This is a genomic window from Aquimarina sp. Aq107, from assembly GCF_943733665.1.
Taxonomy (GTDB): Bacteria; Bacteroidota; Bacteroidia; order Flavobacteriales; family Flavobacteriaceae; genus Aquimarina.
Window position 1 is genome coordinate 3,229,214 of record NZ_OX030782.1, and the last position, 57,671, is coordinate 3,286,884.

Consider the following 57,671-nt stretch of genomic DNA (forward strand, 5'->3'; position numbering starts at 1 on the left):
AGAAATGCATCTTTCTGACAAACAAACTTACCGCCATATTCTGTAAGGTCTATAGGAATAATTTTTCCTGGGTATGGCGAAGCAAAACTCACTTTCTTCTTTCCAACAACTTCATTATAAAAAGCAGTCATAAAAAGACTTTCTCCAGTAAGCAACCGTTTTCCTGCTCCAAAAATCTTTCCCATAAACCCTTCATCTTTTTGGGAACCATCTCCAAAAATAGTATCCATTTTGATACCATCTTCCATCATCATAAAACTACCTGCCTCTGCAATCACTCCTTCTTGAGGATCTAATTCTATTTCCACATATTGCATTTCTTCTCCATAGATAGCGTAGTCAATTTCGTGTGCTGTCATATTTAATTATTTATTTTATTGATTAATGAATAGTCTCAATATATAAGTTATAGATTAACGTAAAGTGTTACAGAATTTAGTATCCAATAAATAAAATTAATAGTCTTTTACACTTAAACCTACTTGGTTTTTAATCTAATTGTCCATTCAAAATTAAATGTAGAAACTTCAACACCTTGTTTATTTGTTCCTATAGATTTCATCCATACAGTTTGCCCCTCCCCAGTTTTAATAGTTTTTTGAATAGCTTCTTTAATCAAACGACCGTCATTACAAATAAATGTGATCCTACCTGTGGCTTTTTTTGTAAAAGTTGCATTATTATTTGCTACCAACATGGATATTTTTTTGCCACTTTCCCTAATTTGACCAGAAACCATGGCACCTGTACTCATCTCTGCAGCCATACCTTGTACTGCCCAAAACATAGAATTAAAAGGATTTTGATTCATCCATCTATGCTTAACGCTTACAGTGCAACTAGATTCACTAATTTGTTTTACACGAACACCACAGAGCCAAGCAGAGGGTAACTTGAACATTGTGAAGGTGTTAATTTTTCCTGGTGTAATCTTCATAATTATGATATTTAATTGTCCTAAAATATTGAAAAAGAATGGACATACAAAATCACGTCAAATCATAAAATTATGTTAAAATATGGTACTATGTTTTGCATAATACCTTCTTTTAACCATATATTTGTATAAGAAACTATTATATACTTTAAAAAAATGTCAACTAACAACCATAATAACATAGCAACATTTATGCACTTAGGGGTGTTCACTAAGTACTTTATTCCATTCGGAAATTTTATTGTTCCCATACTTCTATGGACTACTAATAAAGAAAAATCCGATTTTATAGATGAACACGGAAAAGAAGCAATCAATTTTCAGTTGAGTATTTTGTTATACACTGTTATTTTAGGAATGATATCCTTTCCATTTTTTATGTTCAATATACTTGGAGACGCTTCTTTGTTCGATATTTTTAATCATAATGGATTAGATCTTCACTTTTCTAGTGATGGTGGATTTAGAACATTGATAGGTGCTTCTTTTGTAGGAGTTATTGCTTTAATTGGTTTCTTTTTAGAAATCACTTTTATCATCTCCGCTGCGATTAAAGGAAATAAAGGTGAGCGATATAAATACCCATTAACAATACGCTTTATAAAGTAATTTTAACATGAACTCATCAATCAATATAAAATATGTTTTAATTACAGCTATAGCTGTGGTATCCTCCTTCTTTTTTCATGAGTTGGCCCACTTCATCACTGGGAAGCTTTTAGGATATGAAATGGGAATGACACTTAACTCTGCATTCCTGAAAGAAGGAGAATATCAATATAGTTGGCATCAACAATTAGTAAGTGCTGCAGGTCCATTATTTACAATAATTCAGGCTTTTGTCATTTTCTATTTTATAAAAAAAACAAATAATGAGTATTGGTATCCATTTTTATTCTTTGCTTTTTACTCTAGAGTATTAGCTATGATAATATCAATTTTTAATCCTAATGATGAAGCTAGAATTAGTGCTTGGTTAGGTCTAGGATATTGGATTTTACCATTATTAGTAAGTTTTACATTACTCATATTAGTAATAAAAACATCAAAAGAGCAGAGATACAATTTAAAATTTAACTTAATCAATTATCTTTTATCAACTGTATTTATTGCAGGAGTTGTATTCTCTGATCAATATTTATTAAAATAATCATCAATCAATCATTAATCAAAAAATGAACAGTTTAACTTTTTAAAAATCAGTTTTATGAAGATCGAAAACACAAAAGCGCAAATGCGCAAAGGTGTTCTGGAATATTGCATACTTTCAATTCTTAAGGACGATGATGCTTATGTAGCAGAGATTTTAGAGACCCTTAAAGATGCAAAGATGTTAGTTGTAGAAGGCACAATATATCCCCTACTAACCAGACTTAAAAATGCAGGCTTACTAAGCTATCGCTGGGAAGAGTCAACATCAGGACCACCACGTAAATATTATGGACTTACAGAAACAGGAAAACTTTTTCTTAAAGAATTAAACACTACTTGGGACGAATTACAAAATGCAGTAACCATAGTTACTAAACAAAAAAAGAAACAAAAATGAACAAGACAGTCAATATAAATTTAGCAGGCATATTTTTTCATATCGATGAAGACGCTTACTTAAAGCTGCAGCGCTATATTCAGGCGATAAAACGTTCGTTTACCGACTCTCAAGGTAGAGATGAAATTATCGCTGATATCGAAGCTAGAATAGCAGAACTTTTCAGTGAAAAAATAAAAGATGAAAGACAAGTAATAGGCATCAAAGAAGTTGATGAAGTAATCGAAGTAATGGGGCAACCCGAAGATTATAGATTGGATGAAGAAATTTTTGAAGATGAGCCAAAATCATCATATCAAAGAACTACTAAGTCTAAACAATTATTCAGAGATACTTCTAACTCATATGTAGGAGGTGTAAGTTCCGGATTAAGTCATTACTTAGGTATAGATCCTATTTGGTTAAGAATCGCTTGGATACTATTTACTGTATTCTCTAGTGGTGCATTTATTCTTATATATATAGCATTTTGGATTTTTGTGCCAGAAGCAAAAAGTACTGCAGATTACTTAGCTATGAAGGGTGAGGCAGTAAATATCAGTAACATTGAAAAAAAAATCAAGGAAGGATTTAATGATGTTGCAGATAAAGTTAAAGACGTAGATTATCAAAAATATAGTGATAAAGTAAAAAGTGGATCTACTAGTTTCTTTGACGCCCTTGGAGATGTACTATTAGTAGTATTAAAAATATTCGTAAAATTTATAGGTGTATTACTTATAATAGTTGCAGGTATTACTTTAATAAGTCTTTTTATTAGCTTATTTACTGTTGGTACTTTTGGATTTATAGAAACCCCTTTTACTGAATATATTGATGTAGTTAATCATCCTAACATCCCATTATGGCTAGTATCATTACTTACATTATTTGCTGTTGGTATTCCATTCTTCTTTTTATTCATTCTAGGATTAAAGATTGTTATCAATAATCTAAAATCAATAGGTACACCAGCCAAGTTAGCACTGTTAGCTGTTTGGATTCTATCCGTAATAGGACTAACCGTAGTAGGGATTCGTCAAGCTACTCAAGAAGCTTATGATGCCGAAGTAATCGAAGATTCGAGAAACTTAAACATACAATCAAGCGATACTTTAACTATAAAAATGGTTGGAAACAATAGATATGTAAGAGGATTATATCACCGAAATGATTTTAAAATAAAAAGAGATGAAAATGATAATAAGGTGATCGTAATTCAGGATGTAGAAGTTTTGATTAAAGAAAATAGAGAGGATTCAACACCAAAATTAACTATTAGAAAAAATGCAGAAGGAAGTAGTTATGATGGAGCAAAAGAAAGAGCCGCTGCAATCAAGTATAATTATGACATAAAAGGAAACACCTTATTATTAGATGGATATGCTATCACTGATTACACAAATAAGTACAATGATCAAGAAGTCGAAATCATAATTTCTATACCCGAAGGGATGACTATATATGCAGATGATAACACCTCTGGTTTTAATAACTCTTGGAAATACAATGATTATCTAACTATCGATGGTAAAGAAGGAAAATATCTAAAATTAATAGATGGAAAACTTACTTGCCAGGATTGTCCGAAAGATGAATGGCAATATAATGAATGGGAAGATGATGATGATAGAGATTCTAATGACGGGGTAAAAATTAATATCAATTCAGATGATGACAATGCCAATCTTAAAATTGACGAAGATGGAGTACAAATCAAAAGCGAAGAAGTAGACATAAAAATTGACGAGAACGGAATAAAAATCAAAACCGATAATTAATAACAATCAAAAAACGAACAGTTTAATAAATTAAATCACTTAGATTATGACAACACTAACTAAAATAATTGTAACCTTATGTTTATCAGCATTATGTTGTTCTTGCAACATAGCCTTCAATGGAATTAGAGGTCAAGGAGATGTAATCAAAAAAGAAAAGACTATTAACGAAGACTTTAATACTATTAAATCAAGTCGAGGTTTAGATGTAGTCTTAACCAATAAAAAAGATAGAAAAGTAATTATTGAAGCCAACGAAAATTTACATCAACATATAGAAGTATATGTAGAAGGAGATATTTTATACATAACCTCTGATAAAAACATTTATCAAGCAGATGAAAAAACAGTATATGTATCATACGATAAATTAGGAAAAATATCCGCTACGAGTGGTGCTAGAGTAACTGCGCAAGGTGCAGTTGTACAAAAAGATCTTGCCATTAGCGCAACCAGTGGTGCGGATATTGAACTAAAAGTAAAAGCCGAAACACTTACTACATCAGTAACTAGCGGAGCAATGATGGATCTATCTGGCAAAGTAAATAATCATAATGCAAGCGCAACAAGTGGTGCAGATATTAGAGCTAGTGAATTATTGAGCTTAGTATCAGAAGCAAAAGCAACTAGTGGTGCGATGATTAGAATACATGCCAAAGATCAATTTACAGGAAAAGCAACTAGTGGTGCTAATATTAACTACTATGGAGAACCTGGAAAAGTTGACGAAGTAGAAAATTCTGGAGGAAATGTAAAAAGAAATTAAACCAATAAAAACAAATTCCTAACCAATAAATTTAACCACAGACCAACCACCAACCAACCAAAATTCGAACCACCTGAAAAGCTTCCATTGTTGACAGACAAGTTATTTAGATATTTATGCTTTTTGGGTGGTTTTTTCTTTTCATCATTTTAAAAATCAAAAAATGATCACACAAAAAATAATTCAGAACAAACTACCATTCATTATTATTGTTACATTACTAGTTGGGCTTCATATCTTTTGGGAATATCATTATAATAATGGGGTGACGACACATCATCTATTAGCCCGAGAAGATTTACCTGGAATATCCAATTGGTGGGGATTATTATCAATCCCTTTAATCAGTTGGATTTTGATTTCTTTAAGTAAATGGTTACATAATAAAGACTCAATTACCTACAGCCTATCAAAAATCACAAAGGGTTTTATTGGAGGGTTAGTTTTCGGAATACTAATAGCTTTATTATGGGAATTAAGGTTAGAAAACATTTTACAATATGCTATTTGGACGCCAATTATTCTAGCTTTTTTCATTCCAATATATCTTCCAGGAAATTTACTTGGTTTTATACTGGGTCTTACCTTTACTTTTGGAGGGATCTTACCAATAGGCATCGGTTTAGTTCTCATAATAATATCATTTGTGATATGGACCATTTTTAGAAAATGGATCCCATTTATATTCCAAAAAATCAATCAAAGAAATTAATCAAAGAAATCAATCAAAAACGAACTATCATGTTAAAAACAATTTTAAGTAAAACTCATAAACTTTTACTTATAGCATTAATTCCTTCACTTCTGACAGCACAAAATAATTCTTCATTAGAAGAAACAATTCTAGAACTCGATAAAAATTTCTGGAAATCCTACAACACCTGTAATATATCTACATTTAAAACTTTTTTTGTAGAAGATTTTGAGTTTTATCACGATAAAGGAGGGCTTACTTCTGGACTTACTAAAATGATGTCCAGTGTAGAAAATGGATTATGTAATCCAGAAAACCCAAGAGTTCGCAGAGAAGTTGTAGAAGGTAGTGTACAGGTATATCCTCTAAATAATTATGGTGCAATTATTACTGGAGAACATGTTTTTTATGTTTCAGAAAAAGGTAAAAAAGAAAAACTTGCTGAAATAGCTAAATTTACTCACGTTTGGCAACATAAAGATGAACAATGGAAAATGACCAGAGTTCTTAGTTACGATCACCAACCAGCGCAACAAAATACAGACAAAAAAGAAATTTCCTTATCGGATAATATCTTAAATAAATATATAGGAACCTACCAAGGGCCACAAACAGGAACTGTAATTATTACCAAAAAAGAGCAACATTTAGAAATAAATGCTGGCAAAATGAACGCAATAGTATACCCACAAACAGAAAATTTATTTTTTCATAAACAAAGCCCTCTCACCTTTGAGTTTATACAAGACAAGAACAGTGTAGTCTCAAAAATGATTGTACGCGAAAATGGACAGATTGTAGAAGAAGCGAAAAAAGTAAAATAATACCTTAAATAACATTCCCTTGTTAAACGTTTTTTGCATTTGGTAGAAAAAAAAAGCCTCTAATCTAAAAGAGGCTTTTTTTTGGTACGTCTTTTGAAATATCGCTTAAAACAACATTATATTTAATAAGTAATATTGAATTGAAGATGATATTTTTTTGACTCGTATTATACTGAAATAAAAAAAACACAGTTTAAAATAAAAACTTTCATACTATGAGAACATGGGCACTTTCTTTATTATGCCTAATCGGTTTAGGAAACCTACACGCGCAAAAAGAGAAAATAAAAGGAAATAAAATTGTAGTTACTGAACAAAAATCAGTAGATGCTTTTCATACAATACAACTCAATGATAATTTTGAAGTAACATTACAAGAAGACAGTGATAATATAATATCTATTGAAGCAGATAGTAATTTACAGGAAGTAATTAATATAACTGTACAAGATAGCATCTTAAATATTAAGTCTGATAAAAGAATCAAACGCTCAAAAGCACTTAATATTAAAATCAGTTATGCTCAAGATTTAAAGAAGATAGTATCTTTTAATAAAGTACAACTTAAATCTACTTCTTTAATAAAAGCTTCTAACATAAGAATCGAAAGTAATGATGATTCTGAGATGTTTCTAAGTATTGAAGCTGACAAAACAAGTAGTATTACAAATGGCAAATCTAATGTTGATTTACATATAAATGCAAATGAAGCTTTTTATCAAGTAAATGATGACTCCGAACTTAAAGGTATCGTAGAAGCAGATAGCCTAAAAATAGATTTATATCAAAAAGGATATGCAAAATTAGAAGGAAAAGTAACTTCGATGCTATTAAGAGCAGATGGAAATACTGATTTCTATGGTGAAAAATTAATCACAGAAAAAACCTCAATAATTGCTGAAGGCTCTAGTGATTGTTATTTAGTTGCCAATGAAGAAATTACCATTGAAGCTAAGGATGATTCAGAAATCTATCTTCTGGGAGAACCAAAAATCAATATCCCTGTATTTACCAATGAAGCTATATTGTACAAGAAAAAAATAGATTATAGTCCTGGTTTACTCAAATTATAATAAAAAAAAGACCTGATACATCTCAGGTCTTTTTTTTATTACATATACTATTTTTTACGCAGAAACTTCTTCACTAGTTTCTATCGTAGCAAGATATCTTTCTGCATCCAATGCCGCCATACAACCAGTACCTGCAGCAGTAACTGCTTGTCTATATTCTTTATCCTGAACATCTCCAGAAGCAAATACTCCAGGAATATTCGTTTTTGTAGACTTACCTTCGGTAATAATATATCCAGTATCATCCATATCAATCTGATCCTTAAAAATATCAGTATTCGGTTTATGACCAATAGCTATAAACAATCCTGTTATTGAAATTTCAGATTTATCTCCAGTTTGATTGTTTATCATACGCAAACCATCTACTACCTGATCACCTAGAACCTCATCAACTTCTGTATTATAAAGCACTTTAAGATTTGGTGTATTATTTACACGATGTTGCATAGCTTTCGAAGCTCTCATAAAATCTTTACGCACAAGCATAGTAACACTAGAACAAATATTAGCCAAATAAGTAGCCTCTTCTGCTGCAGTATCACCAGCTCCTACAATAGCAACATCTTGTCCTTTATAAAAGAATCCATCACAAACTGCACAGGCAGAAACTCCACCTCCTCGTAATTTCTGTTCGCTAGGTAAACCTAAATATTTAGCAGTGGCACCAGTAGATATTATTACAGCTTCTGCTTCGATCTCTTTCGTATTATCAACAGTAACTTTATGAATACCTCCTACTTCTTTACTAAATTCGACAGAAGTAACCATCCCTATTCGGACTTCAGTTCCAAAACGCTCAGCTTGTTGCTGTAATTGCACCATCATTGTAGGTCCATCGATTCCCTCCGGATATCCCGGAAAATTATCTACTTCAGTTGTAGTAGTTAACTGACCTCCAGGCTCCATACCGGTGTACATAATTGGTTTTAGATCTGCTCTGGCTGCATATATTGCTGCAGTATAACCTGCAGGTCCTGAACCTATAATAAGGCATTTTATTCTTTCTATAGTATCTGACATAATCTTTTCTATTTAACTGATGTAAAAGTAGCAATTTGATGATAAACCTTACACTAAAGTTATTAAGAATTGTTATTCATATATAGATATCCTAGATAATCATAAGAAAGATGAATCTGAAAAATCATAATTTCAATTAGATACCCTACTTTTATTCCAAAATAAAAGAAAATGACACTTTTCGATACTTTGGATATTTTAGGAACTATTGCTTTTGCTATTTCTGGAGCTTTAAGTGCGATGAATAGAAGATTCGATCTGTTTGGAATCTTTATTATTGCATTTGTCACAGCTATTGGTGGCGGAACTCTAAGAGATGTATTAATTGGTGCAACACCTGTATCCTGGATGCAAAACACTGTAAACATGTACTTGATCGGTGGAGTAACTATACTAGCTATATTGTTCCGAAATAAAATAGATTACCTAAAAAAGTCTCTTTTCTTATTTGATACTATAGGATTGGGTATTTTTACTATTATAGGAGTAGAAACAGGCATACAGACCAACCTAGCCCCTATTGTATCTATTGCATTAGGAACCATGACGGGATGTTTTGGAGGTGTTATTAGAGATATCCTATGTAATGAAGTTCCTGTAATTTTCAGGAAAGAAATTTATGCAACGGCATCTATTGCTGGAGGAATATGTTTTATGATTTTATATACTTTCAATACTCCCACTAATCTTGTGTATATAACTACTACCCTATTGATTATTATTATTCGTTTAATTGTTGTAAAATATCAAATAACACTGCCAATGTTTACTGTGATAAATCAAAAAAAGTAATATCGTTAAAAATAAAAACTCGCTTTTTATATTGATATTTCATAATTAAAAAGTCATTTTCAAACGAAATTTTACAAGGTAAGTTATCTTATATTATGGCTTTGACGTTTTTTGAATATAAAGAGGTTAAAAATAAATTATTCAACCTTTAAATTATTGCATTTTTCTTAAATGATTGATGCGCTTTAATAAACCGTATATCCACATATGTTTTTAAAAACATTACTCTAGATTTTACTAGATATATATTGAATATCAAAAATTATTCAATCTCCTCTTCTTTTACTTGGAAATCGACTCTTTTTGGGCTATGTTCGTACATTCAGAAAAGAAGTTACACAATGATTATCGAACCAAGAACTCGCGGTTTTATCTGCTTGACAGCACACCCTAAAGGATGTGAACAAAATGTACTAAATCAAATCAATTATATTAAATCTAAAGGAGCCATTGAAGGTCCAAAAAATGTACTAGTTATAGGAGCATCTACAGGATTTGGTCTTGCCTCCAGAATTACTAGTGCATTTGGTTCTAATGCTGCTACAATTGGAGTCTTTTTAGAAAAACCACCTAAAACTAATAGACCAGCCTCTCCAGGATGGTATAATACTGCTGCATTTGAGACACAAGCACATGAAGCCGGATTGTATGCTAAAAGTATTAATGGAGATGCATTTTCTAATGAGATAAAAGAGCAAACCATCGCTCTTATAAAGAAAGATCTAGGTCAAATCGATTTAGTTATTTATAGTTTAGCTTCCCCTGTTCGAGTACATCCAGAAACTGGAGTAAAACATAAATCCTCTTTAAAACCTATTGGAGATTCTTACACAAATAAAACTGTAGATTTCCATACCGGAAATATATCTCAAGTATCCATTGAACCTGCTACTGAAGAAGACATAGAAAATACAGTTACGGTTATGGGTGGAGAAGATTGGAAGTTCTGGATTGATGCTTTACAAAAAGAAAATTTATTAGCTCCAGAAGCTAAAACAATTGCCTATTCTTATATTGGTCCTAAGTTAACTGAACCTGTATATAGAAAAGGAACTATTGGTCGCGCCAAAGATCATTTAGAAGCAACAGCATTTGATATTACTGATTCTCTTGCTGATATAAACGGAAAAGCATATGTTTCTGTAAATAAAGCGCTAGTAACACAAGCTAGTTCAGCTATTCCTGTTATTCCTCTATACATTTCTTTATTATACAAAATAATGAAAGAAAATAATGTTCATGAAGGATGTATAGAGCAAATGCAACGTTTGTTTGCAGATCGATTATATAACAACAATGAAATCGCTACCGATGACAAAGGCAGAATACGAGTCGATGATTGGGAAATGCGTGAAGATATTCAAGCAAAGATAAAAGAACTTTGGGATAATGCCACAACAGAAACGTTGTCAACTATTGGAGATTTAGAAGGGTACAGTAATGATTTCTTCAACTTATTTGGGTTTAAAGTAGCTGGAATCGATTATACCCAAGATGTAAATGAAGTTGTTGAAATCCCAGGATTACAATCTTAATTCAACTTTATTTTTAGTAATATATTAAATCCCTTGTTACATCTATGTAATAAGGGATTTTTCGTTTATGATATTTGACAATAAATATTTCTTTTCATAAAAAATAAATTTTGGGGTAACATTTAGTATCAATCTGACACTTACCTAAGAATATAAAACTTTGCCAAAACATAAAAACATTTTAAGAAATTGTCATTTTACAATTAATAAATGTTACAATGTTGAAGTTTTTAATTAGCTAACTAATAACATTTTTTTTATGAAAAACCTATACTCAAAAAGTTCTCATAGCATACCCGATGGACTAACGAAGCCTTCTGCTTCATTTAAAAAATTTGTATGGCTTTCAGTTTTAGGACTCTTATTCTTTATTGTTATTTATATATCATTAATAATCTGGTTTGGTCGACTAGCATATTATTCATTTTTAGATGAAGGTTCTTTTTGGAACTATGTATTGGCAGGTGGATACGCTTTTCTTTGTTTATTTATGATTAAGTCTCTTTTTATTTTCAATAAAAAAGAGAAAAATCCATTAGATAAATATATTACAGAAAAAGAAGAACCAACGCTCTTTGATTATCTCTATAAATTAGCTGATGAAGCTGGCGCTCCTAGACCTTCAAAAGTTTTTCTTTCACCTAGAGTAAATGCAAGTGTATCATATGATCTTTCTATTATAAATTTAATTTTTCCATCAAAGAAAAATTTAGAAATAGGATTAGGCTTAATGAATGTATTGAGCCTTGGAGAATTTAAAGCTGTACTAGCACATGAATTTGGTCATTTTGCACAGCGTTCTATGTTATTGGGTAGGTATGTATATGTCGCGCAGCAAATTGCTGTTCAAATTATCAATAAACGAGATATTTTTGACAATTTTTTAGCTGGAATATCCAGTATTGACATCCGTATTTCCTGGATAGGTTGGATATTATCAATACTTGTATGGGCAGTTAGGTCATTAATAGAAACTTGTTTTAGTATTGTTATAATAGCACAACGTGCATTATCCAGAGAAATGGAATTTCAGGCAGATTTAGTCGCTGTTTCATTAACTGGTAGTGATGCCCTTATACACGCTCTATATAAATTACAAATCGCTGATGAAGCATATGATCATGCCTTAAATGCTGTTAATTCTAAACTAGAAGATAAAAAAGCGATACATAATTTATTTAAACTACAAAGCAATTACATCAAGAAAATGTCATGGGTATTGAATGATCATTCTTATGGCAAATCTCCTCAAATAGTTGATACGAATCCTGAATCAAATAGAATTTTTGAAGACAGAATATTTAATCCACCAAAAATGTGGTCTACACATCCTGCAGATCAAGATCGAGAAGAAAACGCTAAAAAAATATACATCGCAGCCGAAATAGATGAAAGACCAGCAGAAATTTTGCTATCCGACGCTACTAAATATGAAGTCGAAATAACAGCAAAACTAATAGCAACAAGTAAAATTGAAACAGAAATTATATCTGATCAAGAGTCTTTAGAATTTCAGAATAAAAAATATTTTAATTGGACTTTCTTGGACCCAAAATACCAGTCGAATTTTTTAAACAGATTTTTTACACTAAATTTTGAAAGTGTTGATCAAATGTATTCATTAGATATATCTAATAGCGAAATAACATCTAATTTTGAATCATTATACCAAACAACACTTTCTAAAACATTAGATAATTTAAAGGAAGTAAAAGAAGAAATAGTTGCTATTAACCTTATTGTAAACGGTCCAATTACTATAGAAAAAAGAGAAATTTGGCATCGAGGAGAAAGAATTAAAAGAAAGGATGTAAAAGCGGTACTAAACAAACTAGCTCTAGAAGAATCTTCTTTATTGGATGAATTAAAAACTCAAGATACATTATGTAGATCTACATATTATAAAGCAGCTTCAATTATAGATAATAATTGGTCCAATTATTTAAAATCAATCAGTAGTTTAGTACACTATTCAGAACACGCAATAGCAGATATTGAAGACGCAGCTAGAAAATATCACAACGTAGTTTCAATTGCTCTTGCTGATGGAAATGTAAGTTCTGATGAACTAACTGCTATATTAAATTCCGGGAACGATTATTACAAATCCATTCGTTCTTCTTTTCTTAAAAGTAAAAAAATACAATTAAATAAAGAACTATTAGAAAATTCTAATAAAGAAAGTTATGCCGATTTTTTTGAAGAATTTAAACTATCATCTCCCACGGGAGAAAACATAAACAAATGGTCCCAAGTAATTGATGGCTGGGCTAATCAAGCTCTAAATGGGTTAAATTTCTTAAGAAATTCATCCCTTGAACATCTGTTGGATATTGAAGAAGATATAAAGAATGCTTATCTTACTAATAATCAAATTGCAAAAAGAATTCCTAATCCTATTACTATAGCAGATTCTTATAAATTACTAGTTCCCGGAACAGAAAGGCCTATCCAAAGAAAGCTAAAATTATGGGATCGCTTTATGATGGGAGAAGGTTTTTTTGGAGCAACTGCGAAATTTGCTATATCCTCGGTACTAATTGGAGGTGCTCTTTTTTTAGGAAGCTTTTCTCAATCAACTAGCTTGACTATTTATAATGGATTAGAAATAGATGTAACTGTAGTTATCAATGAACAAGAACAAATACAAATCCCTGCAAAAAATAACAAATCTATCTCAATAGACTATAATACCGATTACAACATAGTAACAAATAGATTTGATGGATCAAACATAGAAAACTTCAATGAAACTAGTGGGTCACCTGGTCAAGAACATGTTTACAATATAGCAAATGCTGGTGTTTTCTTTGAATATACTGCTTACTACGGATCAGGAAATGGTTATATTCCAAAACAAAGAAATATTGGTGCAAAAAGATGGTTTGCAAGTGAAGCAGATTATATTTTAAAAACACCTCCTGAAAGAGATGAAATAGGAACTAAAAAAGATGTCCTAGTAGCATACAGTGATATTAACCCATATGATATGATTTCAGTTGTTAGTGATTCTTCTGAACTGAAAAAATTAATATATGCTCACGTAAAATGGGATACAGAAGAAAGTACCAATATCCTGAACTGGCTAAGTCTATTACAATTTTCTGATAATCCTCAAGAGGTAATTGATCAAAGAATACAAAATTTAGGAAATGATATGGTTTCCAAAAGAGCAAGAATGGATCTAGCCAATATCGAAGAAAAAAATAAAATATGTAATGAGATTAAAGAATCATTTATAAAAAATAAAAATAGTCCTGATTTATATTATCTAAATACTAGGTGCCTAGAAGATTCTGATTACCAAGATAATAAATTCCTAAAAGGATATGAGCAATGGAACAATCATCCTTGGTTAGCATATGCTGCAGCTCATATTTATGCAAAAAATGAAAATTGGGAAAAAAGTTTGTTAGCCTTTAATTCAGCCAGTAAAGTAAATAGTTTAAAAGAGATTATAGCCATTAATGCTGAGAAAGTACGAAGGAAAATTAATCGTTATGGTGAAAAAGGAAAATTAAACTTTACTACGAACGATCTAGAATATTACTTAGGTATAGATAATCGAAAATTGACCAAATTTAATGATGATCCTAACTACGCATTCGTATTAATGCTACAAGGTAAATTAAACGAAGCATATGATTTTATAAAATCATATGAAGAAAACAAACCATATATATTACGTTTTCTAGCAGTATCAGATGGCGCATCTAATAAAATCAAAAATGATGTAAAACTGTTAAATGATCAAGAAGGAATTAACAACTCCACAATTTGGTACTCATTAGCATTTAATCTATTAGAAAAGAAAGACTATACAAAAAACGTAAAGAACATTGAAAATCTAGGAGTTACAAAAACAGATCTAGATCAGTATATTCAATTAATCAAAGCTGGAAATTATCAGAAAGCCGAAAATGTAATAAAAAAACAACAATTATATTTTAAAGGATATATGTATGCAGTAGGTTATATTATCAATAAATCGGATGCTCCAACTACATGGAAAAACAATGCAAATGACCTATTACTTGCCCATGAAAAACCTTTCTTAGGGAAGTAATAAATTATTTAACTAAAGAATAACTTAAAAACAATTAATTAGCACTGTTAAACTTAATACCTATTAGCAGAAAATTATAATGATTCATTGATTTTAGATCAAAAATGCAACAAAACTTCATTGCTTAAGTATTTATGCATGAACCGATACAATCATTACATACAATTTTCGTTATTTTGCAGACAAATTACAGATACTTGAAAAACACATTTTTCTATATAGCTTTTATATTGCTTTTTTGCACTATCTCGTTTGCTCAAGAAGGTAAAAAAATCAAGGTTCAATCAGATCGTACCATTAAAAACGAAGAACGTTTTCCTGGTGCAACAATTCTTGCCAAAGTAAAGAAACAAGTTTATATCGAACACGATGGTATTGAGATCTGGTGTGATCGAGCTGTGCATTATGGTAAGGATAAATTCGTTAGAGCACTTGGTAATGTAAAAATGAAACAAGGAGATACACTTACTATGACCAGTGCCTATGCTGAATATAATGGTAATAGTAAATTTGCATATGCGAGAGAAAATGTTTTTTTAGAAACTCCATCGAATACATTAACAACGGATACATTATTTTTTGATCGTTTACGTCAGCAAGCTTATTACAGAAGTGGTGGAACAGTAAAAGATTCTTCTAATACACTTACTAGTAAAATAGGAAGGTATTTTATGGACAGAAAACAATACTCATTTAATACAAAAGTAAAAATCGTTAATCCAGAAAACACAGTTGATTCCGATCGTTTGGATTATTATACTGATAACGGCCATGCATATTTATACGGACCATCAACTGTAAAAGGAGAAGAAAGCACACTCTATTGCGAGCGTGGTTTTTATGATACTAAAGTAAAGACTGGATATGCTATAAAAAATGCTCGTATCGATTATGATAATCGAACTGTTTTTGGTGATAGTATATTTTATAATAGTGCCATACAATTTGCATCAGCCACGAATAACATTAAAGTATTAGATACCGCCAATAATTCGATTATTACGGGTCATTATGCAGAAGTTTTTAAGGACAAAGATTCTGTATTTATCACAAAAAGAGCATTAGCATCCACTTTACAGGAAAAAGACTCTATTTATATTCACAGTGACACTTTAATGGTTACAGGAAAACCAGAACGTAGAATTATGAATGGTTTTTATGATGTTCGAATTTTTAAAAGTAATATGAGTGGTAAGAGTGATTCTATTAATGTTGATCAAACCACTGGATATACTAAAATGATAGGCAAACCTATTATTTGGTCTCAGCGAAATCAAATGACCGGTGATACTATAAAGATTATATCAAATACTGAAACTGAAAAGCTTGATTCACTGGTAGTGTATCAAAATGCATTTTTAGTCCAAGAAGACACACTAAAAGCTGGATATAATCAGGTGAAAGGTCAAACGCTGTATGGATTATTTAAAGACAATGAAATTTATCAAGTAGATATCGATAAGAATACAGAAACTATATTTTATCAAAGAGAAAGTGAAGGAGAACTTAAATTGATTGGTATTAATAAAGTATTGTCGAGCTCTATAAAATTACTACTAGAACAACGAGAAATTGTAGATGTCTACTATTATCAAAATGTAGACGGAACATTGTATAGAGAAATTGATTTGCCTGAAAATGCCAGAGAATTATCTGGTTTTAAATGGAGAGGAGAAGAACAAATACTTAGTAAAAAGGATCTTTTCAGAGGAGAAACACCTCCTAAGCTAACAAAAATAACAGGAATACCGCTTCCTGTAGAAGATGATGACTTCTTTGATGAAGAAACTATAAAACGTCTAGAAGAAAACAAATCCGAAGGTTCTCGATTATTAGAGCAAAAACTTGAGGACGCGGAATTAAAGGAAACTAATGAAGAGCTAGATGAAATTCTAAAACCAAAGAAAAAGACTAAGGAAAACACAAAAGCTGAAAAGAAAAAAGATACAACTTCTAAAAAAGAATTGCCCAAAAAAGTAGCCTTTGTAGACCATGATCTTAATCGTTCGGCAAGACAACGAGATAGCATTACGGTAACGACCTTAAAAAATAAAAAGACTTTAGATAGTATTCAAGAAAAGAAATAAGTAAGATTCTTTTTAAATCTTTTCTTTTTTTGAAACATTAAAATAAGCTATCGAGAACTTCATATTGACTTAACTTTACGAATGTGAAAAAAGATTTCTTTACTTATCAAGCGCAAACTACTCCGCATCCTTTGGCAATGGAAATTTCGCATGCAGAAGGAAGTTATATTTTTTCAACTGAAAACAAAAAGTATTTAGATTTTGTAGCTGGTGTATCTGCCTGTAGTCTTGGTCACAAACATCCTAGAGTTGTGAACGCTATAAAAGAACAACTTGACAAGTATTTACACGTAATGGTTTATGGAGAATATATTCAAAAACCTGCAGTGAAACTTACCAAATTATTGGCTTCTCTTCTCCCCGATCCTTTAGAAAAAACATATTTAACGAACTCAGGAACAGAAGCAATAGAAGGATCCTTAAAATTAGCACGAAGAGTAACTGGAAGAAGTGAAATCATAGCTGCTAAATTAGCGTATCATGGTAACACTATGGGATCAATGAGTGTTATGGGTTTTGAAGAACGAAAACAAGCTTTTAGACCTCTTATTCCAGATATTTCGTTTATTAATTTCAACAAGGAAGCTGATATACAGAATATTACAAAAAAAACTGCTTGTGTCATTCTAGAAACCATACAAGGAGGAGCCGGATTCATTGAGCCTATTAATGATTATCTTAAAAAAGTTAAGGAACGTTGTAATGAAGTTGGTGCTTTACTAATTCTAGATGAAATCCAACCTGGATTTGGTCGTACCGGAAAACTGTTTGGATTTCAAAATTATGATATCATTCCGGATATAGTTGTTATGGGAAAAGGAATGGGTGGTGGATTACCAATAGGAGCTTTCACGGCTTCTTCAACAATGATGGATCAACTACAAGACAATCCAAAACTTGGTCATATTACTACATTTGGAGGGAATCCTGTCATCGCGGCTGCCGCTTTGGCAACTTTGCAGGAAATTACAGAAAGTGACTTAATGGCAGCAACATTAAAAAAAGAAAAATTATTTAGATCGCTCTTAGTACACCCTTTGATAAAAGAAATAAGAGGTATCGGGTTAATGTTAGCTTTAATAACACCTTCTGCTGAAATAACAAATGAAATTGTTTTAAGATGTCAAGATAAAGGATTAATACTTTTTTGGCTTCTTTTTGAACCAAAAGCAGTACGTATTACACCTCCTTTAACGATCTCGGAAGAAGAAATTAGTATCGGTTGTCAAATAATCATCGATATATTGGATGAACTTGTAAATCATAAAAATTCAAACATCGATATTGATTAATTCATATAAATTCCTTATATTTAGTAAGCTATCTTACCATATCGCACATCCAATAGCATCCAAAGGCTTTTATTTTTTAAAACTGTAATCCATTCATTTATAAATGGTACGCATTTTGTTAATTAGTTTGTTAACAAACAAATGATTTCCGAAGTAGTATTATACCAATTCATTTGTAATTTTAATACAGAGGAAATCAATAATGCCAAAATAAATTAAGTAAGGTGTTTTGTATTACTCTTAATTGTTGGGGAAAACAAAAAAGATTTACAACGCATTTATGATTTATTCGGCATCTTTAATCAACGTGTATGAAATTTAACCACGAAGAATTCGAAGAAAATAATTTCTCAATTACTCGATATGAGTCTATGCTGAGATCTAATGATGTTAAATTTTTTGATTCTGATGAATTCGAATCAATAATTCATCATTATCTAGAGAATGGAAAAATTGCTAAAGCCAAAAAAGCAATTTCTCTAGGACTTTCTCAACATCCTTCTTCTGTTAATCTAAAACTATTACAAGTTGAAATTCTTGTTTTTGAAGATCGTTTAGATAAAGCTGATAATCTTCTGGCACAGCTTCATGCATTGGAACCTGAAAATGAAGAAATATATATCCAAAAAGCCAATATACTTTCTAAACAAAATGATCACTTAAAGGCAATCGAATTACTAAACACTGCGCTGCAGTATACTGCTGATGAAGCAGATGTATATTCTCTTATAGGTATGGAGTATTTGTTTATGGATGATTTTGAAAATGCAAAAGTAAACTTCATGCGATGTCTAGAATCAGATAATCAGGATTACTCGGCACTATATAATATTATTTATTGTTTTGATTTTCTTGAGCAACACGAAGAAGCAATCAATTATCTCAATATGTTTTTAGATAAAAATCCATATTGCGAAGTCGCCTGGCATCAAGTTGGTAAACAATACTTTGATCTTAAAGAATATGAAAAAGCTTTAGCTGCATTTGATTTTGCTATTATTAGTGATGAATATTTTATTGGTGCTTATTTAGAAAAAGGAAAGGTTTTAGAAAAATTAAAACGTTATAATGAGGCTATAGAAAATTATCGGATTACTTTAGAATTAGACGATCCGACTTCTTTTGCTCTACTAAGAATTGGTAAATGTTTCGAAAAATTAGGTAGCGATGATTTGGCAATTCAGCATTTTTCTAAAACAGTGCACGAAGACCCACTTTTGGACAAAGGGTGGATTGCAATCACTGATTTCTATATGAGAAAACGTAATTATCAAAAAGCGTTGTATTATACCAATAAAGCAATCAGCATAGATGCAGAAAATGTTTTATACTGGAAACGTTATGCTAAAATTAATAACCGCTTAGCTTTCTTTGAAGAAGCAGAAAGAGGATACCGAAAGGCTTTGGAGCTTGGAAATTACGAGTTAGAAACGTGGCTTAATCGTTCCGATATTTTAAAATTTATCGGAGAGTCTGATGCCGCTATTCAAAATATGCAACAAGCTATCGAATTTTATCCAGAAAATGCCGAAATACAATATAGATTAGCAGGTTTATATTACGAAAAACAAGAATTTAGCAAAGGAGAATTTCACCTTAGAAAAGCACTGGAATTAGATATAGAGTTCACTATTGTTTTAGAAGAATTATTTGAACACGTATTTAATCTTACGTTGGTTCAGAATATTATTTCTGAATACAAAGGGTAATCAACCTATTTTTTGTGGAATTTATAAATCAAATGGTTTACTTCAATTTCCTTTAGATTACAACAAAATTTACAACAAAAAATACATACATTTGTTTGTATAACAAATGCTAAATCAAAAAGAATGCAACGAAGTCTTAAGGACTATCTGGTAGTTTCAGCTAAAGGAATTGCCATGGGAGCCGCGGATGTGGTTCCTGGAGTTTCGGGAGGAACAATAGCTTTTATTTCGGGTATATACGAAGAGCTGATTTCCACAATCAATAATCTAGACCTTAATTTTTTTAAGGTATGGAAAAATGAGGGATTTGTTGCTTCTTGGAAAAAATACAATCTTTCTTTTTTATTAGCATTATTTTCAGGTATTGCAATAAGTATTCTGTCATTAGCAAAAATTCTTAAATGGTTATTACATAATGAACCGCTATTGTTATGGTCATTTTTCTTTGGATTAGTATTAGCTAGTATACTTTATATTGGAAAACAAATAACAACTTGGAGTCCTAAGGTTCTTATAAGTATACTATTAGCTGCAGTTATCTCTTACTTTATAACAATTGCAGAACCAATGGCATCACCAGAAAGCCTATGGTACTTATTATTTTGTGGTTTTATAGCTATAATAGCGATGATATTACCAGGAGTTTCCGGAGCATTCATTCTTTTAATTTTAGGAGCCTATGAAACATTCATTGGTATATTAAATCAATTTAGAGAAGGTTTGACTTCCTTAGATTTTAATCTATTATGGCAAGCGTTTTATAAAATACTGATTATAGCTGTTGGAGCTATAGCCGGTTTAAAGCTTTTTTCTAAAATATTAAACTGGATGTTTAATAATCATAAGAATATGACATTAGCTTTACTTACAGGGTTTATGATCGGTTCTTTAAACAAATTATGGCCGTGGAAAAAAGTACTTTCATGGAGAACAAATTCAGAAGGTATTGAAGTTCCTTTTATAGAAAAAAGTATACTACCTTCTAGTTTTGATGGCGATCCTAGAATTATTTGGGTACTTCTTTTTATTACAGTAGGGTTTCTATTAATTCTTGCACTAGAGCGACTCGCAACCAAAAAAGGAGATTAATATATATGGCTCAAAACACCAGAACGTTTAGCGATAAGTTTTTTCTAGTCATTAAAGGTTTGGCTATGGGAGCTGCTAATAAAGTACCTGGTGTATCTGGTGGAGTTGTGGCTTTCGTTGCTGGTTTTTATGAAGAATTCATTTATTCACTGCAAAAAATAAATCTAAAAGCATTTAAACTGTTTATCAATTTTAGATTCAAAAGTTTTTGGAGATATATAAACGGTCGATTTTTAGCACTATTGATCTCAGGAATGTTAATTAGCTACTTTAGTGTTTCTAAAATTCTCGATTATCTAATCATCCATTATGAACTCTATGTTTGGGCAGCTTTTTTTGGAATGATTATAGGATCAATATACTATATAACCAAAAACTTTGATGAATGGAGTAAACGCAATATATGTTTTATTATCATTGGTACTATAGTCGGGATAAGTATTAGTTTACTAGAACCTGCAAAGGAGAATGATAACTTATTCTTCGTCTTTTTTTGTGGTATCGTAGGAGTTTCTGGTATGACACTACCTGGATTATCCGGTTCTTTTATCTTAATTCTATTTGGCAACTATGTGTTATTATTAGTAGACGCAGTAAATGCCTTATATGACACTATAGCAGATTTAATACGGTGGGATTTATCTTTTATGGAAAATGCTAAAAGGTTACGATTACTTCAAGTTCTTATAGTGTTTAGTTTAGGCTCTATAACTGGCCTAGTTACATTATCGCACTTTTTAGGATATGTATTAAAGCATTACAAAAATGCAACTTTTGCTGCTATTATTGGTTTCATAACAGGTTCTTTGGGAGTGGTTTGGCCATGGAAACATAAAATGTATAAAAAAAATGATCTTGGAGAAATATTGATCGATGCACAAGGAAATCCTATACTGGACAACTACGATCGCTACCTTCCAGATCTTACAATAATACCAACCTATGCTGCTTTCTTTTTTATTTTAGTGGGTATAGGGATTGTCCTTTGGTTGGAATGGTATGGCGAGAAAACATTAAAAACCAAACCAACATGAACACATACGGATTATTAGGTAGAGATATCGGTTATTCATTTTCTAGAAACTATTTTTCTAACAAATTCACAAACGAAAATCTGGATTGTTCTTATCAAAATTTTGATATCAAAACGATCGATGATTTAAGAACTATAATACAAGATTCAGATATCAAAGGAATGAATGTAACCATACCTTATAAAGAAGAAGTAATCCCCTTCTTAGATTCATTGGATCCTACTGCCAAAGAAATTGGTGCTGTAAATGTCATTAAGTTTAACAAAGACGGAAAACTAACAGGTTATAATAGTGATTATTATGGTTTTACAGAATCTTTAAAGCCATTGCTAAATAACAAGATTAAAAAAGCCCTAATCCTGGGAACTGGAGGAGCATCAAAAGCAATTGCTTTTGCACTAAATAAATTAAATATAAAACACAATTTTGTATCTCGAAACCCTGATTTTAAAGAATTGAGCTACAATGATCTTGATGAAGATATCATTAGAGATTTTAAATTAATTATTAATTGTACTCCATTAGGCACACACCCTAATATAGAGAGTCATCCAAACATTCCTTTTGAATATTTAAGTGAACATCACGTTTTATATGACCTTATTTACAATCCAGAAGAAACCACTTTCATGAAAAAAGGAAAAGAATATGGAGCGAAAACTAGTAATGGTTTACGTATGTTAATACTCCAAGCCGAAAAATCTTGGGAGATCTGGAATCAATAATTTTTCATTTTCTATATCAGAATTATTATATATTTCCTACAAATCTAATTCCTAAAACAGCTCATTTGCTTTGAGTTTATATAAGATGTTAGTATCTTAGTCAATCGTTAAGCTCAGACAAACAAAAACATTTTATATAATGTCCACACACGATAACCTGCCAGAAGCAGATGGAAACGAAGAGAACAATACAAAGGCTATAGAAGAAAAAACTGTCGCAGAAGTTACTGAATCACAGCCAACTCAAGACGATCAATCTGAAAAAGCTACTGTAAATGAAAAGACTGTTACAGAAGAATTCTCTGCAGAGAAACCGTCTACCGAAGAAATTACAGCTACTGAAGAAGTAAAAAAAGAAGAAGTTATCTCTGATTCTGAAAATGAGATCCTAAATGAAATGGATCAGGCAGTAGCAAAAGATAGTGAGGATGAAAGCAAGTTAGAGCGACACGATATAGAAAAGAAAGACTATCATGCAATGAGCAAAGATGAGCTCATATCTGAATTACGTCACCTGATTAAAAGCGAAAAGATCCAGGCAATAAAGGAGCATGTTGAGGAAATTAAAACTGAATTTAATGCTAAGTTTAATGAGGAAGTAGAGCAGAAAAAAGATGAATTTTTAGCAGATGGCGGTAATATAATTGACTTCTACTACTCTACTCCATTAAAAAAAGAGTTTAATTCTGTTTATTTCGATTATAAAGAAAAAAGAAATGCCTACTACCAAAATTTAAAGAAAGATCTACAAGTTAATCTTCAAAAAAGATTGGACATAATTGAAGAATTAAAAGGGCTATTAAATGTAGAAGAAAACATTAATACTACATATAACCACTTTAAGGAAATAAAAGAAAGATGGCATAATGCGGGTCCTATTCCAAGAGATAAGTATAATACAGTTTGGAACACATACCATCATCACACAGAGAACTTTTATGATTTTCTTCATCTAAACAGAGATTTTAGAGATCTGGATTTCAAACATAATTTAGAGCAAAAACTTAAGATTATTGAGCGTGCCACAGAATTAGCTCAGGAAACTGATGTAAATAGGGCATTTAGAGAATTGCAAATTCTGCATAAAATGTGGAAAGAAGATTTGGGCCCAGTAGCTAAAGAATATAGAGAACCTATATGGGAAAAATTTAGTGCTCTTACTAAAAAGATACACGAAAACCGTCAAGATTTCTTTAAAATACAGGATAAAGTTTACGAAAAAAACCTAGAAGTAAAACAAGAAATTATTTCTAAGATCATCAACGTAGCTTCCGATTATCCAAAAAATCATGGCGGATGGCAACAAAAAATCAAAGAAATAGAGGCTCTAAGGGAAGAATTCTTTCAAGCTGGAAAAGTACCTTCTAATGCTAATGAAGAAACTTGGAGTCAATTTAAAAGTGCGGTAAGAGATTTTAACAGAAATAAAAATGCATTCTATAAAAGTCTTAAGAAAGATCAGTTCGAAAACCTAAATAAGAAAATGGAACTCATCAAAATCGCTGAAGATAATAAGGATAGTGATGATTTTTCTGTAACTACACCGCTAATGAAAAAAATTCAAGCGGATTGGAAAAAAATAGGTCACGTTCCTAGAAAAGACAGCGATAGAATATGGAAACGATTTAAAGATGCCTGTAATTCTTATTTTGATCGAATACACGCTGAAAAAAATGAAGCTAATAAAGAAGAAGTTGCTTCTTATGAGAAAAAATTAGCGCACATAGAAGCACTTAAAGAACTAAAATTATCTGGTGATCCCGAAACCGATCTTACTACAATCAAAGAAAATATTAACGTTTGGAAAAGCCTAGGTAGAGTTCCTTACAAAAAGAAAAACATAGAATCCGATTATAATAAGGTCTTAGACACCTTTTTTGAACAACTAAATCTTAGTAGACAACAAACTGAGATGATTAAGTACGAAAATAAACTTAGTTCTCTTGCCAATCAATCAGATGATAGAGCTCTTAGAAATGAGCAAAACTTCATTCGTAAAAAAATAGATGAAGTTCATGGTGAAATTCGCCAATTAGAAAATAATCTACAATTTTTTAAACACGCAGATGATAACAACCCTCTGGTAATAGAGGTAAAGAAAAACATTGGAAAACATAAAGAGAGTCTACAAGTTTGGAAAAACAAGCTTAAAAAAATTAAAGAGCTCTAATTGTAATTTATGAATTGTGCTCTTTGCGGATCAGAAACCGTAGAATTTTCTGTTACCGAAAAAAGAGTCTATTATCAATGTACTCATTGTGATGGGATTGGAATGGATCCATCGTATTTTCTATCTAACATAGATGAAAAAAACAGGTATGACACTCATAACAATGACGTGACAGATATTGGTTATCAAAATTTTGTATCTCCTATAGTGAATTCTATTATAGAAGAATATAAAAAAGAACACAAAGGCCTAGATTTTGGAAGCGGTAGTGGTCCCGTGATCACTTCGATGCTAAGAAATATAGGATACAATATCACTACATATGATCCATTTTTTGATCCAAATACAAAAGCACTAGACCAAACCTATGATTACATTGCTTGTTGTGAAGTAATGGAACACTTTTACAATCCAAATCAAGAGTTCAAATTATTACACTCCTTATTACAGGAAAAAGGAAGTCTATATTGTAAAACCTATCTTTATAACGAATCCATTGATTTTAATTCTTGGTGGTATAAAAATGATCCAACCCACGTATTCTTCTACACGCAAAAAACTTTAAATTGGATTAAAACTAACTATCAGTTTAATGATCTATCAGTTTCCGATAAATTAATATGTTTCAAAAAATAAGTTTTTGAAACATATATTAAAATTATTGGTACTTGGATTGGTATATGGACTACTTCTAAATCTTATCAACACGAAAACGTTTGAGTAAAAAAACAATCAAATTAATACTCAATTATTCCCTAAATTAGTAAATCATCATTTTTTGTGCTAATAAATCATCATTTACTCAATAATGTTTAACTAATTCTACCAATATGACAAGATAAACTACAACTTCTGAAAGAAGTATAAAATTTCACACAAAACACAATTCAAACACTAAAACTTATGAAAAACTTACTACCTAAACTTCTAGGCATAATATGCCTATGGAGTCTATTTCTCAATTCTTATATTGTAACTTCACAGACGGATTTTAGAGAAGAAACGATTTATTTTTTAATGACTTCAAGATTTTTCGATGGAGATTCTAACAACAATGCTGCAACAGAATGGTCTTCGTACAATCCTGACCCCACTATTAATCCCACAATTACGGATCCAAATGACGTAACTTGGAAAGGAGATTTTAAGGGATTAATCCAAAAACTAGACTATATTAAAGATCTTGGATTTACTGCAATTTGGATAACACCTATTGTACATAACAGAAGTCCTTTAGATTACCACGGATATCACGCATGGGATTTTACGAAAGTTGATCCTCGTTTAGAGTCTCCCGGAGCTACCTTCCAAGATTTAATAAATGAAATTCATGCTCGTGATATGAAGATTGTTCTAGATGTCGTAACCAATCACGCTGGCCGTTTTGGTATAAAGGATGTCGCTGAGATAAAATACAATACAGATCCAACAAAACCTTGGTACGCTCCTGACAACCCTAATTGGGAATATGACGGTTTAACTCCCAATCCAGAAGATGGTTTAATATGGAGTAGAGCAAATTTAGAAAAAATGCCTCCTCCGTATAATCAAGATTTGTCCGCTTACAATTTCCCGGGTAAAGAAAGTTATGTTGACACTTCTGATCCGGATTGGTATCACCATTCTGGAAATGGTTTTGCACAAGGATTTGATGATATAGAAAATTTACAAAACAGAGCATTAGCTGGTGATACGCCTGATCTTAACACAGGAAGTCAAGTGGTTAGAGATTATCTTGTAAATGCCTATGCCACGTATATAAATATGGGAGTAGATGCTTTTCGTTGGGATACCGTTAAACATATGAGTAGAGAGGACATTATTTATTTTTACGATGCGTTTAAAGCTATCAATCCCGATCTATTTATTTTTGGAGAAGTAGCGCAAAAGCGTCACGAACTACATCCTGTTGATGAAACTAATCCACATTATTATACCTGGAGAGGAGAAGTGAATAACTCAGAACCTTTAGATCTTGCTGTAATAGATTTTTTCGGAGAAGCTACTTTTCATGGTACTTTTGAAGAAGGACAATCTTTCCCAACAGTAAAAGCTGCTGCAAGGTATGACAATTTATACAGTGATCCATCTACCTTAGTTACTTGGTTAGATAATCATGATTTTGGTCCAAATAATGACTGGAATAGACGTTATGGCGGATCTGATGAAAATTTAGCTGCTTGTATGAATTTCATGTTCACGTGGAGAGGAATCCCGACCGTATATTACGGAACAGAAATGCGATTTAAAGCCGGAGAGTTTAATGATATCCACGATGCATCTGGAATCGAAAAATCCATCAATGAAACCGGTAGAGCATACTATGGAGATGTTATTGATCAAGCGTCTAATCATCGAATATATCAACATATTAAAAAACTAAATGCAATTAGAAAAGCGGTTCCCGCTTTACAAAAAGGAAGTTGGGATTGGAAAGAAGCTCCTGGAAATGCCGTATCCTATCGAAGAATATATCAAAATAGTGAAGTTGCGGTAGGATTAGCTAAAGATGGAGGTGCATCATTCTCTATTTCAGGAATGACAAATGGTTTATATAGAGATGCAGTTACTGGTCGTGAAATTGCAGCACAAAATGGGATATTAAACTTTACAGTAACTTCTGGATCAGCAGGAATTTATGTGTTAAACGGACCTGGACTTATTGGAGGTTGCGGAGGTGGTTTTTTCGAAAATTGCGTTAATGGCCCTAGCAATCCTGTTGTTATTATTAACCCTAATATTACAAATTCTGAAGATCCTATTCAGGTTACTCTTGAAGGTGTAGGTGGTACTGGAGCTCCTTATGCTATTTATTACACTACCGATGGTTCTAATCCTAATGCTTCTAGCATTGCATATAATAGTTCGTTTACTATCGCCGAATCGACTACTGTAAAAGCAATTGCTTTTGATAGAGATGGTACTGCCTCTGATATTATCACTCAAAATTATCGAATTGGCCCCATAGAAGGATTACATGTTTATTTCAAAAAACCATCTTCTTGGTCTCAAGCAAATGTACATTATTGGAATGAATCGCCAGACGTATTACCTGTAAGTAATTGGCCGGGGCCTCAGATGAATCGAATAGACAATTCCGAATGGTATGAATATATTTTCGAAGGGGTGCAAAGCACTAACTTATTATTTAATGATAATGGTGGCACTAAAACAGATGATTTAAGTAGAGATAAAGATGGTTGGTATGATAATGGAATATGGTACGATGCAGATCCAAGAATTACAGGAAATACGCCTCCAATAATATCCATGTCACCTGAAGGTGGATCTTTTAATATTGGAGAAACCGTAAGTATATCATTAAGCGCTACAGATAATAATCCACAAGGAATAGAAATCTATTATACTTTAAATGGCGATGAACCTTCTATTTCTTCAGATAGATATACTGCCCCATTAAGTATTACATCTGACACAACGATACGCGCTATTGCATACGATGTAGAAGGACTATCTTCTCAAATTATCAGTAATTCATTTACTTTTTCGGATGGTACATCTGATTCAATGACAATATATTTTAAAGGATCACTGCCTAATCCAACTATTTACTACTGGAATACAACTCCAATCGACGCTACAGTTCCTTGGCCAGGTGTGACCATGAATAGCATTGGTAATGAATGGTATTCTTTAAAACTTGAAGGAATTAATTGTGCAAATATAATTTTTAGTAATAATGGAATATCGCAAACACAAGATCTGCAGAGATGCGGAGATGGATGGTATTACAATGGAACTTGGTATGATAGTAATCCTGAAATAAGTCAAAACTTAACAGTATACTTTAAATCTGACTCATACACATCTCCAACTGTCTATTTTTGGGATACTACTCCTTCTGACGCCACAACTGGCTGGCCAGGAGAGCCTATGACATTAGCAACAGATGGTTGGTATCAATATACATTACCAAACACTTCTTGCTCTAATTTTATTTTTAGTAATAGTGGAATTTCTCAAACACCGGATCTAAATCGATGTCAAAATGGATGGTATTATAATGGTACCTGGTACGATCAAAATCCTGATGCAATAAGATTGAATGATACTAATATTAAAGATGAAACATTAGATAAGAATATTAAAATATTTCCTAATCCCATAACTGAAAACTCCGTATTACAGATGGAAATACTAAAGAATAGAAGTGATGTAAGGATAGAACTCATTAATTTATATGGAGCTTCTCAAACTATTATCAATACAAAAGTAAGTTCAGGAACTCACCAATATAGGCTGGGAGAAAGATCTCTAGCAAGTGGTATTTATTTTTGTAAAATAACTATTGACGGTAAATCTTCTACTAGAAAGATTTTAAAACGATAAAAATTCAAGAAAAATTCTTTTAAAATTAATTACCCGTTTAAAACAATATTTAAACGGGTAATTTTTTGGGATATAAAAAGGATATACACAATCTTCGGTCTTATTGCCCTGAGAGATTAAAACTGCCCAGAAAATTGTTTTGAATCAGATTATTGTTCATTCCACTCCGTAGATTTCATCTGATTATATTTCCAGGCAGTTTTGAAAAATATAAAAACTCAACAATTAACTCCCATATCCTGAATTTTGCATTAAATTCGGGTTCGCATCTCTTTCTCTTTGAGGAACTGGCATTACCAAAAAGTTATCATCATAATTCAATGGTCCAACAGCAGTTAGTAATTATATATCAAATTTTATGCTCGAATAACTAACCTCAAACATAAAAGAAGGCAAGAGTATATTGAAGGCTAACTCAATAATAATATCACCTATAAGAATAAACTACACGATTATTATCTATCGGTAATCTCTTGCCTATTTTTATGATCGTATTAAAAAGGTAGCGATAGAGTTCAAAAAAAAACAATTAAACACCATACAGATTTATTTTAATTGATAAAAACTCCCTTCATCTCTTAATAGCTATTCTTGCTAAAAAACAAAACACTCTTTACATTACCTATAAACAAATTATTTACAAAGAATTTTTAGTTTATCATTATCGAATGCATTACGTTACTTATCATTTCTCTTATACATCAGCATTAGCTAAAAATAGTTTGATATAAAAACCATTTTATTTTTTATTGTTGGATCAAGTTATTATCAAAGACTACATTATCTCTATAGTAACTTGATCCACTTATTTTACAATAAACTGCAACAAATTAATCTCATTAATTAGGCACAAGCTCTAAGGTATATGTGATACCAGGCAGTCCACAACAGGAACCACTTGTGTAAGCTAATTCTAACGTAATGATACCGGTAACTGGATCCAAATTAGTACCATTTCCTTGATCAAAATCAACTTGACCTGGAAAAGATGTTGACTGCGTTGCAACAGTTATTGTCCCACACACATCAGTAAATTGAAGTCCAATTGGAGTAGCGGCTCCAAAAATACCTGCAGTACCATCATTTAAAACATATGTTCCAGCAGATGGTTGAGTAATTGTAACTTGTTGCGGGCTTATGAAATTAGCAGGTATCGAAAGGTTTGATGCTACAACAGTCGACGTATAATTACCTTCCAACATTGTTGGACAAGATACCGGATAACTAATAACGGTTGTAAACAATACAGTTGTTTGAATATTACTACCAGTATTACTTGTACCATCTTCGTTTAATATATTTAGCACTGTTCCATCCGGCATAGTAAATCTAGTAGTAATAAACAAGACATCTCCAAGCTTAATATCTGATGAATTATTTATTTCTGCAAAGGCACCGACAATATCATCTGTGCTCATCGTAACATCCATAGGCAAAGTAACATCACTAAACAAAACCGAATAATAAACAGGCCCCGCTATTGTCTGGTATACAGCTACAATATCAGCCGATGCCGGATTTCCTTGCGCAATTTCTGCACTAAATTCTAAATTTACTGGTTCATTATTATTGATTTTTACAAGGTCTATTATGCTCTCACCTGTCGCTGACTTTTGCATATTAGGGACAGCACCATCGTTTAATGGAACAAAAGAAGTGCCTCCATCATTTTCACAGGAACTTATTAATCCTGCTATTATTAATATAAATGTTATTATTTTTATTTTTTTCATCTGTTAAAATTTAGAGTTTATTAATCGTCAGAAGGAATTCACCAATATGTTGGTTCATTTCCAAATCTTATTTTATTAATTATCCCAAAATATTTTAAAAGTCGTTGGGTCCTTTTGTTCTGGTGCATTTTGATTTAGGTTTAGCTCTCTTTGCGGCCAGAAAAAAGAAACCTGAAAATTATTATTAAGTACTGTTAAATTATCAACCAACGGAAAACCATCACCATTATCTAATTGATACTCTGGTGAAGATCCATTAGGGTCTGCAAGCACTGGATAATCAGTTCTTCTATAATCATTATATTGATCCATCGGATCTCCAAAAGTCGCCACCCATTTTTGAGTCATAATAATTTCAAGTTGCTTATCCATATTTGCACTAGCAAATTCTGTATCTATATTATCCATAAAAGTCGTTACTGCAGCAGACCCTGCCAGTACTGGTACTGTTTGTGAAGTACCCGTTCCTGCAACAACCTGATCAACTTTAGCAAAGCTAGCTGTCATTGCTTCTCTTAATTTCACTCCGGAGTCGCCTGTTATTAAACCAACCTGCATAAGTTCTGCTTGTATATAAAGAAATTCATCATAGGTAAGAATTCTTTTAGGAGCAACACCAGTACCACTATTTATTGTTCTAGCAAATCCTGCTCCATCATCATATCTTCCTCCACAAGGAAAAATCCCTGGAAAAGTTGCATCATTTTGTACTGCTCCATCTCTATCTGGTCCTATACTACCAAAACGAATACTAAAAAAACCAGTTGATGAATCCCAATAATCCGCATTAGGGTCACCAGTAACACTATCACCTTGATCTCTCGGAAATTGACCTGGTAATAATTGATTAACAAAATAATACGGTAGTCTAGGATCTGGATTTCCTGTATGAATATTAGGATTTACTCCTATTAAAATTTCATAAAACCATGGACTTGCATATTTCGTTACTTGTGCACCTCCATAAGCATCTAAGAAAAGTCTATTACGCTCATCTGATGGAGCTTGTGCCGCAGTATGATTAAATTGAAAATCATCGGCATTAGACGACATAAAATTGTCTTCTGCCACTAATGCATTAAAATCTGTCTGATTGAATAAAGAAGAAAGACGTATTTGGTTATACAGCTTTAGCTTTAAAGTATTAGCAAACTTAATCCATTGAGCATTAGACCCTCCATAAAATAAATCATCTGTACTAGGAGCTACTCCTTCTCCAGTTTGAATGTTTGCTTTTCCCGCGTCGATTAAGTCTAAAACGCTTTGGTATATTACCTCTTGGTCATCAAAAGAAGGACTTACCGTACCCTGTTCTAATATAGTAGCTTCAGAAAAAGGCACATCTCCCCAAAGGTCTACAGCCACCGACATAAGATACGCCTTTAATATTTCTGCATATCCAACATACACCAAATCTCCCGTTTCTGTTGCCTGTGAAATTAATGTCTCGATATCTGTGAGTCCTAGGTACACATTATTCCAGTCATTATTCATTAAAAGATTATCAGCTTTAGTACCGTATTGATCTTGCTCCTCTCTAGCAGTAAATTGATGTGTATATACCTGAAGTATATCTGCACTAAAGAACTGAAAGTCCGCAACTGAACCTATATTTACTTCAATACCGGTTAACAATTGATTGATGGGCGCTACGGTAGGATTATCCGTATCCGTGTCGACATCTAAGTAATCACTACAGCTCAAGATCATCAACGAACATGAGATAGCGATAAAAAATTTCCATTTATATAATATATTTTTCATTACGTTTTTTTTTAAAAGGATACATTAAGCTTAAAACCATATCGTTTTGATGTGGGCGCAGACGAGTTCTCAATTCCTTGAATCCTGGAAGAACCAAAACTTGTTACTTCTGGATCAAAGTTGGTATACTTTGGAACGTTTGGTGCAAAATACCAAAGGTTATTACCTAAAAGACTTAAACTTACTCTTCCGAATGGAGTAGTTTTCAAAAACTTTTTGGGTAAATCATAAGTTAAACTTAATTCTCTCAACCTATATACGGTTCCATCATAAACCGAACCTTCTGCTACTGTATTGATCCCAAATGTGTTTCCTCCTGCTGGTGAGAAATACAATTCATTCGTATCTATTTGCGTAGTATTAGGTATTTTATTACCATTAGCATCCAAAATGGGATTACCCTGATTATCACCATAAAAACCTGGTATGATAAAAGTACGCTCTCTATTTTCAGTATCTTTTGTAACTCCTCTACCTAATAATGAATTAATACTAATCGACTGGATATCTCCTCCTTCTTTCCAATCTACCTGTGCTCTTAAGGATAAATTCTTATAAGAAATCGTATTAATAAAACTCATTCTAAAATCTGGATTAGGATCTCCTACAATTCCATTTTCTAAGTCCTGAACGATTCCACCTCCTGATTGATTAATAAGGAAATTACCTTCATCATCTCTGGCAAATCGAGATCCATAAAACACCCCAAACGGTTGACCAACGATCGCATGAGCTACTTGATTAGGATCTAATTGAATTCTTTCCAATCCATCAACTAATTCTGTAACCTCATTTTCATTTTTGGTAAATGTTGTAAATAAATCCCATTTAAAGTTTTCTGTTCTTATCGGAACCAGTGTAAGTCCAATTTCTATCCCTGTATTCTGCATTTCTCCAATGTTAGTATTAAAGGTTGTAAATCCACTAGAAGAAGGAACACTTACGGGAGAAATTAAATCTGTAGTGGTTTTTTTATACCAACTAAAATCAATAACTGCTCTTTGATTAAAGAATTCGAGATCAGTTCCAATTTCTATCTCATCCGTAAATTCAGGAGTAATATCCTGATCACCTAATGATGTATTATTACCAATAACTGGAATTCCACTGAAAGGATTTCCTGAAGCAAATGTTCTATTTAAAAATTCTGCACTTGCATCATTACCAACAGAAGCATACCCAACTCTTAACTTACCAAATGTCAACACTTGGCTATCCAAATTAAAAGCATCAGTAAATATTAAGGATAAACTTGCTGAAGGGTAGAAATAAGATTGATTACTTTTAGGTAAGGTAGAACTCCAATCGTTTCGCCCTGTTGCATTTAGAAATAAGTAATTTTTGTATGACAAACTTATATCACCGAATACACCTATATTACGTGATCTTGCAGATGAATCTTGTAAGTTAGACACATTAATATTATTTGCTATTGTAAATATTCCCGGAGATTTAAAATTAGTTCCTAAATAAGCCACTCTTTCGGTTGTATTTTGCAATACATTATTTCCTAATATAGCCGTAAGGTTTATATCTTCAGTTAGATCATAATTAAAATTAACTAATAACGTCGATTCTAAATCTTCATTGATAAAATCATCAGTTGTAATAGATCCCAGACCATTATTAGCTCTTGAACCCAAATCCCTTATTTGTTTTCTTTTTAAGTTATACTTGTTGAAACCAACACGATATGTTACAGATATATTATCATTAAAATCATATCCTAAATTTACATTAGCAACTATTCTATCTGTATCCGTAATAATCTGGTCGTGTTTCCATGACCATAGCGGATGATCCCATCCATTATTAGGTGTAACTGATGCTCCTGTAACAGGGTTTTCAAAAGGTATTGAAGTATCCCAAGCTCTACCCAACCATAATGTTCTTGCAAAAGAAGAAGCAGAACCAGCGAATTGATTGTTACCAAAAAAGCCTCCTATCTGTTCGGTTTCTGAATAACTTAATGAAGCTCCTACCTTAACACCATTACGAAGTTTAAAATTACCTCCAGCTGCTACTGATGTTCTGTCATATGTATTAAAGGGTATATATCCATCTTGATTCAAATCAGAAACAGTCACGCTAAAGTTTCCGTCTTCACCGTTATACGATAGATTGATAGAATTGTCAAAAACAGTTCCTGTTTTAAAAAGGTTTTTAACATTATCAGGTTGTGCTTCATAAGGAACTGTAGGACCAATCTCAGGAAATGCAGCTAAAATATTTGGCCAAGTAGGAATGGTTGCCAAGGAATCAAATCTAGGCCCCCAGGAACCATTAGCATTTAGATAACTAAAATTCACTCCATTACCATAGGTATTCTGATACTCTGGTAAATTTGCAATATTTTCAAAATAAGTTCCTGAAGATAATGATACTGATAGTTTATTATTAGTTGGACCTTTGGTCGCTCCTGTTTTAGTTGTAACCACAATAACACCTCCTGTAGCTCTTGAACCATATAATGCTGCCGCAGCCGTACTTTTTAATACTGTAATAGATGCTATATTATTAGGATCCAAAGATGATAATCCGGATTCATACCCTCCACCACCAGTAGTCTGACTAGATGTTGTTACCTGTGAGTTATCATATGCAACTCCATCTACAATTATCAATGGCTGACTTGCTCCTCCTAAAGTAGTCGCTCCACGTATATTGATCTGATTAGATGCTCCTGCAACTCCCGTAGATAGATTAACATTAACCCCTGGTACTTTACCAGTTAATGATCGAATCAAATCTGGTTCGGAATTTTCAAGAACGTCATCTGTTTGAACCGTACTCACTGCATAACCAAGTTTTTTGGAATTTCTTGTAATACCAAAAGCTGTTACAACTACCTCCTCCAGTTGTGCTGCATCCTTTACCAAATCAACATTAATTGTATTATTGTCAGCTATTACTATTTCTTGGGTTGAAAACCCTACATAACTAAAAACCAAAATAGCTCCTCGATTCGCGGTGACTGTATAATTACCGTCAAAATCGGTTTGTGTTCCGTTTGTTGTATTCTTAACTACAATATTCACTCCAGGTAACGGAACCCCCAAATCATCCGCCACTGTACCGGAAATTGTTTTTTGTTGTGCTAATGAAATGCTTGACAAGAAAAAAGCAAGCACCAGCAACTTGTATTGATGTACTTTCATAAATTAAAATTTTCAATAGTTATTTTAAAAGAAATAATGCAATCATAAAAGGAAGGCAAGAATATCTTGATGGCTAACTCAAATACTACATTTCATAAAACTTGAACAAAGCTTATATGGAAATTGCCTATCCTTTTTATGATTACAGTACAAAAGAAGTAATAGAAATCATAAAGTCGGGTAACCCTTATCAAGGTTTACCTTTACCGAATAAACTTTACTTTTTCCGAAGAAAGTTTACTCAAAATATTAGGAAAATTAAGCAATAAGAGATTTTACATACTTGAATGTATTAATACGATTGTATTTCTTGAAGGATTTATTAAGCACAACCTAGTTATTGAAACCAAACACATAAACTATATCTATACTATTAAAAATATTGCGTTTCTTTAGCTTAAAACTTATTGGTTAATTCAGAAAAAAAGGATTCGTATACTTATTAAACTAAATAAGTATTTTACAACATTATAGTATACATATAGGAAAGAATCTGAAGTGTACTATTATTTAACGTATACCATTATTGTCATTCAATAGAAGAAATAATTACCTCTTTTTAATTCTATAGACAAATTTTCGGTGATACTATACGAGGCAAAGAGATTTTACATATTCAAAGGGAGTAATATGATTGTATTTCTTGAAGGATTTATTAAACATAACTTTATTATTAAAACCAATCTCAATAAAAGAAATAGTTATGTCTCTTTAATTCTATATTAGGCAACGAGAGATTTAACATACTCAGAAGGAGTAATATTATTGTATTTCTTGAAGGATTTATTAAATGTAACTTTATTATTAAAACCTACTTCATAAGCGATATCAATAATATTAAATTTTTTATGCTTTTCACCTTTTAAAAGCTCTTTTGCTTCTTCGATTCTATATTTATTAATTAACTCAAAAAAGTTTAAATTAAAATGTTCATTTATTATCTGAGAAGTATTATGCCTCGTTGTGTCCATTAACTCTGAGAGCCCTTGAAGGGTTATATTATTTTGTTTATAGATTTTTTCTTCGTTTAATAAATACAGTAATTTTTCTTTTAATTCTGCAGATAAGCTTTCCGTAAGTCCAGATTTTACATACTTAGTAACAGGTAATTTATTTTGTGGCTTAGTCTTGATCACCTTTAGGCTTCCGAAAATACTAGGTTGAACAAAAGCAGTATAACTTACATACAATACTAATAACGCCATTAATCCAACCTGCATATTGAATAGAAAACCACTGTAAATTTTAGAAATAATTAAAAATGCATAAATACTATATGTGACTATATATACAGAACAAAAAATTACAATATTTCTTTGCCAAACAGATTCAAAACGTAAAACTGATCTCTTGTTTCTAATTGACTTAATATAAATTTTTAAAACCAATCCGCCATAAATCATAAGTGACATCAATTTCACAATAGTGATTAAAGCACCATGCGGAACGGTACCATTTAACATCATTTTTAATTTTTCTTCTGCTGATAAAAAATATACTGGCAACAACAAGAATACAATTAATAATACAGTAGGAACTAAATGTAAAAGATCTATAGTTTTAAAAACATATTTATTAATAACTCTTTTAAAATAAAAATAAATTAAAGGACCATATAAAAATGAAAAAGAAGTAGATATGTACAAACTATGTGAAAAATAATATTGATAATTTGTCAATAGCGCGCAGATATGTAGAATAAAAAAGGAATGTAGTAATACAAAAAAACTCATTAAAAGATTCGCCACTTTGTCCGAACGCTTTCTAAGATTTAGAACTATCGCAACAAAAAAACCAATGAAACCGACATACAAACAAAAAATCGACCACAAATCAACTTTTTTGAGATACTTATTTGCTAATAGCTGATAAGGTTCAGAGTCACTTATATTATTAAAGAAACTATGACCTGCAAAAGAAATATCCAAACTTGCTTTCACATACCTATCAATATATTGTACGGCAAGCTCCGGTTCTCTCATTTCGGAATAGGTAAAAGCCAACTTCTGAAATACTGATAAAGAATCCGCTTGTTTTTCTTCTAATGCATTAAGATATCTATCAATTACAGATTGATATTGCTCTTTAGTATCATACCTATCTTGAGTGTAGGACAAAGTATTCTCCTTATCTATTATTCCATTGCTACCAAAACCATATATGGTTGAAGAAATGGAAAATAAAACAAAGATACCTAGTAAAGATATTTTTATATATTTTTTTGAGTTAGCCACACAATTATTACTAAATAATTATTGATTCTAATTTACGACAACTTTTTCTTAATTTTTTCACAATAGAGCGTCTCCCGATAATATCTTACTAAAAAACTCAATAAAATCAACAGTTTTGAAACTAAAATTTATTTTAAAAAAATATGGTATTACCGTAAATAACTTACAAAATATCAATAAAATTATAATTTTTATTATCCGAAAAATGGAAAAAAAGCATCATTATATTATATTTTTTTCGCTTCTTCCCAAAACACATCCATTTCGGCAAGTGTCATGTCCTGTAAACTCTTACTTTTTTCTTTTGCTTTTTTTTCCAAATACTGAAACCGTTTTATAAACTTTTTATTGGTTCGTTCTAACGCGTCCTCTGGATTAATATTTAAGAAACGAGCATAATTGATCATCGAGAATAATACATCGCCAAACTCAGACTCTATCTTATCAGCATCTTGTTTTTCAATTTCGTCTTGAAGTTCTCCTAATTCTTCCTCTAGTTTTTCGAAAACCTGTTGTGGCTCTTCCCAATCGAAACCAACTCCTGCAACCTTATCCTGTATACGACTTGCTTTGACTAAAGCAGGTAAAGACTTAGGAACACCTTCCAAAACACTATTCTTACCTTCTTTAAGTTTTAAATTCTCCCAATTTCGTTTTACATCTTCTTCATCAGTTACTTCTACATCACCATAAATATGAGGATGACGACTAATTAATTTTTCACATATTTCATTGGCTACATCTGCAATATCAAAATCTTTAGTTTCACTTCCTATTTTAGCATAAAAAACTATATGTAATAGTAAATCTCCAAGCTCTTTTTTAACCTCATTTAAATTATTATCTAATATCGCATCACCTAGTTCATAAGTTTCTTCAATAGTAAGATGCCTAAGTGACTGTAATGTCTGTTTTTTATCCCATGGACATTGCTCTCGCAATTCATCCATTATAGTAAGCAACCTATCAAAAGCTTTTAATTGATTTTCCCTAGAGTTCATTGTATAGTTTTATTTCAAAAATAAGGATAATATCATGCTCCTTATAATTTAAGAATAAAAGTAATTTTTTATAAAAAAACTATAGATTTGAAGTTCTCTTAACAGTAATACAATTTATATGCACTCTATTAAAATTCTTTTTGCTTGTATATACGCTGACGGACATTTTAATCCGATGACTCAATTAGCAGTGCATCTAAAAAAAAGCGTGATGTAAGATGGTATACAGGGAATACTCATGAAAAAATTAAACTCCTATGATACTTAAATATTTGTAAGAAATACATTTTGGATTTAGTATTTTCTAAAACCAAGTAATCAAAGTTGAATTTCACTCATTGTTCTCTGTATTTCTTTAAAATTAGACACTAGATCTTTCACTATTTCATCAACTGGTTTGATATTATTAATCAAGCCTGATACCTGTCCTATTTCAAGTTCTCCTTCTATCAGATCTCCTTCGAACATTCCCTTTTTAGCTCTTGCACGACCCAATAATGTTTTTAACTCTTCTAATGATGTTCCTTTATCATACAATGCCGCAACATCATTATAAAATTTATTTTTCAACATTCTTACAGGAGCTAACTCCTTTAATGTAAGCTGTGTATCACCTTCCTTAGCATCAACCACCATTTGTTTAAAGCTATGATGAGAAGAAGCTTCTTCACTTGCGACAAACCTACTACCAATCTGAACTCCATCAGCTCCCAATGCCATTACAGCAAACATAGAAGAACCTGTGGCAATACCTCCAGCTGCAATTAAAGGAATCCTAATCTTTTCTTTTACCATGGGAATTAATGCCAAGGTAGTTGTCTCATCTCTTCCATTATGACCTCCTGCTTCGAAACCTTCAGCTACAACAGCGTCTACTCCGGCATCTTGTGCTTTCATAGCAAATTTCAAGCTACTTACGACATGTACCACAGTAATACCTTTCTGTTTAAGATAAGAAGTATATGTTTTAGGATTACCTGCAGATGTAAAAACTATCTTAACTTCTTCTTCAATTATAATCTCTATAATTTCTTGAAGATTTGGATATAACATAGGAACATTTACGCCAAAGGGCTTATCCGTTGCTTTTTTACATTTCTGAATATGTTCTCTTAATACATCTGGGTACATAGAACCTGCTCCAATAAGTCCCAAACCTCCAGAATTACTAACTGCACTTGCAAGTTTCCATCCACTTGCCCAAATCATCCCACCTTGAACAATAGGATATTCGATTTTAAAAAGTTCTTTGACCTTATTCATTAGTTTTTAGATATCTTCATTGTATGACGCGAGGTACCAGAAATCAATTCTATTAAATATAAACCGCTTGACAAATCATTTAGCCCAATAGATTTTCCACTTTTCAAACTTTCTGATTTGACTAATTTGCCCTCAGCTGTAAAAATTCTAATTTTAACTGACTCCACAGTTGTAAAATCAAAAAACAATCTATCATTTACAGGATTTGGATATATTCTAAAATCATCTGATAAATTTTCATCAACCGATAAATTTTCCACTATAGTCCTAAAATTTGGAATTCCATACCCTAATTGAGTATTAGGATTGTTATATAATGATGCTGATTCTCTTATTAATTGCATAATTTCTGCATTTGTCATAGATGGAAAAGCCTGCCATAAACAAGTTACTGCTCCTGCTATAATTGGAGCGCTAAAAGAAGTCCCACTTCTACTAGCCACAGAATTATCTGATATTAAAACTGTAGCAGCTAATCCTCTTGCCACTACATCTGGTTTAACTCGATTATCAGCTGTAGGACCTCTTGAACTAAATGATGCATAATTACCTGCTCCATCAACAGCTCCAACAGTAAGCACGCCTTCAGAATCTCCTGGAGCGGTTATAATACCCCAACTACTATTTCCTGAATTACCAGCAGAAGAAACTAATAACATCCCTTTTTCAAAAGCCATATTTGCTCCTCTAGTAATAAAGGTAGTCTTTCCATCCATATCGGATACACTATACTCATAAGCTGGATTACTAAAACCATTAGAATATCCTAAAGAAGTATTAATTACATCTACTCCTAAACTATCAGCTCTTTCAGCTGCTTCTACCCATAATGATTCTTCTTTAGGTCCTTCTGTTACTATATCTTCTGTTATAAATAAATGATATTTGGCATCTGGAGCTGTTCCCACAAATTCTCCATCAATAAAACCTGCAATATCACTAAAAGTTTGTGTTCCATGCGTATTTCCCGAAAAGGAAAACTCATCATCATCTCGTCTTACAAAATCATACCCAGCTAACAATCTACCTTCATCTCTAATACGTTTAAACCCTTCCATGGTATCAACATTAAGAAAACCAGAATCCATAATAGCTATAATCATTCCTGAACCTGTGTAATCTAATTCATGCAAGTAATCAGCATTCAATTGTTGAATTTGTTGAGCAGCACTACCGTAATCAAATGTAGTATTAACTTCAAATTTATTACTCTCTTGAAAAAAATTATCCCTTTTACGAATTATAGGTGTACCTGTATCTAAAGAATTATCAGCATAATCTATCTCAACTACAAAATTCAAATTCAATAAATCATTAATATCAGACTGAGTACCTCTAACAAAAACACAATTAAACCACTTAGACTTAGCAAGTACTGTGATTCCTTCTATACTTTTAACCTTTGATATATATCCCTCATTTACAGGAACATCTTTCTCATCTATTACGACATTATGAAGACTTTTTCTATCAATAGACTCTTGTGTAAGAATAGATAAAGGATTTGCTATACTATTAGCTACATCTTCCTTATCTTTAAAATACACCCAGGCATCTTCAGTCTGCGCAATTCCCCATTGAGTAATACAAAAAAGTAGAAGGATAATTATTTTTCTCATAGCATTGAAGTTTAAAAATCTTTACAATTTACGAAATTACTCCAGACCCAACTAATTCTTCATCAATATACCAAGCAACAAATTGTCCCTCTGTAATTGCACTCTGAGGGTTTTTAAAAACAATATACATACCTGAATCTACTTGATATAAAGTTGCCTTATCAAGAGGTTGTCGATATCGTATTCTTGCCATTACATCTAATTCTTGATCTATCTGCAATTTAATATCTGATCGCACCCAGTGTAATTCTTCATTACTAATAAAAAGAGCTCTTCTATATAAACCGGGATGTGCTTTACCTTGTCCAGTATAAATCACATTAGTATTCACATCAGTTTCGATAACAAACAATGGTTCTGGAGTACCTCCTACTGCCAAACCTTTTCGTTGTCCTTTGGTATAATAATGCGCCCCTTGATGTTGCCCAACTACTTTCCCATCAGCGATATTGTATTGATATTTTAAAGAAAGAAACTCTAATTCTTCTTTTTTAGAATTAAAATTCGGAATCGTTCTATTATACATTTCTTCTGTACAAGAAATCTCAATAATATCTCCTTGTTTTGGTTGTAATTTTTGTTGAAGGAATTCTGGGAGTCTTACTTTTCCTATAAAACATAACCCTTGTGAATCTTTCTTATCCGCGGTAATAAGATTTTGTTCTTTTGCAATCTCTCTTACTTCAGGTTTTAGTAATTCACCAACCGGAAAAAGGGTTTTTGATAATTGATCCTGTGATAATTGGCATAAAAAATAAGATTGATCTTTATTAGGATCTTTTCCTGCCAATAGGCGGTGTACCTCTTTTCCTTCTTTTATTATTGTATCTTTTCTACAATAATGTCCTGTTGCAACATAATCCGCACCTAAAGACATTGCTATTTTTAAAAAAACATCAAACTTAATCTCTCGATTACATAGTACATCTGGATTTGGTGTTCTTCCTTTTTCATACTCGTTGAACATATAATCCACGATACGTTCTTTATACTCTTCACTAAGATCAACTGTCTGAAAAGGTATACCCAGTTTTTCTGCTACAAGTAAAGCATCATTACTATCATCTAACCATGGACATTCGTCAGAAATAGTAACAGAATCATCGTGCCAATTTTTCATAAAAAGACCTATCACTTCATATCCTTGTTCCTTTAAAAGATATGCCGCTACACTTGAATCTACTCCTCCTGATAAACCTACAATAACCCTTTTCATTACCAACGCTTTCTTTACTTAATATCTTCAAAAAATGAAGAAATCTTTATTTTAAAAATTATCTGCAAAAATAATAAATAAAAAAAGCAATGCTTATGCATTGCTCTAAGGTTTTATCTATCTATCGATTCTAAAAATTGATACTATGAACCTGTTTTTCCAAGAGGAAATGTTTTCTGTTCTAATAACTTCCCATTTTCATAATAATTCCACACTCCATCTTTACGGTCCCTTTTATAAGTACCCTCTATTTTAACTTTTCCCTTTACATCATAGTATTTAGTAATTCCATGTAATTGGTCATCTACATAAGTAAACTCCTTAATTAAAACTCCTTTCTGGGAATATACTATTCGTTTACCTTGCTTTTTACCGTTAGTATAAATTATTTTTTCGGTTAGCTGACCATTTTCAAAATATGTTTTCTGTTCTCCATCTAATTTTCCAGCTTTATATTCTTCAGTCATCATTATTTCAGAGGATCCTTTATGATAATAAGTCCATACTCCAACTCTTTGCTTACCAAACATTTTTCCTTTACTAATAACCTTTCCTTTAACAGTAAAGTATTTTATTTGCACACTATCACTATCGGAAGAAAAAACTTTAATAGCTGTTGGCATTTTTCCACTATTTGGTTTATAAAACTTAAACTCTCCAACTTCTTTGCCGTGATCGAAAGTTCCTTCATAGCGAAGTTGATCACTATTCTCATATTTCTTTTGCCATTTTCCATGTCTCTTACCATCTGCATCAAAAGAGTTAAACTTCTGAGCATATCCTATAGCGGTTATGTAAGTAAAAACGAAAAACAAAAATCTATTTCGCATGGTTTTATTTCATTTTTAGTAATTTGATAATCCAAAAAACATACCAATATTCATCAAAAATATAATCAAAAGAAAATATTTTATTTTTTTATCTAAAAAAATCCTACAAAAAAAACATTAAAACTTCTAAAAAAACAACTAACTAATCTCAAAACCACACCTTGTTAACTTTTGTTTAACAAATTATTGAAAATATATGAAATAAATACTCCGTTAGCTTATCTGAACAAATTTTAACTTTTAAAACTCAAAAAAATGAAAATTATTTCAAAAATCACCAATGCTATTGTTATAACAGCATTAATTTTAACAGCTTCTTCTTGTGGCGATGATGATGATGGTAATGTTATCATACCCACAGATGATAATATAGTTGCTATCGCAACTGCAGACTCAGATTTATCTTTATTGGTAACAGCTCTTGCTGCTGCAGATGGAGATTTAGTATCTATACTTAATGGCAGTGGACCATTTACCGTTTTGGCTCCAACAAATACAGCTATACAAGCCTTTCTAACCGCGAACAATTATGCAGATATTAGCGCTGTCCCAACAGATGAATTACAACAAATCTTATTAAATCACGTAATTCCTGGAGAAGTTAGTTCCACTACACTTACTAACAATGTAGCTGGTTATACTGAAACTTCTTCAACCGCTGGCCCTAATGGATCAACCATTAGTATGTACTACAATACTACAAATGGTGTTGTTTTTAATGGAGGTGCAACTGTAAGCACACCAGATATTGCAGCATCTAACGGTATAATTCATAAAATAGACGCAGTAATTGGTTTACCTGATGTAACCACTTTTGCTACAGCAGATCCTAATTTCTCAAGATTGGTAGAAGCTTTAACCGCTTATAGTTTTGACTATGTTACTACGTTACAAGGAGATGGTCCTTTTACAGTTTTCGCTCCAAATAACGCTGCTTTTGATGCTTTACTAGATGTTAATACCGACTGGACTGTTCCTGGAGATATTGATGAAACAGTATTAACAGATGCTTTAAATCTTCATGTTGTGCCTAGTACCAATATTAGAGAAACTGATTTAGTAGATGGCAATCTTACAACTTTATCCAAAGAAATTACAGTCGATGCTACGGCTAAAACAATTAGACTTGATGGAAATGATGCTGCTAGTGCAAGTACAATTATTTTTACAGACGTACAGGCTACAAATGGGGTTATCCATGTAATAGACGAAGTTTTGTTAGATTTACCTTCAATAAATCCAAACTAACAAACCAGTAAGTAAGCTTAAAAAAAGTCCCTTTTTCTAATTAGAAAAAGGGACTTTTTTTAAATATTAAAGTTTTTATTACTTTTTACTAGCTTTTTGTTGTTCTGCCTGCTCCATTAATTCTTTCATCTTCTTCTGGAACTTACCTTGCTTTTTAGGCTTTTTCTTGTTCTCTTGAATCTTGGCATGAATTTTATCTTCGTCTATAATCACATTCTTAATAACTAACATAATACCAATAGTAATCAGGTTAGAAATAAAATAGTATAGGGAAAGTCCACTTGCATAATTATTAAAGAAAATCAACATCATCAAAGGCGACAAGTACATAATAAACTTCATATTAGGCATTCCAGGCTGCTGCTGTTGCATCGTTTGCCCAGTAGTCATCATCATATAAATAAATATAGCAATAGAAGCTAATATTGGAAACAAACTAATATGGTCACCATAAAATGGTATTTCGAATGGTAATTTAGCAATTGTATCATAACTTGATAAATCATCGGCCCACAAGAAACTCTTCTGCCTTAAATCAAAGGCACTAGGAAAGAAATTGAACAAAGCATAAAATACAGGAATCTGCATAAGCGCTGGTAGGCATCCACTCATAGGACTCGCGCCAGCCTTACTATACAAAGCCATAGTCTCCTGTTGCTTTTTCATAGCATTATCCTTATACTTCTCATTAATCTCTGTAATCTCAGGCTTTAATATTTTCATTTTCGCTTGAGAAACATACGATTTATATGTTACTGGAGACAATACAATTCTTACCACAATTGTCATTACCACTATAGCTATACCATACGGTAGAAAACCACTTAAAAATCCAAAAAATGGAATAAATATATATCTATTTATCACTCCAAAAATCCCCCATCCTAAAGGCACAATCTCATCTAAGTTACGATCATAAGAACTTAAAATCTTATAATCCGTTGGGCCATAATACCAGTTCATATTATAGCTTAACTCACCTCCCTGAAGTTCTAAAGGCATAGAGGCTGCAAACTCTTTTGTAACTGTAATATCTTTATCATCCAGTTCACTAGAATTAGCAACATTTTTCGAAGCAAATGTTGCTGTTTTAAAAGGAGTATCTGTTAGTAAAACAGAAGTAAAGAAATGTTGTTTAAACCCTACCCAAGTTACTTCTTCTTCGGTATCCTCTGCAAAATCTCCTTGTCCTGTATAATCATCTTTCCCTCCATCATACTCATAAAGAATCTCCGTATATCGATTTTCGTAAGAAGCACTTTTAGCCTGTCTTATAGCCTGTAATTTCCAATCCAAATTTACTACCTGACTTGAATTAAATACCTGTTGTAATCCTTGTGATTTAATTGAAAAATCCAACATATAATTATTAGGCTTTAATTCATAACGGTATTCTAAAAATTTAGAATCAGAAACTTTAAGTTTCATAGATAAAACAGTATTATCCCCATTTTTAGTAACAGTTGGTTCGAAAAACAGATCCTTTGTATTTAAAATTCTATTATCCGTTGTTCCGAAATTAAGATTAAATGAAGCGTTTTTGCCATCTTTAATTAGATATAAAGGAACTGAATCATATGTTTTAAAGTTTTTTAGTAATGCTTCTTGGATATAACCTCCTCGATTATTAATCTTTAAACTTAAAACTTCATTTTCAATTTTAGTAACATTTTCTTTTGCAGAAGGCAAACTAGCAGAATACGCAAATGCACCTAATTGAGATTTCGCAGCAACCACCGCAAGAGAATCTTGTGGATTTGCCACAATTGCTTCACTTTCTTTTACAAAATCTGTCGTCTTATTATCTTCAGTTTTTTCTTGGGCTTCAGCTTGTTCTTGTTCTGCCTTTTGAGCCTCAATTTCTTCTGGAGTAGGTTTATTAACCCAAAACATCCACGCAAAAATTCCAAATATCAGTACAAATCCAATTACTGTATTAAGGTCAAACTTTTTTTCTTCCATTGATATGTGTATAAAAAAACCTCTATCCTTTTAGACTAAAAAGAGGCTTTCTAAAATTATATTACTTTTCTTTTGTCAATTATCTAGCCAGTTAGAGATACTATGCCACTTTGACATCTTTATTGCTATTAGAATATACCACTGCTGCTTTTACAAAAGCTACAAAAAGTGGGTGAGGATTAGCTACTGTACTTTTATATTCTGGATGATACTGCACACCTACAAACCAAGGGTGTTCAGGAATTTCTACAATTTCTACCAAACCTGTTTTAGGATTTACTCCTGTTGTTTTAAGCCCTGCTTTTTCTAATTGTTCTTTATATTGATCATTATATTCATAACGATGACGATGGCGTTCGGTAATAAAAGATGATCCATAGGCTTCAGACACTTTGCTATCTTCAACTAATTCACAATTCCAAGCACCAAGCCTCATAGTTCCACCCATATCTGTGATATTCTTTTGTTCTTCCATCAAACTAATCACTGGATACGCTGTGTTTTCATCTACCTCTACAGAGCACGCGTCTTTTAAACCTAAAACATTACGCGAATACTCTATAACTGCCATTTGCATTCCTAAACAAATACCGAAAAACGGTAATTTGTTTTCTCTTGCATATTGTACTGCTTTTATTTTTCCTTCTATTCCTCTTTCTCCAAAACCTGGAGCAACTAATATACCATCAAGGTGCGCAATTTTAGTCGCTATGGTCTCATCATCGATATATTCAGAATGTATACTTTCTACATTTACTTTTACCTCATTTTCTGCACCAGCATGAATAAAAGCTTCCAAAATAGATTTATAAGAATCTTGTAATTCTACATATTTCCCTATAAGTCCAATGGTAACTTCACATTTTGGATTTTTGTGTCTCTCAAGAAAGTTATTCCATTTATCTAGATTAGGAACATTATCATCTCTTAAAACCAATTGTTTTAATACTACCGAATCTAATCCTTCTTCTAGCATTAAATTAGGAACATCATAAATTGTAGAAGCATCAATGGATTGGATAACAGCTTCTTCTTTTACATTACAAAAGAGAGCTAATTTCTTACGTAGATCTTCAGATAATTCGTGTTCAGTTCTACACACCAATATATCAGCTTTTATACCACTTTCCATTAATGTTTTAACACTATGCTGAGTAGGCTTAGTTTTTAATTCCCCTGCGGCAGAAAGGTATGGTATTAATGTAAGATGAATGACTAAAGCATTAGTATCTCCTAATTCCCATTTTAACTGCCTAACAGCTTCAATATATGGTAAGGACTCAATATCACCAACTGTTCCACCTATTTCAGTAATTACAATATCATAATCCCCGCTCTTGCCAAGAATCTGAATTCTTTCTTTTATTTCGTTCGTTATATGAGGTACTACCTGAACGGTTTTACCAAGGAATTCTCCTCGACGTTCTTTCTCAATAACACTCTGATATATTCTTCCGGTAGTTACGTTATTTGCCTGAGAAGTTGGTGTATTTAAAAAGCGTTCATAATGTCCTAAATCCAGATCGGTTTCTGCACCATCATCGGTTACATAGCATTCTCCATGTTCATATGGGTTCAATGTTCCAGGATCAACATTGATATACGGATCTAATTTCTGAATTGTAACTCTGTATCCTCTAGCCTGTAGCAATTTTGCCAATGAAGCTGCTATAATCCCTTTTCCTAAAGAAGAAGAAACGCCTCCAGTTACAAAAACATATTTGGTATTAGCCATGTAAACTTAACTATTTGTTCGGTTGTGTTTAAATTTTGCGCAAAAATACAAAGAAGAACCCAAACTAGGTATCGAAAATAAAGCAATATTTCTGCAACTTATCCATAATTCTTTAACAGTGTAAAAAACTGATAATGAATTATTAAAACTCTAAAACAAAAAACCCATCTAAATGAGATGGGTTTTTTGTTTATCTAAAAACTTTTTATTCTTCTTCATCAGAAGTTACTTCTTCTGGCTCTTCAAAATCAGTAATTCCTTTAGCTTGTAAAATATTATACCACTGTATCACTTTTTTCATATCACTTACATATACTCTGTCTTCATCATAATCAGGTAATACTTCGCTAAAATAAGCTTCTAACTTATTCTTAGACTCTTTGTGACTAATTGCTTTTTCTCCATTCTCTTTTTCCTGGATTCTTTTAAAAATTTCTCTTAAAGGAACTTCTTCTGTAAAAGTATAGATTGCAATTTCACTAAGAATACTAACGTTATTTTGAATACTAACAGAAAGTTTTTTTCCATCCGCTAATGATTCAGCCACAAAACCACTTCTGGTCTGCGCCTTTAATTCATATAAACCTGGTTTTCCAGAAATTGATAATATTTTGTCTAAGCTCATAAATTTATCTTCAAAGTTGGCAAATATCAGTAGTTCATTTTTAAAAATCAAACATTAACCAACATAAATTGTATTGTAATTCTATGTAAATTCTAAAAATCGATTAACGTCCTTTTTTAGCTAAAGGGAACTTCATTCTATAATCAGCACTAATCTTTCCTTTAGATATATTAGTAAGTTTTCCTTTAATTAAACGTTTTTTAAGACTTGATAATTTATCTGTGAACAAAACTCCTTCAATATGATCATACTCATGCTGGATCACTCTAGCAGCTAGACCACTATATGTTTCTGTATGTTGCACAAAATTTTCATCTAAATAATTAATCTTGATCGTTTCTTTTCTAAAGACATCTTCTCTAACCTCTGGAATGCTTAAACATCCTTCTGTAAAAGCCCATTCATCTCCAGTTTCTTCTATAATTTCAGCATTTATAAAAACTTTTTTGAACCCTGTTAATGTTTTTCTCTCTTCTTCAGAAAGTTCTTCATCATCCGCAAAAGGTTCTGCATCTACTAAAAATAAACGTATTGGAAGTCCAATTTGCGGAGCCGCAAGACCTACTCCATGAGCATTGTACATCGTTTCGAACATGTTTTCAAGCAATTCCGAAAACTTAGGATAATCCTTAGAAATCTCCTTTGCTTTTTTCTTTAATACTGGATCGCCGTACGCTACAATGGGTAAAATCATATTATTAATATTCTCTGTTTTTATTCTCTATTTTTAAATTTACCTCTACAAATTATAAAGGTAATCCTGAAGGATGATAGTTGCACTAATTTGATCTACCAATGCCTTATCTCTTCGTTTCTTTTTGGATATTCCGCTTGCGATCATTGTATCAAAAGCCATTTTAGAAGTAAATCGCTCATCTATTCTTTTCACAGGAATATTAGGTAACATTTTTGACAACTTCTCTAAAAATGGTTGAATCAATTTCTCACTTTCAGAAGGATCTCCGTGCAAACGTTTGGGTTCTCCTACTACAAACAACTCTACACCTTCTGCTGAAACATATTCTTGCAACCAATTCAATAAATCCTTAGTATCTACTGTAGTCAATCCAGAAGCTATAATCTTTGACTCGTCTGTAACAGCAATTCCACATCGCTTTCCTCCATAATCTATTGCTAAAATCCTTGCCATATTATATTTTGTGCAAAAGTATGACATTATTATAAAATAGTTCTAATTATTAAGAGTATCCTAAAATATTCAATGAGGATATGATTTTCGAATGAAGCTGTTATCTTTACGAAAATTTTTAATAAATGAACCAACTAAAGGAAACCATAGAAAAAGCTTGGGATAATAGAGAGCTTTTAAAAGAGTCAAACACTCAGGATGCTATAAGAAAAGTAGTCGACTTACTAGATGCTGGCGAACTTCGCGTAGCAGAACCAACAAAAGATGGGTGGCAAGTAAATGAATGGGTAAAAAAAGGGGTTGTGCTCTATTTTCCAATTCAAAAAATGGAAACACTTGAAGCTGGTATTTTTGAATACCACGATAAAATTCCATTAAAAAAAGGGTATAAAGAAAAAGGAATTAGAGTAGTTCCTAATGCTGTTGCACGTCATGGAGCTTATATTTCTCCAGGAACCATACTAATGCCTAGTTACGTAAATATTGGTGCTTATGTAGATGAAGGAACCATGGTAGATACTTGGGCAACAGTTGGTAGTTGTGCTCAGATTGGAAAAAATGTTCATCTAAGTGGTGGTGTTGGAATTGGTGGTGTTTTAGAACCACTTCAAGCAGCTCCTGTTATTATAGAAGACAATGCATTCATCGGATCTAGATGTATCGTAGTGGAAGGGGTACGTGTAGAAACTGAAGCTGTACTTGGTGCTAATGTGGTATTAACTGCATCTACTAAAATTATTGATGTTACTGGAGATACACCAGTAGAAAGAAAAGGAGTTGTACCTGCCAGATCGGTGGTTATACCTGGAAGTTATACTAAAAAGTTTGCCGCTGGAGAATATAATGTGCCTTGTGCCTTGATTATTGGTAAACGTAAAGAAAGTACTAATAAAAAGACTTCCCTAAATGATGCCTTGAGAGAGCATGATGTAGCTGTATAATTAGAAATAAATATGTATACTTGTGAGCTTGTCTTTTAGGCAAGCTCATTCTTTTAATCAATAGTTAGATAAATGAAAATATTAGTCATTCAGCAAAAAATGATCGGTGATGTACTCACAAGTACAATTATTTGTGAAGCACTAACTAAAGAATACCCAAATGCAACGATTGACTATTTAGTAAATTCTAATACAAAACCAGTAACTCTAGAAAACCCTTTTTTCAATACAATTATTGAATTTAAAAATGAATATCGCGATAGTAAAAAAGCATTTTATTCATTTCTAAAAGAAATCAAAAAGGCAAAATATGATTTGGTTATAGATGCATACGGAAAATTAGAAAGCAATCTTATTTCTTTCTTTTCGAAAGCTCCAAAAAAAATATCTTTTTATAAATGGTACACCAAATTTATTTATTCTGAAGTAGTTTATAGAAAATCAGATCCTATTACTGATGCTTCTATTGCAATAGAAAATCGACTTCGGTTGGTATATCCTGAAGATAGACTTACTTCCAACATAATTCGTCCTAAAATATTTTTGACAAAAAAAGAACAGGAAATTTCTAAAGCATATTTAACTACCAACGGAATTTCTTCGGATACACCGCTAATAATGATAAGTGTTGTAGGTAGCGAAATTAGGAAAACATTACCTTTCGAATACATGGCCAAAGTGATTGATGAAATTGTGACAACAACCTCAGCTAATATTCTTTTTAACTATATCCCTAGTCAAGAAGAAGATGCTAAAACTATTTATGATTTAACGACAAAAAACACACAACAACATATTCATTTTAATGTATTCGGAAAAAGTTTACGTGAATTTATAGCAATATTATCTCATTGCGATGTTTTAATTGGAAACGAAGGCGGAGCTGTAAATATGGCAAAAGCTCTAGACAAACCAACTTTTACTATTTTTTCGCCTTGGATTATTAAAAAAGACTGGAATATGTTTGAAGATGGTATTACACATGATTCTGTACATCTTTATGACACCAAGCCCGAATTATATGGAGATAAAACTCCAAAAGAAATGAAAGATCATGCATTAGAATTATATAAAAATCTTTCTTCAGAATTAATAATCCCAAAACTTAGAACGTTCCTTAAAAATTTAAATCTTTAGTCCTTTTCAATTCCAAAAGGAGTTCTAATCACTTGATCTCGTTTTGTAACTTTTCTTATAGCCTTATTCCTTGTAATCATTTCTGGATGAACATATCCTCTTTCGTGATATAAATGCACACAAATCGCACTATAACGTATCTGTTTAGCCTTTATTCCTAGATTAAATAACCGTTCTCCTATCTCTCTATCTTCTCCTCCATATTGCATTCGCTCATCAAAACCATTTACCAATAAAACATCTTTTTTCCACCCAGAGACATTCATACCATCCCAAGTGGCTTTAGTTGGTGTACTAAAATTAAGAAAACATTCTTTCCAACCATCAGCTGTTAATTTATTTAGCTTAAAAGAAGATTTTAGCCCTTTACTTATTAACCATTTAGCATCAAAACATTCTTGATTTTTTATATGCTGTTCAGAAATTAATTCTGAAATATCTTTCGGCAACTTAAAATACCCTCCTGACAAAAAACAACCGAGTTTTCTCATCCGCAGGTGAGTTTCAACAAAATCCTTTCTAGGAATACAATCACCATCCGTAAATAATAGATAATCAGAATCTGCTACTGTAATAGCTTTATTTAAAATTACTGTTTTTCTAAATCCTTGATCTTCGTGCCAAATATGTTTTAAAGGATAACTAACTCTTTTAGAAAACTTTAAAACTAATTCCTTTGTATCTTCTGTTGACCCATCATCCGCAACAATTACTTGAAAATTCTTTATACTTTGGCATTCATATCCAAACAGCACTTTACTCAACCATTTTGGTTGATTGTAAGTACTTATGACTACTGTTATTTCTGGTGATTGCATTGCCGTAAAAATAACTATTTTTGCACGATACCTTTATAAATAAAGCATCAATCTTAAAGTATCCGAATGGTTAAACTCTCTGCTGTTATTATCACTTACAATGAAGAAAAAAAAATAGAGCGATGCCTCTCATCTTTAATGGGTGTGGTTGATGAAATTGTTATTGTCGATTCCTTTTCTACCGACAGAACAGAGGAAATCTGTAAACAGTTTGATGTAAAATTTATTAAACAAAAATTTTTAGGATATATAGAACAAAAAAACTTTGCTATCACTCAAACTTCTAATGATCACATTATATCATTAGATGGTGATGAGGCTTTATCTTGTGAACTTCAGAACTCTTTGATAAAATTAAAATCCAATTGGATTCACGATGGATACTATATGAATCGATATAATAATTTTTGTGGGCAATGGATAAAATACTCTGATTGGTATCCAGATAAAAAATTAAGAGCTTTTATAAAAGGAAAGGGAGAGTGGAAAGGTATAAATCCTCACGATTCTTTTAAACTGACAGCCCCTAAAGCTTCTTCAAAACTAAAAGGTGATATATTACATTGGAATTATGCGACCTACCAGGAATTTAATCTTAAAACAGATAAGTTCTCTACAATATCAGCACAATCTTACTATCAACTAGGAAAAAAAGCTCCTATTTGGAAAATTATTCTTAATCCAACTTGGGCTTTTTTTAAGTCTTATTTTCTAAGATTTGGATTTCTAGATGGATTTAATGGCTTTGTTATATGCGTACAAACTGCGAACATTACTTTTCTAAAATACTCTAAGCTAAGGGAATTAATTAAACAACAAAAACAATAAATCAGCATTCTAACCTAACTAAACAAAGGTTTTTGATAGTAAAACCTGCTATTCTATTTTTATTCACGTAAAAAAATAATGGCTCATCAGGTTTTTTCAAGGTTTATCCATATTTCTAAAATCCAAGAAAGCTTCTCATATAGTTTTGAATAAAACATATTTAAAACTATATACATATGATCAAAAAAATTGTATACCTGCTCTTTTTATGCACACTTGGAACAATTGGACAAGAACAATTTACCATAAGTGGATATATAAAAGATGTTAGCTCTGGAGAGAAATTACTAGGAGTTAATATCATTATTGATAATTCTATAGGAACCACAACAAATGATTATGGTTTTTATTCCATAAACATAGAAAAAGGAACCCATCAAATAGAAATCAGTTATTTAGGATATAAAACTATTCTTAAAGAAATTCAAATTACAAATAATCAAAAAATAGATTTTGATCTAACAGAAGAGTTAGCTCAATTAGATGAAATCATCATTTCATCCAATAACACAAGAAAAAAAATCGAATCAACAGAAATGAGTGTTATTTCATTACAAGGAGAAACTATTAAGAAAATGCCAGCTATCCTTGGAGAACCTGATGTATTAAAATCATTACAACTATTACCAGGAGTATCCAGTGTAAACGAAGCCTCTTCTGGATTTAATGTAAGAGGAGGCTCTGTAGATCAAAATCTAATATTACTGGATGAAGCTACTATATATAACGCTTCACATTTATTTGGTTTCTTCTCTGTATTCAATTCTGACGCCATCAAAAATGCTAAATTATACAAAGGAGGAATTCCAGCTATATATGGTGGAAGATTATCTTCTGTACTGGATATAAAACAAAAAGAAGGAAATACTAAAAAATTTGGAGGGAACATCGGAATAGGTCTTATCTCAGCCAAAGCATTAATTGAAGGACCTATTCTAAAAGGTGATAAAGAAGAAGCTTCAGGTAGTTATATGTTAGCAGGTAGAAGATCATACATAGACCTATTTTCATTCCTTCTAGAGGATTTTGAAGATAGCTCTTTATTTTTCTATGATTTCAATCTAAAAGCGAACTATGACTTGAATAAAAACAATCGATTATTTCTTTCAGGATATTTCGGTAGAGACACATTTGAACTCGATGGATTATTAGGAACAACTTGGGGAAACACGTCTGGAACATTAAGATGGACAAGCGTTATCAACGAGAAATTATTTCTACAGACTTCCGCTATTTTTAGTAATTACGAATACAACTTAGATAATCTAAGAACAGGTTCCGAGTTTAGATGGAAATCCAGTATCACCAACTACAACCTAAAACCAAAACTGTCTTGGTACATTAATAATAACAACACACTTAAAACAGGAGTAGATATGACATATTATCAATTTAAACCTGGAAAAATATCATCTCTAAATGGATCCAGTATCAATGGAGAAGAATTTAGTGATAAGTTTGGTTTAGAAAACGGGGTTTATGTGGATCTAAAACAAAAATTATCAGATAAACTTAGTGTTCAATATGGACTAAGATGGTCCAGCTTTTTTCGACTAGGATCTCAAGAAATAAGTCAATATGATACAGGAAGCCCTTTAACCTACAATGCTGAACAAGATATTTATGAAGAAAATGAGGTCATAGGGACCACACAATATAGTTCTGGAGAAAACATAAAGTCTTTTAATGGAATAGAACCTAGAGTATCCGCAAGATATTTATTAAATGATTCTAATTCTTTTAAACTAAGTTATAATAGAATGTATCAGTATTTACATTTAATCTCCAACACTACCTATCCTACTCCTCTGGACGTATGGTCTCCAAGTGGGCCTTACATCAAACCACAATATGCTGATCAATTAGCGTTAGGATACTTTACATCATTCAATGAAGGAAAATATGACTTAAGTCTCGAAACATATTACAAGAAACTCAATGATGTTACTGATTTTATTGATGGAGCGGATCTAATATTTACTGAAGAGATAGAAACGCAAATTGCACAAGGAGAAGGAAGAGCATATGGATTAGAAGTACAACTAAATAAAAATGAAGGTAGATTAACTGGATGGTTAAGTTATACTCTTGCTAAATCAGAAACTAAAGTTCTCGGAATCAACAATAACGAATACTACCCATCCAACAGTGATCAATTACACGAATTAAATCTAGTTGGATTCTATAAACTAAATAAAAGATGGGATTTTGGAGCTAATTTTGTTTTTGGTTCAGGAAGACCAGTAACCTATCCTACAGGGCGATATGAACAAAATGGATTAGTAGTTGCCGATTACAATAATAGAAATGGAAATCGTTTGCCTGCTTACCACAGATTAGACATATCGGCAACATTAAACCCTAAAAAAGGTAAAAACGGCAAATGGGTGTTCAGTCTTGTAAACGTGTATAACAGACAAAACGCAGCTTCTATCTACTTTAATGAAGTTGGAGAAGTTGGAGATCAGGAAATAGCTACGGGAATGACCCAAGCAACCAAACTATCATTCTTTGGTATTGTACCTAGTATATCTTATGAGTTCAAATTCTAAAAAAAATCAAATGAAAAATTTATTTATAATATCTGTAATAATCATCTCGTCAATTTTCCTGTCATGCGAAACAGACGTAACCAATGACATCACATTAAATGAAAGTACTCCAAGACTAGTTATCAATGGTGGACTAGAGAGAAACACTATCAGTCCATTACCTATACAGCAGATTCAACTAACTACTACTGCCTCTTTTTTATCTACAGAAGACCAACCTTTTGTAGATGATGCAATCGTTACAGTAACAGATGGCACTAATTCTTGGATATTTAATCATTCTACAAATGGGTTTTATGAAAATACAGAAATCATTCCAGAAATTGGAAACACATACACAATCACAATAAATTGGAATGGAGAAACCTATGAGGGGTCAGAT

The 57,671-nt window shown here is 31.9% G+C and carries 44 protein-coding genes (2 of these 44 running past the window's edge); 26 read left to right on the forward strand and 18 right to left on the reverse strand.

What is annotated here, in order from left to right; translation table 11 throughout:
- Together NMK29_RS13890 and NMK29_RS13895 are read right to left on the reverse strand one after the other, a co-directional pair.
- Positions 1 to 359 carry the 5' portion of a TIGR00266 family protein gene (locus NMK29_RS13890; RefSeq protein ID WP_108803646.1) on the reverse strand. Its footprint begins 442 nt before the window's first position, so 359 of the gene's 801 nt are visible here — the first part of the coding sequence; the start codon lies at positions 357 to 359; the stop codon falls past the left edge of the window.
- Positions 360 to 478: 119 nt separating this feature from the next.
- Positions 479 to 937 carry a DUF4442 domain-containing protein gene (locus tag NMK29_RS13895; RefSeq protein WP_108803645.1) on the reverse strand — a complete coding sequence of 153 codons (459 nt, stop codon included), beginning with the start codon at positions 935 to 937 and terminating at the stop codon, positions 479 to 481.
- Positions 938 to 1,093: 156 nt separating this feature from the next.
- Here NMK29_RS13895 and NMK29_RS13900 point away from each other — a divergent pair, with 156 nt between their 5' ends.
- The 8 genes from NMK29_RS13900 (at position 1,094) to NMK29_RS13935 (ending at position 7,603) form a co-directional block, all read left to right on the forward strand.
- Positions 1,094 to 1,546 carry a DUF4870 domain-containing protein gene (locus tag NMK29_RS13900; protein WP_108803644.1) on the forward strand — a complete coding sequence of 151 codons (453 nt, stop codon included), beginning with the start codon at positions 1,094 to 1,096 and terminating at the stop codon, positions 1,544 to 1,546.
- A 7-nt stretch (positions 1,547 to 1,553) separates the two neighbouring features.
- Positions 1,554 to 2,087: a hypothetical protein gene (locus tag NMK29_RS13905; protein WP_108803643.1), complete on the forward strand. Its 534-nt coding sequence runs from the start codon at positions 1,554 to 1,556 to the stop codon at positions 2,085 to 2,087.
- A gap of 57 nt (positions 2,088 to 2,144) precedes the next feature.
- The gene (locus tag NMK29_RS13910) at positions 2,145 to 2,486 is read left to right on the forward strand and encodes a PadR family transcriptional regulator (RefSeq protein ID WP_027392197.1); all 342 of its coding nucleotides are present in this window, start codon (positions 2,145 to 2,147) and stop codon (positions 2,484 to 2,486) included.
- A complete protein-coding gene (locus NMK29_RS13915; RefSeq protein ID WP_108803642.1) occupies positions 2,483 to 4,246 on the forward strand; it encodes a PspC domain-containing protein in 1,764 nt (587 codons plus the stop codon). The genes NMK29_RS13910 and NMK29_RS13915 overlap by 4 nt, the downstream gene beginning before the upstream one ends.
- Before the next feature lie 46 nt (positions 4,247 to 4,292).
- Positions 4,293 to 5,012, forward strand: coding sequence for a head GIN domain-containing protein (locus NMK29_RS13920; protein WP_108803641.1), 720 nt, complete (start codon positions 4,293 to 4,295; stop codon positions 5,010 to 5,012).
- A gap of 163 nt (positions 5,013 to 5,175) precedes the next feature.
- Positions 5,176 to 5,724: a hypothetical protein gene (locus NMK29_RS13925; protein WP_108803640.1), complete on the forward strand. Its 549-nt coding sequence runs from the start codon at positions 5,176 to 5,178 to the stop codon at positions 5,722 to 5,724.
- A 29-nt stretch (positions 5,725 to 5,753) separates the two neighbouring features.
- On the forward strand, positions 5,754 to 6,530 hold the full coding sequence (locus NMK29_RS13930) for a DUF4440 domain-containing protein (RefSeq protein ID WP_159092232.1): 777 nt from the start codon (positions 5,754 to 5,756) through the stop codon (positions 6,528 to 6,530).
- Between the two features lie 215 nt (positions 6,531 to 6,745).
- Positions 6,746 to 7,603 (forward strand): GIN domain-containing protein, encoded by an 858-nt coding sequence (locus NMK29_RS13935; protein ID WP_108803638.1) that lies wholly within the window; start codon positions 6,746 to 6,748, stop codon positions 7,601 to 7,603.
- Between the two features lie 54 nt (positions 7,604 to 7,657).
- On the opposite strand, the gene trxB is transcribed toward NMK29_RS13935, so the two are convergent.
- Positions 7,658 to 8,626, reverse strand: a complete 969-nt coding sequence (gene trxB, locus NMK29_RS13940) for a thioredoxin-disulfide reductase (protein WP_108803637.1) — start codon at positions 8,624 to 8,626, stop codon at positions 7,658 to 7,660.
- Positions 8,627 to 8,797: 171 nt separating this feature from the next.
- Here trxB and NMK29_RS13945 point away from each other — a divergent pair, with 171 nt between their 5' ends.
- From NMK29_RS13945 to NMK29_RS14000, 12 genes are all read left to right on the forward strand, one after another.
- Positions 8,798 to 9,418 carry a trimeric intracellular cation channel family protein gene (locus NMK29_RS13945; RefSeq protein ID WP_108803636.1) on the forward strand — a complete coding sequence of 207 codons (621 nt, stop codon included), beginning with the start codon at positions 8,798 to 8,800 and terminating at the stop codon, positions 9,416 to 9,418.
- 341 nt (positions 9,419 to 9,759) lie between these two features.
- Positions 9,760 to 10,953, forward strand: coding sequence for an enoyl-ACP reductase FabV (gene fabV, locus NMK29_RS13950; protein ID WP_108803635.1), 1,194 nt, complete (start codon positions 9,760 to 9,762; stop codon positions 10,951 to 10,953).
- A gap of 259 nt (positions 10,954 to 11,212) precedes the next feature.
- Entirely contained in the window at positions 11,213 to 15,019 is a 3,807-nt protein-coding gene (locus NMK29_RS13955; protein WP_108803634.1) for a M48 family metallopeptidase, read from the forward strand.
- Positions 15,020 to 15,216: 197 nt separating this feature from the next.
- Positions 15,217 to 17,106, forward strand: a complete 1,890-nt coding sequence (locus tag NMK29_RS13960) for an OstA-like protein (RefSeq protein ID WP_234424274.1) — start codon at positions 15,217 to 15,219, stop codon at positions 17,104 to 17,106.
- Between the two features lie 83 nt (positions 17,107 to 17,189).
- Positions 17,190 to 18,398 (forward strand): aspartate aminotransferase family protein, encoded by a 1,209-nt coding sequence (locus NMK29_RS13965; protein ID WP_108803632.1) that lies wholly within the window; start codon positions 17,190 to 17,192, stop codon positions 18,396 to 18,398.
- 311 nt (positions 18,399 to 18,709) lie between these two features.
- On the forward strand, positions 18,710 to 20,107 hold the full coding sequence (locus NMK29_RS13970) for a tetratricopeptide repeat protein (RefSeq protein WP_108803631.1): 1,398 nt from the start codon (positions 18,710 to 18,712) through the stop codon (positions 20,105 to 20,107).
- Between the two features lie 123 nt (positions 20,108 to 20,230).
- Positions 20,231 to 21,196, forward strand: coding sequence for a DUF368 domain-containing protein (locus tag NMK29_RS13975; protein ID WP_108803630.1), 966 nt, complete (start codon positions 20,231 to 20,233; stop codon positions 21,194 to 21,196).
- 5 nt (positions 21,197 to 21,201) lie between these two features.
- Positions 21,202 to 22,230 carry a DUF368 domain-containing protein gene (locus NMK29_RS13980; protein ID WP_108803629.1) on the forward strand — a complete coding sequence of 343 codons (1,029 nt, stop codon included), beginning with the start codon at positions 21,202 to 21,204 and terminating at the stop codon, positions 22,228 to 22,230.
- Complete coding sequence (locus tag NMK29_RS13985) at positions 22,227 to 22,955, forward strand: shikimate dehydrogenase (protein ID WP_108803952.1); 729 nt, start codon at positions 22,227 to 22,229, stop codon at positions 22,953 to 22,955. Before NMK29_RS13980 ends, NMK29_RS13985 begins: the two co-directional genes overlap by 4 nt.
- A 139-nt stretch (positions 22,956 to 23,094) precedes the next feature.
- On the forward strand, positions 23,095 to 25,125 hold the full coding sequence (locus tag NMK29_RS13990) for a DUF349 domain-containing protein (RefSeq protein WP_108803628.1): 2,031 nt from the start codon (positions 23,095 to 23,097) through the stop codon (positions 25,123 to 25,125).
- Positions 25,126 to 25,134: 9 nt separating this feature from the next.
- Positions 25,135 to 25,761 (forward strand): class I SAM-dependent methyltransferase, encoded by a 627-nt coding sequence (locus NMK29_RS13995; RefSeq protein WP_108803627.1) that lies wholly within the window; start codon positions 25,135 to 25,137, stop codon positions 25,759 to 25,761.
- 267 nt (positions 25,762 to 26,028) lie between these two features.
- Positions 26,029 to 29,475 (forward strand): starch-binding protein, encoded by a 3,447-nt coding sequence (locus NMK29_RS14000; protein WP_108803626.1) that lies wholly within the window; start codon positions 26,029 to 26,031, stop codon positions 29,473 to 29,475.
- A gap of 839 nt (positions 29,476 to 30,314) precedes the next feature.
- Here the strand turns inward: NMK29_RS14000 and NMK29_RS14005 are convergent.
- The 9 genes from NMK29_RS14005 to NMK29_RS14045 form a co-directional block, all read right to left on the reverse strand.
- Positions 30,315 to 31,208, reverse strand: a complete 894-nt coding sequence (locus NMK29_RS14005) for a hypothetical protein (RefSeq protein WP_108803624.1) — start codon at positions 31,206 to 31,208, stop codon at positions 30,315 to 30,317.
- Positions 31,209 to 31,283: 75 nt separating this feature from the next.
- The gene (locus NMK29_RS14010) at positions 31,284 to 32,972 is read right to left on the reverse strand and encodes a SusD/RagB family nutrient-binding outer membrane lipoprotein (RefSeq protein WP_108803623.1); all 1,689 of its coding nucleotides are present in this window, start codon (positions 32,970 to 32,972) and stop codon (positions 31,284 to 31,286) included.
- An 11-nt stretch (positions 32,973 to 32,983) separates the two neighbouring features.
- Positions 32,984 to 36,130, reverse strand: coding sequence for a SusC/RagA family TonB-linked outer membrane protein (locus NMK29_RS14015; RefSeq protein ID WP_108803622.1), 3,147 nt, complete (start codon positions 36,128 to 36,130; stop codon positions 32,984 to 32,986).
- A 722-nt stretch (positions 36,131 to 36,852) separates the two neighbouring features.
- Complete coding sequence (locus NMK29_RS14020; protein WP_108803621.1) at positions 36,853 to 38,364, reverse strand: AraC family transcriptional regulator; 1,512 nt, start codon at positions 38,362 to 38,364, stop codon at positions 36,853 to 36,855.
- A 227-nt stretch (positions 38,365 to 38,591) separates the two neighbouring features.
- Positions 38,592 to 39,365, reverse strand: a complete 774-nt coding sequence (mazG, locus tag NMK29_RS14025) for a nucleoside triphosphate pyrophosphohydrolase (protein ID WP_108803620.1) — start codon at positions 39,363 to 39,365, stop codon at positions 38,592 to 38,594.
- A gap of 318 nt (positions 39,366 to 39,683) precedes the next feature.
- Positions 39,684 to 40,628, reverse strand: a complete 945-nt coding sequence (locus tag NMK29_RS14030) for a nitronate monooxygenase family protein (protein WP_108803619.1) — start codon at positions 40,626 to 40,628, stop codon at positions 39,684 to 39,686.
- On the reverse strand, positions 40,628 to 42,247 hold the full coding sequence (locus tag NMK29_RS14035; RefSeq protein WP_108803618.1) for a S8 family serine peptidase: 1,620 nt from the start codon (positions 42,245 to 42,247) through the stop codon (positions 40,628 to 40,630). Before NMK29_RS14035 ends, NMK29_RS14030 begins: the two co-directional genes overlap by 1 nt.
- A 28-nt stretch (positions 42,248 to 42,275) precedes the next feature.
- A complete protein-coding gene (mnmA, locus tag NMK29_RS14040; protein WP_108803617.1) occupies positions 42,276 to 43,463 on the reverse strand; it encodes a tRNA 2-thiouridine(34) synthase MnmA in 1,188 nt (395 codons plus the stop codon).
- 143 nt (positions 43,464 to 43,606) lie between these two features.
- Positions 43,607 to 44,293, reverse strand: coding sequence for a toxin-antitoxin system YwqK family antitoxin (locus tag NMK29_RS14045; protein ID WP_108803616.1), 687 nt, complete (start codon positions 44,291 to 44,293; stop codon positions 43,607 to 43,609).
- Between the two features lie 255 nt (positions 44,294 to 44,548).
- Here NMK29_RS14045 and NMK29_RS14050 point away from each other — a divergent pair, with 255 nt between their 5' ends.
- Complete coding sequence (locus tag NMK29_RS14050; protein ID WP_108803615.1) at positions 44,549 to 45,541, forward strand: fasciclin domain-containing protein; 993 nt, start codon at positions 44,549 to 44,551, stop codon at positions 45,539 to 45,541.
- Between the two features lie 78 nt (positions 45,542 to 45,619).
- Here the strand turns inward: NMK29_RS14050 and yidC are convergent, their stop codons facing one another.
- The 5 genes from yidC to ruvX all read right to left on the reverse strand — a co-directional run bounded on the left by yidC (position 45,620) and on the right by ruvX (position 51,013).
- Positions 45,620 to 47,503: a membrane protein insertase YidC gene (gene yidC, locus NMK29_RS14055; RefSeq protein ID WP_108803614.1), complete on the reverse strand. Its 1,884-nt coding sequence runs from the start codon at positions 47,501 to 47,503 to the stop codon at positions 45,620 to 45,622.
- Between the two features lie 100 nt (positions 47,504 to 47,603).
- A complete protein-coding gene (locus tag NMK29_RS14060; RefSeq protein WP_108803613.1) occupies positions 47,604 to 49,238 on the reverse strand; it encodes a CTP synthase in 1,635 nt (544 codons plus the stop codon).
- Between the two features lie 205 nt (positions 49,239 to 49,443).
- Entirely contained in the window at positions 49,444 to 49,863 is a 420-nt protein-coding gene (locus NMK29_RS14065; RefSeq protein ID WP_027392226.1) for a DUF5606 domain-containing protein, read from the reverse strand.
- 103 nt (positions 49,864 to 49,966) lie between these two features.
- Positions 49,967 to 50,557, reverse strand: a complete 591-nt coding sequence (gene def / locus NMK29_RS14070) for a peptide deformylase (protein ID WP_027392227.1) — start codon at positions 50,555 to 50,557, stop codon at positions 49,967 to 49,969.
- A gap of 45 nt (positions 50,558 to 50,602) precedes the next feature.
- Positions 50,603 to 51,013, reverse strand: coding sequence for a Holliday junction resolvase RuvX (ruvX, locus tag NMK29_RS14075; protein WP_108803612.1), 411 nt, complete (start codon positions 51,011 to 51,013; stop codon positions 50,603 to 50,605).
- A gap of 125 nt (positions 51,014 to 51,138) precedes the next feature.
- Here ruvX and NMK29_RS14080 point away from each other — a divergent pair, with 125 nt between their 5' ends.
- Both NMK29_RS14080 and NMK29_RS14085 read left to right on the forward strand, forming a co-directional pair.
- Positions 51,139 to 51,954: a 2,3,4,5-tetrahydropyridine-2,6-dicarboxylate N-succinyltransferase gene (locus NMK29_RS14080; RefSeq protein WP_027392229.1), complete on the forward strand. Its 816-nt coding sequence runs from the start codon at positions 51,139 to 51,141 to the stop codon at positions 51,952 to 51,954.
- A 72-nt stretch (positions 51,955 to 52,026) separates the two neighbouring features.
- Entirely contained in the window at positions 52,027 to 53,091 is a 1,065-nt protein-coding gene (locus tag NMK29_RS14085; protein ID WP_108803611.1) for a glycosyltransferase family 9 protein, read from the forward strand.
- Here the strand turns inward: NMK29_RS14085 and NMK29_RS14090 are convergent.
- On the reverse strand, positions 53,088 to 53,909 hold the full coding sequence (locus tag NMK29_RS14090) for a glycosyltransferase family 2 protein (RefSeq protein ID WP_108803610.1): 822 nt from the start codon (positions 53,907 to 53,909) through the stop codon (positions 53,088 to 53,090). The two genes, NMK29_RS14085 and NMK29_RS14090, sit on opposite strands and share 4 nt — an antisense overlap.
- A gap of 66 nt (positions 53,910 to 53,975) precedes the next feature.
- Here NMK29_RS14090 and NMK29_RS14095 point away from each other — a divergent pair, with 66 nt between their 5' ends.
- From NMK29_RS14095 to NMK29_RS14105, 3 genes are all read left to right on the forward strand, one after another.
- Positions 53,976 to 54,737, forward strand: coding sequence for a glycosyltransferase family 2 protein (locus NMK29_RS14095; RefSeq protein WP_108803609.1), 762 nt, complete (start codon positions 53,976 to 53,978; stop codon positions 54,735 to 54,737).
- A 176-nt stretch (positions 54,738 to 54,913) separates the two neighbouring features.
- Entirely contained in the window at positions 54,914 to 57,289 is a 2,376-nt protein-coding gene (locus tag NMK29_RS14100) for a TonB-dependent receptor (RefSeq protein WP_108803608.1), read from the forward strand.
- A gap of 10 nt (positions 57,290 to 57,299) precedes the next feature.
- A protein-coding gene (locus tag NMK29_RS14105) for a DUF4249 domain-containing protein (protein ID WP_159092231.1) crosses the window boundary here: on the forward strand, positions 57,300 to 57,671 show its 5' portion. The gene runs 495 nt beyond the window's last position; only the first 372 of its 867 coding nucleotides appear in the window; it begins with the start codon at positions 57,300 to 57,302; the stop codon falls past the right edge of the window.

Bases quoted from the DNA above. Each gene is read 5' to 3' on its own strand.
- NMK29_RS13970 (WP_108803631.1), top strand. From the start codon at position 18,710: ATGAAATTTAACCACGAAGAATTCGAAGAAAATAATTTCTCAATTACT.
- NMK29_RS13910 (WP_027392197.1), top strand. From the start codon at position 2,145: ATGAAGATCGAAAACACAAAAGCGCAAATGCGCAAAGGTGTTCTGGAA.
- NMK29_RS13975 (WP_108803630.1), top strand. From the start codon at position 20,231: ATGCAACGAAGTCTTAAGGACTATCTGGTAGTTTCAGCTAAAGGAATT.
- NMK29_RS14035 (WP_108803618.1), bottom strand. From the start codon at position 42,247: ATGAGAAAAATAATTATCCTTCTACTTTTTTGTATTACTCAATGGGGA.
- trxB (WP_108803637.1), bottom strand. From the start codon at position 8,626: ATGTCAGATACTATAGAAAGAATAAAATGCCTTATTATAGGTTCAGGA.
- yidC (WP_108803614.1), bottom strand. From the start codon at position 47,503: ATGGAAGAAAAAAAGTTTGACCTTAATACAGTAATTGGATTTGTACTG.
- NMK29_RS14030 (WP_108803619.1), bottom strand. From the start codon at position 40,628: ATGAATAAGGTCAAAGAACTTTTTAAAATCGAATATCCTATTGTTCAA.
- NMK29_RS13895 (WP_108803645.1), bottom strand. From the start codon at position 937: ATGAAGATTACACCAGGAAAAATTAACACCTTCACAATGTTCAAGTTA.
- NMK29_RS14015 (WP_108803622.1), bottom strand. From the start codon at position 36,130: ATGAAAGTACATCAATACAAGTTGCTGGTGCTTGCTTTTTTCTTGTCA.
- NMK29_RS14000 (WP_108803626.1), top strand. From the start codon at position 26,029: ATGAAAAACTTACTACCTAAACTTCTAGGCATAATATGCCTATGGAGT.
- NMK29_RS14005 (WP_108803624.1), bottom strand. From the start codon at position 31,208: ATGAAAAAAATAAAAATAATAACATTTATATTAATAATAGCAGGATTA.
- NMK29_RS13915 (WP_108803642.1), top strand. From the start codon at position 2,483: ATGAACAAGACAGTCAATATAAATTTAGCAGGCATATTTTTTCATATC.
- NMK29_RS14010 (WP_108803623.1), bottom strand. From the start codon at position 32,972: ATGAAAAATATATTATATAAATGGAAATTTTTTATCGCTATCTCATGT.
- ruvX (WP_108803612.1), bottom strand. From the start codon at position 51,013: ATGGCAAGGATTTTAGCAATAGATTATGGAGGAAAGCGATGTGGAATT.
- NMK29_RS14085 (WP_108803611.1), top strand. From the start codon at position 52,027: ATGAAAATATTAGTCATTCAGCAAAAAATGATCGGTGATGTACTCACA.
- NMK29_RS14050 (WP_108803615.1), top strand. From the start codon at position 44,549: ATGAAAATTATTTCAAAAATCACCAATGCTATTGTTATAACAGCATTA.
- NMK29_RS14080 (WP_027392229.1), top strand. From the start codon at position 51,139: ATGAACCAACTAAAGGAAACCATAGAAAAAGCTTGGGATAATAGAGAG.
- NMK29_RS13920 (WP_108803641.1), top strand. From the start codon at position 4,293: ATGACAACACTAACTAAAATAATTGTAACCTTATGTTTATCAGCATTA.
- NMK29_RS14095 (WP_108803609.1), top strand. From the start codon at position 53,976: ATGGTTAAACTCTCTGCTGTTATTATCACTTACAATGAAGAAAAAAAA.
- NMK29_RS13925 (WP_108803640.1), top strand. From the start codon at position 5,176: ATGATCACACAAAAAATAATTCAGAACAAACTACCATTCATTATTATT.
- NMK29_RS13980 (WP_108803629.1), top strand. From the start codon at position 21,202: ATGGCTCAAAACACCAGAACGTTTAGCGATAAGTTTTTTCTAGTCATT.
- NMK29_RS13900 (WP_108803644.1), top strand. From the start codon at position 1,094: ATGTCAACTAACAACCATAATAACATAGCAACATTTATGCACTTAGGG.
- NMK29_RS13945 (WP_108803636.1), top strand. From the start codon at position 8,798: ATGACACTTTTCGATACTTTGGATATTTTAGGAACTATTGCTTTTGCT.
- NMK29_RS13935 (WP_108803638.1), top strand. From the start codon at position 6,746: ATGAGAACATGGGCACTTTCTTTATTATGCCTAATCGGTTTAGGAAAC.
- NMK29_RS14045 (WP_108803616.1), bottom strand. From the start codon at position 44,293: ATGCGAAATAGATTTTTGTTTTTCGTTTTTACTTACATAACCGCTATA.
- NMK29_RS13905 (WP_108803643.1), top strand. From the start codon at position 1,554: ATGAACTCATCAATCAATATAAAATATGTTTTAATTACAGCTATAGCT.
- NMK29_RS14060 (WP_108803613.1), bottom strand. From the start codon at position 49,238: ATGGCTAATACCAAATATGTTTTTGTAACTGGAGGCGTTTCTTCTTCT.
- NMK29_RS13955 (WP_108803634.1), top strand. From the start codon at position 11,213: ATGAAAAACCTATACTCAAAAAGTTCTCATAGCATACCCGATGGACTA.
- fabV (WP_108803635.1), top strand. From the start codon at position 9,760: ATGATTATCGAACCAAGAACTCGCGGTTTTATCTGCTTGACAGCACAC.
- NMK29_RS14100 (WP_108803608.1), top strand. From the start codon at position 54,914: ATGATCAAAAAAATTGTATACCTGCTCTTTTTATGCACACTTGGAACA.
- def (WP_027392227.1), bottom strand. From the start codon at position 50,557: ATGATTTTACCCATTGTAGCGTACGGCGATCCAGTATTAAAGAAAAAA.
- mnmA (WP_108803617.1), bottom strand. From the start codon at position 43,463: ATGAAAAGGGTTATTGTAGGTTTATCAGGAGGAGTAGATTCAAGTGTA.
- NMK29_RS13995 (WP_108803627.1), top strand. From the start codon at position 25,135: ATGAATTGTGCTCTTTGCGGATCAGAAACCGTAGAATTTTCTGTTACC.
- mazG (WP_108803620.1), bottom strand. From the start codon at position 39,365: ATGAACTCTAGGGAAAATCAATTAAAAGCTTTTGATAGGTTGCTTACT.
- NMK29_RS14090 (WP_108803610.1), bottom strand. From the start codon at position 53,909: ATGCAATCACCAGAAATAACAGTAGTCATAAGTACTTACAATCAACCA.
- NMK29_RS13985 (WP_108803952.1), top strand. From the start codon at position 22,227: ATGAACACATACGGATTATTAGGTAGAGATATCGGTTATTCATTTTCT.
- NMK29_RS13930 (WP_159092232.1), top strand. From the start codon at position 5,754: ATGTTAAAAACAATTTTAAGTAAAACTCATAAACTTTTACTTATAGCA.
- NMK29_RS14065 (WP_027392226.1), bottom strand. From the start codon at position 49,863: ATGAGCTTAGACAAAATATTATCAATTTCTGGAAAACCAGGTTTATAT.
- NMK29_RS13990 (WP_108803628.1), top strand. From the start codon at position 23,095: ATGTCCACACACGATAACCTGCCAGAAGCAGATGGAAACGAAGAGAAC.